This is a genomic window from Brevibacterium salitolerans, from assembly GCF_039531405.1.
GTDB classification, from domain to species: domain Bacteria; phylum Actinomycetota; class Actinomycetes; order Actinomycetales; family Brevibacteriaceae; genus Brevibacterium; species Brevibacterium salitolerans.
Genome location: NZ_BAAAPZ010000004.1, coordinates 72,422 through 129,903, shown reverse-complemented (window position 1 = coordinate 129,903; position 57,482 = coordinate 72,422). Strand labels below are relative to the sequence as shown.

General features: G+C 69.8%; 46 protein-coding genes and 1 pseudogene (1 of these 47 cut by a window edge). 19 read left to right on the top strand and 28 right to left on the bottom strand.

Translation table 11 applies throughout. From position 1 onward, the window contains the following. The 8 genes from ABD240_RS06255 to ABD240_RS06220 form a co-directional block, all read right to left on the bottom strand. Positions 1–310, bottom strand: the beginning of a protein-coding gene (locus ABD240_RS06255) for a class I adenylate-forming enzyme family protein (protein WP_344336294.1). 1,313 nt of this gene lie to the left of the window's left edge; 310 of the gene's 1,623 nt are visible here — the first part of the coding sequence; it begins with the start codon at positions 308–310; its stop codon lies off the left edge, out of view. A gap of 103 nt (positions 311–413) precedes the next feature. Then, complete coding sequence (locus ABD240_RS06250) at positions 414–1,340, bottom strand: fumarylacetoacetate hydrolase family protein (protein ID WP_344336293.1); 927 nt, start codon at positions 1,338–1,340, stop codon at positions 414–416. After that, positions 1,337–2,296, bottom strand: coding sequence for an MBL fold metallo-hydrolase (locus tag ABD240_RS06245; protein ID WP_344336291.1), 960 nt, complete (start codon positions 2,294–2,296; stop codon positions 1,337–1,339). Before ABD240_RS06245 ends, ABD240_RS06250 begins: the two co-directional genes overlap by 4 nt. Continuing rightward, a complete protein-coding gene (locus ABD240_RS06240) occupies positions 2,289–3,287 on the bottom strand; it encodes an ABC transporter ATP-binding protein (protein WP_344336290.1) in 999 nt (332 codons plus the stop codon). Before ABD240_RS06240 ends, ABD240_RS06245 begins: the two co-directional genes overlap by 8 nt. Then, the gene (locus ABD240_RS06235; protein WP_291798087.1) at positions 3,262–4,257 is read right to left on the bottom strand and encodes an ABC transporter ATP-binding protein; all 996 of its coding nucleotides are present in this window, start codon (positions 4,255–4,257) and stop codon (positions 3,262–3,264) included. Before ABD240_RS06235 ends, ABD240_RS06240 begins: the two co-directional genes overlap by 26 nt. Next, entirely contained in the window at positions 4,257–5,129 is an 873-nt protein-coding gene (locus ABD240_RS06230; protein ID WP_291798089.1) for an ABC transporter permease, read from the bottom strand. The genes ABD240_RS06235 and ABD240_RS06230 overlap by 1 nt, the downstream gene beginning before the upstream one ends. A 9-nt stretch (positions 5,130–5,138) precedes the next feature. Next, positions 5,139–6,077, bottom strand: coding sequence for an ABC transporter permease (locus ABD240_RS06225; RefSeq protein WP_344336287.1), 939 nt, complete (start codon positions 6,075–6,077; stop codon positions 5,139–5,141). Between the two features lie 3 nt (positions 6,078–6,080). Further along, complete coding sequence (locus tag ABD240_RS06220) at positions 6,081–7,625, bottom strand: ABC transporter substrate-binding protein (protein WP_344336285.1); 1,545 nt, start codon at positions 7,623–7,625, stop codon at positions 6,081–6,083. A gap of 86 nt (positions 7,626–7,711) precedes the next feature. Between ABD240_RS06220 and ABD240_RS06215 the strand changes: the two genes are divergently transcribed. Further along, positions 7,712–8,683, top strand: a complete 972-nt coding sequence (locus tag ABD240_RS06215; protein WP_344336283.1) for an AsnC family transcriptional regulator — start codon at positions 7,712–7,714, stop codon at positions 8,681–8,683. Between the two features lie 34 nt (positions 8,684–8,717). Then, complete coding sequence (locus tag ABD240_RS06210; protein ID WP_344336280.1) at positions 8,718–8,996, top strand: transposase; 279 nt, start codon at positions 8,718–8,720, stop codon at positions 8,994–8,996. A 270-nt stretch (positions 8,997–9,266) separates the two neighbouring features. Here the strand turns inward: ABD240_RS06210 and ABD240_RS06205 are convergent, their stop codons facing one another. The 8 genes from ABD240_RS06205 to ABD240_RS06170 form a co-directional block, all read right to left on the bottom strand. After that, entirely contained in the window at positions 9,267–10,529 is a 1,263-nt protein-coding gene (locus tag ABD240_RS06205; protein WP_344336278.1) for a Zn-dependent hydrolase, read from the bottom strand. Positions 10,530–10,673: 144 nt separating this feature from the next. Next, positions 10,674–12,290, bottom strand: coding sequence for an amidohydrolase (locus ABD240_RS06200; protein WP_344336276.1), 1,617 nt, complete (start codon positions 12,288–12,290; stop codon positions 10,674–10,676). 74 nt (positions 12,291–12,364) lie between these two features. Further along, entirely contained in the window at positions 12,365–13,834 is a 1,470-nt protein-coding gene (locus ABD240_RS06195; protein ID WP_344336273.1) for a sodium:solute symporter family protein, read from the bottom strand. Continuing rightward, positions 13,831–14,136, bottom strand: coding sequence for a hypothetical protein (locus ABD240_RS06190; RefSeq protein WP_291797051.1), 306 nt, complete (start codon positions 14,134–14,136; stop codon positions 13,831–13,833). The genes ABD240_RS06195 and ABD240_RS06190 overlap by 4 nt, the downstream gene beginning before the upstream one ends. 124 nt (positions 14,137–14,260) lie before the next feature. Further along, the gene (locus ABD240_RS06185) at positions 14,261–15,697 is read right to left on the bottom strand and encodes an amidase (protein ID WP_291797053.1); all 1,437 of its coding nucleotides are present in this window, start codon (positions 15,695–15,697) and stop codon (positions 14,261–14,263) included. Between the two features lie 82 nt (positions 15,698–15,779). Further along, positions 15,780–17,060, bottom strand: coding sequence for a hypothetical protein (locus tag ABD240_RS06180; protein ID WP_344336270.1), 1,281 nt, complete (start codon positions 17,058–17,060; stop codon positions 15,780–15,782). Between the two features lie 75 nt (positions 17,061–17,135). Beyond that, the gene (locus tag ABD240_RS06175; protein ID WP_291797059.1) at positions 17,136–18,431 is read right to left on the bottom strand and encodes a M20 family metallo-hydrolase; all 1,296 of its coding nucleotides are present in this window, start codon (positions 18,429–18,431) and stop codon (positions 17,136–17,138) included. Positions 18,432–18,602: 171 nt separating this feature from the next. Beyond that, a complete protein-coding gene (locus ABD240_RS06170; RefSeq protein WP_344336267.1) occupies positions 18,603–19,496 on the bottom strand; it encodes a LysR family transcriptional regulator in 894 nt (297 codons plus the stop codon). A 127-nt stretch (positions 19,497–19,623) separates the two neighbouring features. Here ABD240_RS06170 and ABD240_RS06165 point away from each other — a divergent pair, with 127 nt between their 5' ends. Further along, on the top strand, positions 19,624–20,907 hold the full coding sequence (locus ABD240_RS06165) for a cytochrome P450 (RefSeq protein ID WP_344336264.1): 1,284 nt from the start codon (positions 19,624–19,626) through the stop codon (positions 20,905–20,907). Between the two features lie 41 nt (positions 20,908–20,948). Here the strand turns inward: ABD240_RS06165 and ABD240_RS06160 are convergent, their stop codons facing one another. Next, positions 20,949–22,067 carry a PDR/VanB family oxidoreductase gene (locus ABD240_RS06160; protein ID WP_344336261.1) on the bottom strand — a complete coding sequence of 373 codons (1,119 nt, stop codon included), beginning with the start codon at positions 22,065–22,067 and terminating at the stop codon, positions 20,949–20,951. Positions 22,068–22,216: 149 nt separating this feature from the next. Here ABD240_RS06160 and ABD240_RS06155 point away from each other — a divergent pair, with 149 nt between their 5' ends. From ABD240_RS06155 to ABD240_RS06145, 4 genes and pseudogenes are all read left to right on the top strand, one after another. Then, a complete protein-coding gene (locus tag ABD240_RS06155) occupies positions 22,217–23,653 on the top strand; it encodes a sodium:solute symporter family protein (RefSeq protein WP_344336259.1) in 1,437 nt (478 codons plus the stop codon). A gap of 259 nt (positions 23,654–23,912) precedes the next feature. Next, positions 23,913–24,662, top strand: a pseudogene (locus ABD240_RS17105) (MmgE/PrpD family protein); the annotation flags it as partial. 217 nt (positions 24,663–24,879) lie between these two features. Continuing rightward, on the top strand, positions 24,880–25,338 hold the full coding sequence (locus tag ABD240_RS17100; RefSeq protein WP_425547001.1) for a hypothetical protein: 459 nt from the start codon (positions 24,880–24,882) through the stop codon (positions 25,336–25,338). 128 nt (positions 25,339–25,466) lie between these two features. Continuing rightward, positions 25,467–25,904 carry a VOC family protein gene (locus tag ABD240_RS06145; RefSeq protein WP_291797076.1) on the top strand — a complete coding sequence of 146 codons (438 nt, stop codon included), beginning with the start codon at positions 25,467–25,469 and terminating at the stop codon, positions 25,902–25,904. Positions 25,905–25,910: 6 nt separating this feature from the next. On the opposite strand, the gene ABD240_RS06140 is transcribed toward ABD240_RS06145, so the two are convergent. From ABD240_RS06140 to ABD240_RS06130, 3 genes are all read right to left on the bottom strand, one after another. Continuing rightward, a complete protein-coding gene (locus tag ABD240_RS06140) occupies positions 25,911–27,332 on the bottom strand; it encodes a TIGR00366 family protein (RefSeq protein ID WP_291797079.1) in 1,422 nt (473 codons plus the stop codon). Between the two features lie 83 nt (positions 27,333–27,415). Further along, entirely contained in the window at positions 27,416–28,948 is a 1,533-nt protein-coding gene (locus ABD240_RS06135; protein ID WP_344336252.1) for a class I adenylate-forming enzyme family protein, read from the bottom strand. A 114-nt stretch (positions 28,949–29,062) separates the two neighbouring features. Further along, positions 29,063–30,706, bottom strand: coding sequence for a helix-turn-helix domain-containing protein (locus tag ABD240_RS06130; RefSeq protein WP_291797083.1), 1,644 nt, complete (start codon positions 30,704–30,706; stop codon positions 29,063–29,065). 300 nt (positions 30,707–31,006) lie between these two features. Between ABD240_RS06130 and ABD240_RS06125 the strand changes: the two genes are divergently transcribed. Then, on the top strand, positions 31,007–31,489 hold the full coding sequence (locus tag ABD240_RS06125; protein WP_291797085.1) for a DUF2087 domain-containing protein: 483 nt from the start codon (positions 31,007–31,009) through the stop codon (positions 31,487–31,489). A gap of 135 nt (positions 31,490–31,624) precedes the next feature. Here ABD240_RS06125 and dctP read toward each other — a convergent pair whose 3' ends face one another. From dctP to ABD240_RS06110, 3 genes are all read right to left on the bottom strand, one after another. Further along, positions 31,625–32,878: a TRAP transporter substrate-binding protein DctP gene (gene dctP, locus ABD240_RS06120; RefSeq protein ID WP_344336248.1), complete on the bottom strand. Its 1,254-nt coding sequence runs from the start codon at positions 32,876–32,878 to the stop codon at positions 31,625–31,627. 169 nt (positions 32,879–33,047) lie between these two features. Further along, positions 33,048–34,364, bottom strand: a complete 1,317-nt coding sequence (locus ABD240_RS06115; RefSeq protein ID WP_344336246.1) for an alkyl sulfatase dimerization domain-containing protein — start codon at positions 34,362–34,364, stop codon at positions 33,048–33,050. Between the two features lie 155 nt (positions 34,365–34,519). Beyond that, a complete protein-coding gene (locus ABD240_RS06110) occupies positions 34,520–35,584 on the bottom strand; it encodes a PucR family transcriptional regulator (protein WP_344336243.1) in 1,065 nt (354 codons plus the stop codon). A gap of 321 nt (positions 35,585–35,905) precedes the next feature. Here ABD240_RS06110 and ABD240_RS06105 point away from each other — a divergent pair, with 321 nt between their 5' ends. From ABD240_RS06105 to ABD240_RS06075, 7 genes are all read left to right on the top strand, one after another. Then, complete coding sequence (locus ABD240_RS06105) at positions 35,906–37,099, top strand: CaiB/BaiF CoA transferase family protein (RefSeq protein WP_344336241.1); 1,194 nt, start codon at positions 35,906–35,908, stop codon at positions 37,097–37,099. A 44-nt stretch (positions 37,100–37,143) separates the two neighbouring features. After that, positions 37,144–37,743: a TetR/AcrR family transcriptional regulator gene (locus ABD240_RS06100; protein WP_344336239.1), complete on the top strand. Its 600-nt coding sequence runs from the start codon at positions 37,144–37,146 to the stop codon at positions 37,741–37,743. Between the two features lie 209 nt (positions 37,744–37,952). Further along, complete coding sequence (locus ABD240_RS06095; RefSeq protein ID WP_291797105.1) at positions 37,953–38,909, top strand: ABC transporter permease; 957 nt, start codon at positions 37,953–37,955, stop codon at positions 38,907–38,909. Continuing rightward, positions 38,890–39,915, top strand: a complete 1,026-nt coding sequence (locus ABD240_RS06090; protein ID WP_344336235.1) for an ABC transporter permease — start codon at positions 38,890–38,892, stop codon at positions 39,913–39,915. The genes ABD240_RS06095 and ABD240_RS06090 overlap by 20 nt, the downstream gene beginning before the upstream one ends. Then, positions 39,912–41,963 (top strand): ABC transporter ATP-binding protein, encoded by a 2,052-nt coding sequence (locus tag ABD240_RS06085; protein ID WP_344336233.1) that lies wholly within the window; start codon positions 39,912–39,914, stop codon positions 41,961–41,963. The genes ABD240_RS06090 and ABD240_RS06085 overlap by 4 nt, the downstream gene beginning before the upstream one ends. After that, the gene (locus ABD240_RS06080) at positions 41,960–43,924 is read left to right on the top strand and encodes an alkyl sulfatase dimerization domain-containing protein (protein ID WP_344336230.1); all 1,965 of its coding nucleotides are present in this window, start codon (positions 41,960–41,962) and stop codon (positions 43,922–43,924) included. Before ABD240_RS06085 ends, ABD240_RS06080 begins: the two co-directional genes overlap by 4 nt. Continuing rightward, positions 43,917–45,509, top strand: a complete 1,593-nt coding sequence (locus ABD240_RS06075; RefSeq protein ID WP_344336228.1) for an ABC transporter substrate-binding protein — start codon at positions 43,917–43,919, stop codon at positions 45,507–45,509. Before ABD240_RS06080 ends, ABD240_RS06075 begins: the two co-directional genes overlap by 8 nt. 90 nt (positions 45,510–45,599) lie before the next feature. On the opposite strand, the gene ABD240_RS06070 is transcribed toward ABD240_RS06075, so the two are convergent. The 3 genes from ABD240_RS06070 to ABD240_RS06060 form a co-directional block, all read right to left on the bottom strand. Next, on the bottom strand, positions 45,600–46,103 hold the full coding sequence (locus ABD240_RS06070; protein ID WP_344336226.1) for an O-acetyl-ADP-ribose deacetylase: 504 nt from the start codon (positions 46,101–46,103) through the stop codon (positions 45,600–45,602). Between the two features lie 113 nt (positions 46,104–46,216). Next, complete coding sequence (locus ABD240_RS06065; RefSeq protein WP_291798006.1) at positions 46,217–47,473, bottom strand: M20 family metallopeptidase; 1,257 nt, start codon at positions 47,471–47,473, stop codon at positions 46,217–46,219. Further along, entirely contained in the window at positions 47,470–49,077 is a 1,608-nt protein-coding gene (locus tag ABD240_RS06060; RefSeq protein WP_344336223.1) for an AbgT family transporter, read from the bottom strand. Before ABD240_RS06060 ends, ABD240_RS06065 begins: the two co-directional genes overlap by 4 nt. Before the next feature lie 228 nt (positions 49,078–49,305). On the opposite strand from ABD240_RS06060, the gene ABD240_RS06055 reads away from it, so the two are divergent. Next, complete coding sequence (locus ABD240_RS06055) at positions 49,306–50,337, top strand: Lrp/AsnC family transcriptional regulator (RefSeq protein ID WP_344336220.1); 1,032 nt, start codon at positions 49,306–49,308, stop codon at positions 50,335–50,337. Positions 50,338–50,443: 106 nt separating this feature from the next. Here the strand turns inward: ABD240_RS06055 and ABD240_RS06050 are convergent, their stop codons facing one another. Then, positions 50,444–51,868 carry an amidase gene (locus ABD240_RS06050; RefSeq protein ID WP_344336217.1) on the bottom strand — a complete coding sequence of 475 codons (1,425 nt, stop codon included), beginning with the start codon at positions 51,866–51,868 and terminating at the stop codon, positions 50,444–50,446. Between the two features lie 244 nt (positions 51,869–52,112). On the opposite strand from ABD240_RS06050, the gene ABD240_RS06045 reads away from it, so the two are divergent. Further along, positions 52,113–53,672, top strand: coding sequence for an AbgT family transporter (locus tag ABD240_RS06045; protein WP_344336214.1), 1,560 nt, complete (start codon positions 52,113–52,115; stop codon positions 53,670–53,672). A gap of 90 nt (positions 53,673–53,762) precedes the next feature. On the opposite strand, the gene ABD240_RS06040 is transcribed toward ABD240_RS06045, so the two are convergent. Then, positions 53,763–54,767 carry an Lrp/AsnC family transcriptional regulator gene (locus tag ABD240_RS06040; protein WP_291792874.1) on the bottom strand — a complete coding sequence of 335 codons (1,005 nt, stop codon included), beginning with the start codon at positions 54,765–54,767 and terminating at the stop codon, positions 53,763–53,765. A 178-nt stretch (positions 54,768–54,945) separates the two neighbouring features. Between ABD240_RS06040 and ABD240_RS06035 the strand changes: the two genes are divergently transcribed. Together ABD240_RS06035 and ABD240_RS06030 are read left to right on the top strand one after the other, a co-directional pair. Then, complete coding sequence (locus ABD240_RS06035) at positions 54,946–56,163, top strand: C45 family autoproteolytic acyltransferase/hydrolase (protein ID WP_291792871.1); 1,218 nt, start codon at positions 54,946–54,948, stop codon at positions 56,161–56,163. A 178-nt stretch (positions 56,164–56,341) separates the two neighbouring features. Beyond that, the gene (locus tag ABD240_RS06030; RefSeq protein WP_344336206.1) at positions 56,342–57,391 is read left to right on the top strand and encodes an aldo/keto reductase; all 1,050 of its coding nucleotides are present in this window, start codon (positions 56,342–56,344) and stop codon (positions 57,389–57,391) included. The last annotated feature ends 91 nt before the right edge of the window (positions 57,392–57,482 follow it).

The window sequence follows — 57,482 nt, the reverse complement described above, 5'->3', positions numbered from 1 at the left end:
TCTCCGCCTGATGCTGCAGTTCGCGGGCACCGGATGTCGGATCGACGGGCACGATCCACGTGCCTATACGAGAGGCCGCAAGCCAGAGCAGGACGAAGGCGGGGCAGTTGCCCACACAGAGATGCACAGGGCGTTCCCTGCTCGCGCCCAGTTCCTCCAGCCGCGCGGCGGCGGCCGTCACCAGCCGGTCGAATTCCGCATAGGTCCATTCCGCATCGGTGCGCTGACGGTCTCGGAAGAGCAGGAAGGTCCGGTCGCCGTGGGCGGCGACGGACCGCTGCCACAGCTGCTCGAAAGTGAGGAGGTCCATGATCGATCTCTCGTCTCGGGGAGTGAGCCGCCCACGGCTGCGGGAGCGACGGAGGCCGTCGACTCCCACACCCGTGGGCGCCATGGGGTATGGGCGGAAGAGGTCAGTGACCGCTGGAGAGCGGATGGCGGGGCAGGCCCTCGACCACGGTCTGTGACAGCGTGCCGAGCAGTTCGACGTCCAGGTCCACTGTGTCTCCCGGCTGCAGCCAGCCGGAGAACGCCCCGCTGCCTGTGCGTTCGTGTTCGAGCAGGCACCCGCCGCCCACGGTTCCGGAACCCAGCACCTCGCCCGCACTCAGTGTGGTCCCGCGACCGGCATAGGCGATCACATCACCGAAGTCCCAGTTGATCGTCTTCCAGTTGCCGTCGGTCACAGGCCGTCCGTTGACCGAGGCGCGCATGTGCAGGTCGAAGCCCTTGCCTGCCCTTCGGGGCTCGAGCTCGTCTGCAGTGATGAAGTGCGGGCCCAGAGTGGTGGCGCTGTCCTTGCCCTTCGCAGGCCCCAGACCCAGCGTCATCTCCTCCATCTGCAGATCGCGTGCGCTCCAGTCGATGTAGAGGGTGTAGCCGGCGATCGCCGCCCGTGCCTCCTCCGGAGTGGGATTGCGCAGCTCTCTGCCCAGGACTGCGCAGACTTCGAGCTCATAGTCGAAGGTCTGACATCCCGGAGGGATCTGCACCGGATCCTCGGGTCCGATCACGGCATTGTGGTTGCTGATGTAGAAGGCGGGGAACTTCTGGTGCTTGGGATCGAATGTGCCGGGCCTGCAGTTGCGGATGTGCTCGTGGAAGCACATGCAGTCCCGCATGGCCGGCGGCTGTATCGGAGCCAGGAGCCGGAGTGCGCTGAGCGGCAGAGAAGTGCCGCTCCTGGCCTCGGCTGCGAGCTGGCCGAGGTCTGCTTCCGCTGCGAGGGCTGCAGCGACTTCGCGGAACTGTGGAATGGGATGGACCTGGTCATCTTCGAGCAGTCCGAGGAACGGCTTCTCTGCAGGGTCGTCTCTGGTCTGTGCGCTGACGAATCTCATTTCTCTCCTCCGGTGGTGACGGGCAGACCTTCGAGACGGGCCATGGCCTCGAAGGGGGCCGGCTGGGATGGGGCCACGTGGTCGGGGTCGAGGTGGGTGTAGATGTTGATGACGTTCTGTCCCAGCCTCTCGCTGTCGCCCAGCTGCGCGAACTCGCCCAGTTCGATGTCGTCGATCGCCTCCGCCGCGGTCATGCCGCGGCGGTAGCGGTCCTCGGCCTCGTGCTTGATGAACTCGAGGTAGCGCTTGACTCCGGCAACCCCCTCGGCATCAGTGACGGGGCCGTGGCCGGGCACATAGTGTTCGGCGTCGAGTCCGATGAGGTAGTCGCAGGCACGGATCCAGTTCTCCACGGGGCCGGCCCAGATGATGGGCGTGCCGCCGATGAACAGCGCGTCCCCGGCATAGACGACGCCCTTGTCCTTCACATGGGCGATCGCATCTCCCGGAGTGTGCGCGGGTCCCACGAACACGAGGTCCACGTCCGTCGCGCCCACTGTGAGGGTGAGGGACTGATCGAAGGTGCGAGTGGGCGGAGTGGCCACGATGCCGGAGAAGTCGAAGGGTCCGAAGACCTTGCGGATGTAGTCGCCGACAGGCCCCTCGAGGTCCTTGTAGCCGACGATGCGGTCGACGTCCTCCTGCGTCATCTCCGCGGCGGCCACGGAGGAGGCGATGATCTCTGTGGTCGTGGGCAGCAGCTGGTTGCCGTAGTAGTGGTCTCCGTTGGCATGGGTGTTGAACAGGTAGGTGACGTCACGAGTTCCCAACAGCTCTGCGTAGGCGTCGAGCATCTCCGCGGTGAGCTTGAGGTCGAACAGCGTGTCGACGATGAGGGACTGCTCTCCGTCGACGATGAGCCCGGAGTTGCTCCAGCCCCATCCGCCGTCGGGGAGCATCCACGCATAGCAGCCGTCGGCCACGCGCGTGAGTCCGCGCTCGTAGGTCTCAGTCATGGTCTTCACCTTTCTTCGAGGGTACTGGGGTCAGGGTGAGGGGGTGGTGGCAGGCGAACATGCGCGCTTCACCGCCGTCGTCGGCATTGCTCAGTTCTGGGGAGGCGGTGGTGCAGATGTCCGTCCGTCGCGGGCAGCGCGAGGCGAAGGCGCAGCCGGGAGGCGGGTTCGAGGCACTCGGCACCTCTCCGGTGCGCGCGAGCGCCTTGAGGTGCATCCGGTTCTGCGGGTCCGGGCGGGGGATGGAATCCATGAGGAGCCGCGTGTAGGGATGCCTGGGAGCGCCGAACACCTGCTGCGTGGGCCCGGTCTCGACCACTTCACCCAGATAGACGATCACCACCCTGTCGCTGATCGCCTCCACCAAGGACAGGTCGTGGGTGATGAACAGGATGCCGAACCCGTGTTCCGCCTGCAGATCCTTGAGGAGGTTGATGATGCTCGCCCGTGTGGAAACGTCGAGGGCGGCTACGGCCTCGTCGCAGATGAGCAGCTCCGGACTGCAGGCGAGAGCGCGGGCGATCGCCACACGCTGCCGCTGGCCGCCGGAGAGCTCGTAGGGATACCGGTGGAGGAACGATTCCGGCAGCCCCACCTTCTGAAGCAGTTCGACGGGATCTGCGCGCAGGGTGCTGCCGCCGGAGGTGCGAGCATGCAGGGGCTCGAGGATGACCTCGCGGATGGTCCAGGACGGATCGATCGAGGAGTAGGGGTCCTGGAACACCATGGGCATGGATTGGCGGGCATGGTTGATCTGCGTGCGTGTGAGCTCTGTGAGCTCTCGGCCGTTGAAGACGACGGAGCCGGAATCGGGGTCGACAAGGCGGAGCACCAGTCTGGCGCTCGTGGACTTCCCGGAGCCGGATTCGCCGACCACCGCCACTGTGCTGCCCGGTTCTACCGTGAAGGACATTCCGCGGACGGCATGCACACGCTGGCGGGAGAGCGGGGAGACGCGAAAGGCCTTATGCAGGTTGGTGACTGTGAGCATTGTCGATCCTCTCCGGGAAGATGCACCGTGCCCCGTGTCCGGGACTCTCGATGGTCAGCGGAACAGGTGCGGCGTCGCACTCCTCCGTGGCGAAGCTGCAGCGCGCGGCGAAGCGGCACCCGTGGGGCAGAGCGCGGAACTCCGGGACCGTGCCGGGGATGTCGACCAGTCGGTCGCCGGGGCCGTTGGGGATGCAGTCCATCAGCGCACGGGTGTAGGGGTGGCGCGGGTTCGCGAACAGCTCCACGGCCTCGGCGTGCTCCACCACCTGCCCCGCGTACATCACCGCCACCTCATCGCAGATCTGTGCGATGACCCCCAGGTCATGGGAGATGAAGAGCGTCGTGACGCCTTGGCTCTCGCTGATCTCCTGCAGCAGTGCGAGCACTTGGGCCTGGGTCGTGACGTCGAGCGCGGTGGTGGGCTCATCCGCAAGGAGAACGTCCGGTGAGCAGGCGATGGCCATAGCGATGACGACACGCTGGCGCATGCCTCCGGAGAACTTGTGCGGGTGGTCGCGAGCCCGCAGCTGCGGGGAGGGGATGTGCACCTGGTCGAGCACTTCCACCGCCCGGGCCCAAGCATCGCGCCTGTTCATCCCGGTATGGCGACGTACCGTCTCCGCGATCTGCTCGCCCACGGTGTAGTTGGGATCCAGCGCGGTCATCGGTTCCTGGAAGACCATGGCGATCCGGTTGCCGCGGACATCGCGCATCTGTCTCTCAGACATCGCGCGGAGGCTCTGCCCCTCGAGGCGGATGTCCCCGGAGGCGATCCGCGCGGAGCCGATCAGGCCCAGGACGGCATTGGCGGTGATCGACTTTCCGGAGCCGGATTCGCCCACAAGTCCGAGTGTGCGACCGCGGTGCAGCGTGAGTGAGACAGTGTCGACGATGGTGAGGGGGCCGGCGGCACTCGGCACCTCGACGACGAGGTCCTCGATCTCCAGCAGGGGTGGTGTCTGCGGCATCAGAACTTCCTTTGTTCGCGGCCGAGGGAGTCGCGGACGGAATCTCCCACGGTGTTGAAAGCCAGTACGACGACGAGGATCGCGAGTCCGGGCCAGAGGACCAGGCCGATGTTCTCCGAGGCATAGGCCGTGGCGTTGCGCAGCATGGAGCCCCAGGAGGCTTCGGGCGCCTGCACTCCCAGGCCCAGGAAGCTGAGCCCCGCCTCGAACAGGATGGAGAAGCCTATGGTCATGCTGATCTGCACGATCAGCGGCGAGGCCATATTGGGCAGCACGTGCGTGCGGAGGATCCGCGAGTGTGAGATGCCCAGAGAGCGTGAGGCCTCGATGTAGGTCTCCTGCCGGATGACGAGCGCGATGCTTCTGGCCACCCGGAAGAAGCGCGGGGCGTTGGCGACACCGATCGCGAGGATGACAGTGCGGATTCCAGGTCCCAGAATCGCCACCAGAGCGAGCGCGAAGAGCAGCGAGGGGATTGCCATGATCGCGTCGGTGACACGACTCAGAGTCGCATCGATCGCGCCGCGGAAGTAGCCGGCCGCGAGCCCGGTGGGCAGGCCGATCAGGAGACTGAGCGCGGTGGCGAGCACCCCGGCGAGAAGAGTCGGGCGAATGGCATGGAGCATGCGGCTCAGGTAGTCGCGGCCCACCTCGTCCGTGCCCAGCAGATGCGCTGCCGAGCTCGGGGCGAAGGCACTGCCCAGGTCCTGTGCGTCCGGGTCGTAGGGAGAGAGGAGCGGGGCCAGAAGCCCAACCGCGATGAGGACCAGCAGGAACACCAGGAAAGTCGTCCCCAGGCGGTCGGAGAGGAAGCGTCGTGTGAATCGGGCAAAAGGGGATTCGTGCTCCTTGGGGGCACGAAGGGTTCTCATGAACATAGGTCACACCGTCTTCGGGTTGAGCCAGCGGTAGGACAGGTCGACGACCAGATTCACCGCGATCACGACGCAGGTGATGAGGAGCACCGTGCCCTGCACCATGACGATGTCGCGGCTGAAGACCGAGCTGACGAGGAGGGAGCCGATGCCGGGGATCCGGAACACCGCCTCGATGAGCACGGAGAGACCGAACAGCCGGTTCACCTGCAGTCCGGCGACGGTGACCACGGGGATCATCGCTGACCGCAGCACGTGGCGCAGCTTGATCGTCACCGGGTCGAGGCCCTTCGCCTTGAGAGTGCGGACGAACTCCATCTCCTGCACGTCGATGAGGCTGGCGCGGGACTGTCGCGCGATCTCTGCGATGCCACCGGCCGCCAGTGCGATGACGGGCAGGGTAAGGCTCCTTGCCCACCGCTGCGGGTCATCGCCGAATGCGGTGTAGTCACCGCTCGGCAGCCATGCCAAGGAGATCGAGAAGATCGCGATGAGCATGGCGCCCAGCCAGAAGTTGGGCACCGCGATTCCCACGGAGCTCAGGGTCTGGATGGCACGATCGAGGAAGCTGCGGGGCTTGATCGAACTGATCACTCCTACGGCGGTGCCGATGAGGAGCGAAAGAACGAGGGCGAACAGGATGAGCTCCACCGTGGGCGTGATGCGGGAGGCGATCGCGCCCGCGACGGTCTGGCTGGAGAACAGCGACTGCCCGAGATCTCCGCTCATCACCGCTGCGAGCCACTGGAAGTACCTCACCACGAGGGGCTGGTCGAGTCCCAGCTGAGCATTGATCTCGGCAATCTGCTCAGGAGTGGCGTTCTCGCCCAGGATCGTCAGTGCCGGGTCACCCGGGATGAGCGCCGTGAGCATGAAGACGATGATGGAGACCAGCCAGAGCACGAGGAGCGAGGACAGCAGTCGCGTGAGGATTTCGCGCGCCATAGGTCACTCCTCGATCGAGATCTCGGAGTAGTCCACGGTGCCTGCAGCCGTGAGGCGAATGCCTTCGACCGGGCTCTTCTCCGCACGCAGGGCTTTCGAGCTGCAGACGGGAATCTGCACGGCCTGGTCCGCAGCGCGTTCATTGGCCTGCGCGTATGCGGCTGCGCGGTCCTCGTGCGTGGCAGCGGTGCGGCCCTCGTCCAGCAGGGAGAGCAGCTCCTCGTCCTCGTAGGCGCCGGGATTGAACAGTCCGGTGGGCTGGTACAGGCTGGCGAACGTCTTGGCCGGATCAGTGGCGCCCGGCCAGAGAGAGGTGTAGGCATCCGTGGTCTTCTGGCCGTTGAAGTCGCTGACGACCTTGGTGGGCTCGCTGATCTGGAGGTCCACATCGATGCCGATCTCTGCGAGCTGCGCAGCTTCAGCCTCGGCAATGACTCGATAGAGCGCGGCAGAGATCGCGGAGAGGGACATCGTGAAGCCGTCTGCGTAGCCGGCGTCGGCGAGCAGCTTCTTCGCTTCCTCCACATCGCGCTCAGGAGCCTTCACCTCGGAGCTCGCCGCCCAGTAGTCTGATGTGAAGAGCTGCCCGGTAGGTTCGCAGTTGCCTTCCAGGATGGTCTCGGAGATGCCCTGACGGTCGATGGCCAGCGAGATCGCCTTGCGCACCTGGGGATCGTGGAGCGGGCTGCCCTCCTTCATATTGAGGTAGATCATCAGGGGCATGGTTTTGGATTCCATCGCGGTGACGCTGAGGCCGGCCTGTTCCGCTGCCGCTCCCTGATCCTGGCCCAGGGCCGCGATGTCGATCTCTCCGGTGGAGATCGCCCGGAGACGGGCTTCTGGGTCCACGATCATCTTGAGCGTGAGCTTGGGGGTGCCGGCGTGGTCCGGATTCCAGTACTCATCGAATTTCTCATAGGAGATCGAGGACCCGGGGAGATGCTCGGTGACCTTGTACGGGCCTGCACCCACTGGCTGGAGATCGAGGTCGGGGTTGCTCAGCGCATCGGGGCTGATCATCATGCCGGCACGATCGGCGAGTGCGGAGAGGAAGGCTGCGTCCCGATTCTTGAGCTGAACGACCACGGTGGATTCGTCAGACGCGTCGATCGACTCAACGGAGGCGAAGTCGGCTTTGAGAACCGAACCTTCGTCGCCCATGCTCCGTTCGAAGTTCTTCTTCACGGCATCGGCTGTGAGTGTGGCGCCGTCGTGGAACTTCACGCCCTGGCGCAGCTGCAGAGTGAGCGTCTTTCCGTCGTCTGAGAGCTCGAAAGATTCCGCGAGGCCTGGGCCCACTTCGCCGGAATCGTCGACGTTGAGGAGGCTGTCGTAGGCGGGCAGCAGATAGACGGAGACGTACTGGTTGCCTGCCTTGGCGGGGTCGTAGTTCTGTCCGCCGTCAGTGGAGTAGCCCACAGTCACGGGCACGCCGGTGGAGCCGGAGTCCGCGCCGCTGTCACCGCCGGAACCGCTGCAGCCTGCGAATAGGGCCAGCGAGGCGGCTGCTGCTGTGGCGGTGAGGACAGATCTGCTGAGTCGAGTCATTGTCACACTCCCTTGTGAGACGTAATTCGGACCTAACTTCTAGTTAAGTCCGAATCCTGCACCCATTAAGCCGCTAACCTAGGGGTATGTCAAGACCCAAATCCACACATCTCGATGAGCTCGACGCCCGGCTGATCGGGCTGCTCGAAGAGAACCCGCGCGGTTCGAACTCCTCTTTCGCCCGGGAGCTGGGGGTCTCTGAGAAGACGATTCGCGTCCGGATGGAGAGGCTCTTCTCCGAGTTCGACATGCGCATCGAGGTGTCGGTGCGAGACCGTCCGCGGACAGCCGCACGCATGCTCTACGTCCTCAGCTGCAAAGTGGCGGACAGGTTCCGGATCCTCAACCGCCTCACTGCCGAAGCGGCCGTCCAGTACGGCTACGCGGTGACGGGAGGAGCGGAGATCGCGCTTCTGGCGGGTTTCGACGACGATGCGGAAGCATTCAAGTTTCAGCACGATATCCTCGAGCCGCTTGACGATGTGGAGATGGTCTTGGCGCTGAGGCTGATGTCAGAGGTGTCCTCCGGCGCTTCCAGGCGCGCTATGCCTCTCATCGATCCGAAGGCGCTCAATGCCGCGCTGTTGCGAAACACGGCAGAGATGGACGTGCAGGAGCTGTTGGCATGGCTGTCTCACGAGCTGGTGAGCGTATTCGGTGCAGACCGTTCGATGGCGGGTGCGTTCGGGGAGCCTGGGAGCGTGAAACTCGCCCACCGTCTGTGGCACAACTTCCCGCCGTACTATGCTCCGCAGATCCTGAAGCTGAGCGAGCCCGATCGTTCTCCGGGCACCATCAACTCGGTCGCGCAGACGCAGCGGGTGGTGTACGTGCGTGACGCGCAGGAATCGAAGATGTTCGATTGGGCAAGGACGCTCATCAAGCGCGTGGGCTATCGCACTGTTGTCTCATTCCCGCTCAAGTACGGGGATTCGCTGGTGGGGGTGGCGACGCTGTACTTCGACGAGATCCGTGAACTCGACGATTCGTACACGGCCACGGTGCAGAGCTTCCTCGACCAGGTGGCCCTGCGGCTGCATCTGGCGCTGCGGACGTGAGTAGATGTTGTTCTGCTTGGGAGGATGGCGCTGATTGTGCGCCGAGAACCTGAAGGCTGCGAAGAAGAATGCAGAGCGGCTCGTGGAGCGCCTTCCGCTATGTCTGATCCCGGAAGCCGCGCGGTTGAGGCGGACTCTGCAGCGGTGGAAAGCAGCGTTCCTGGCGTACTTCACTTCCGGCCGGTCCTTGAAAGGCGGGGCGGAGGTCATCAACGGGATCATCGAGCTCCGCCGGCGACTGGTCAGGGGGTGCCGCAACCGGGAGAACTACCGGCCGAGGATGCCTTTAGCGGCAGAGGGTCTTGATTGCTGAAACCCCTAGTCCCCACCACAAGTACGAAGAGCCGGTTATTGCCTGGTGCCACGGCCCGCTTGGGACTGTGATCCAACGAGTGAAGCTCCCTGGGTTCCGTTCCGATTCTCCTTCGTGAGACTCGGAACGGAACCCAGGGCGCTTCAGGCTGGCAAGCTTTGTGCGGACAGCCGAAGCTTTCTGCTGAGGCCCGTCACTCCAGGGATAGTGTTCTTTCTCAGTAACAGGACCTTCGCACTGGCGGCGTGGCTACAACCTGTCACCTGCTCATCAGCAGTCCCGATCGCTCCGCCCCGAAATCTCCACGATCGTGTTCAGCAGCACTTCGGCGCCAGCAAGGATGTCGGCGCTCTCCGTGAACTCGTCCGGGCAGTGGCTGCGGCCGTCGTGGGACGGCACGAAGATCATCGCCGTCGGCACTTGGAGCGCCATGAACGCCGCGTCGTGCCCTGCGCCGCTGTACATACGCGTGTGGGAGAGCCCCATGTCTGAGACCACCTGCGTGGTGATCGCAGTGAGCGGCTCCGACATGGGTACCGGTTCCTCAGACGCCAGCCACTCCAGCTCTACTTCCACTCCGCGCTTTGCGCCTTCCGCATGCGCCGCCTCGAGCAGACGCTCGCGGGCGTGCGTGATCCACTCCGCGTCGGGACTGCGGAACTCGCCCCATACCTCGGCGGCCTCATTCACCACATTCACCGCATCCGGGGTGAAGGTGATGCTGCCGGAGGTTCCGCGGCTCGTCTCATGCTCAGACGCAATGGCCTCGACCGCGAGGACTGTACCGGCCGCAGCGCACCCGGCATCGCGGCGAATGTTCATGGGGGTGGTGCCCGCGTGGTCCTGCCGGCCCTTGAAGATGCTGCGGAACGGCGCCACTCCGGTGATGTCCGTGACCAGCCCGATCTGCGTGCCCTGCGCCTCCAGATTGGGCCCCTGCTCCACGTGCAGCTCGACATAGGCGATCACATCGCTGAGGTCCATGACGGCCTCATTCAGGCGGTTCGGGTCCACGCGCGCAACGGCCAGCGCCTCACCGAAAGCGACGCCTTCCTGATTCTGGGCCCTCAGATGCGCAGCGGTGAGCCCACCTGTGAGTGCGCGTGACCCCACACAGCTGAGTCCATAGGGATTGACCTCCTCGTTGAAGAAGTCGATGACGACGAGGTCGTGTGCGAGCGTGATTCCGCTTGCGCGGAGCGTCCGTACGACCTCCAGCGCCGAAGCCACGCCCACGTTTCCGTCGAACCGCCCGCCGCTGAGCACAGTGTCCGTGTGCGAGCCCGTCATGATCCGTCCGCGAGCGCTCCCGTCGCCCTTGAGTACGCCGATGACGTTTCCTGCCGCGTCGATGCGTGCATCGAGGCCGGCGTCCTTCATGCGGGCAAGGACCCAGTGGCGTCCCTCGACGTCGAGTTCCGTGAGTGCGCTGCGCGTCCATCCCGGAAGTGAGTCGTCCACCAGGCCGGACAGCGCCTCCAGGTCTGCCAGGAGCTGCTCGCCCTGATCCGCGAGTGCGATCCTCTGAGTCATGTGTGGTCCTCCTCGTTCTTCTGAGCAGGCTCCCGTGCCGGAGGGCTCAGGCCTGCAAGCCTCGGCACCGAGACTGGCACAGTGAGCACGCGAGCGCACTGCAGGGTCGAGCGCCGAGATACAGGGGTGCCGACCGGACTCGCCTCACCCCTCCCACACCACCTCGCCGCCCACCATCGTCATCGCCACGCCGACCTCAGGAATCTCCTCCACGTCCGCAGACATCAGCGAACGGTCCAGCACCACCAGATCCGCGAACTTGCCCACTTCGACGGAGCCCTTCACCTCGTCCTCGTGCGAGGCCCTGGCGCCGTTGAGCGTGTACATCCGCACCGCATCCATGAGTCCCACGCGCTGGCGCGCACCCACCTCGGCACCGCTCCGAGACCGGCGGGTGAGCGCCGCGTGGATTCCCCGCAGCGGGGAGACCTCCGTGACCGGCGCATCCGAGCCGATCGCCACCGGCACCCCCGCTCGCACATAGTCCGCCAGCGGATACATGTGCTCCACCCGCTCGCCGTAGTTCCTGATGTAGCTGTCCCCGTACTCGTAGTGGAACGCCGGATTCGCCGTCGGCACCACGCCCAGCTCCGCCATGCGCGCCACCAGATCGGGCGCGGCCAGCCCGCCATGCTCCACGCGGTGCCTCGCGTCCTCACGCGGATGCCCCCGCTGCGCCCTCTCGATCGTGTTCAGCAGCATCTCGATCGCCGCGTCCCCCTGCGCATGCGAGGTCAGCTGCCAGCCCTGCGCGTGCGCCTCCACGAACACCTCGTCCAGCCCCTCCTGGCTGAGGTAGCTCACCCCGCACGTGCTCGGATCGCTCGTATACGGCTCCCGCGTCCACACCGTCGGCCCGCTGCTCGACCCGTCCAGGAACAGCTTGAGCGGACCAATCCGGAACCGATGATCACCCAGCCCCGAGAAGATCCCCACCCGCATCGTGTCCCGGACGATCCCCAGCGAATCGCCGAGGCCGCCCACCACCGCATAGATCCGCTGTTTCACGAGCCCGGTGGCCACTGCCCGCTGCAGTCCGCGCAGATGGCTGAACCCCTGGCCCGTCGCATCGTGGATCGAGGTGACCCCGTGCCGGGCGAACAGCTCCGACCCTGCCTCGTTGCTCGCATCCAGTTCGGCATCGCTAAGTACCGCAGTGGAGAACATGCGCATGTGCGCGCTCTCGATGAGCACTCCATCCGGTTCACCAGAGTCGTCGTGGGAGATCCGCCCGCCCACCGGATCGGGCGTGGCCGCATCTATCCCCGCAAGTTCCAGCGCCCGCGAGTTCACCGCCGAGATATGCCCGCACGCCCGCACGACGATGAGCGGGTGCTCGGTGGTCACACCGTCGAGTTCCGCCCGCGTGGGGTAGCGGCCCTCCGCAATGACCGTCTCGTTGAACCCCCACGCCCGCACCCACGCCCCAGCAGGCAAGGAGTCAGCCTTGGTCCGCAGCTGCCCCAGCAGATCGCCTACCGAACGCACGGACGGATCCTTGCAGGACACAGAGGTGAGATTCGATCCCACCATCGTGAGGTGAGCGTGGGCATCGATGAACCCGGGCATGAGTGTCCGTCCGGCGAGGTCCACCCGTCTGGTCTCCGGGCCCGCCAGCGTCTCAATCTCCGCCGAGGTGCCGACCGCCTCTATCAGGCCGTTCCGGACAGACACCGCCTCAGCGACTGAGTCGTGTGCATCGACGGTGAGCACCTCGCCGCCGGTGAAGATCGTGTGGGCGGACTGCTGCTGCGCTGTCATGTGAATCCTTTCCGCGGCAATGAATGCCGCCTGTCGCCGAGGCCGCGGCAGGGCGCCTCGGTCTCACTCCCTGATCACGCCTCGGCGGCGGCTTCCTTCCGCTCGAAGTACCGCGCCAGCGCGCGGTCCGAGCTCGGCCTCGTGAGCAGGGACACGATGACGAACAGGGGGATGTTCACCATCAGCCCCCAGATGCCGGCGTGGATGCCCAGCGGGTGGACGATGAAGAACGAGAACAGCACCGTGACGAGGAGCCCGGCCACCAGCCCCACGATGGCTCCCCATTTGCTGGCCCGCGGCCAGAAGAAGATCCCCACCATGATGGGCATCGCCTGGCCGGAGAATCCGTAGCCGATCAGCAGGATGTAGACGAGGCTCGCCGGCTCCGCGATGGAGATCGGCGCGATGATGAGCGCCATGATCGGGAAGATGAGCCAACGCGTGAGCCGGCCGGTCCTCTCGTCGCTGAGCTTGAACAGCGGCTGGATAATGTCCTTGCTGTAGGTGAGCGCCGTCGCGTGGATCTGCGGCTCGCTCGACGACATCGAGGCCGCCAGCGTGCCGGCACCCAGCAGACCAGCGAGCAGCACCGGCATGTTGTCCACGGCGAACTGGACCGCCACGTGGTCGGGGTTCGCGATGTCCGGGTACTCGAAGATGCCGATGAACCCCACGACGATCATCGGGATGAGCATGATGAAGTACAGCGGGATGAACGATGAGGCCTTGCGCAGCCCCGCAGGCGAGGCCGCTCCCATCCACGAGACCCAGTGCGACTGCCAGATGGAGAAGACGGAGATGAGGATCGAGGTGGTCCAGAACGCGTAGTTCATGTCGCCCAGGTTCCCTGGCAGGGTGAGGAACTGCGGCAGGTCCTCCTGCAGACGCTCGAAGATGGGCCGTGCATTGAAGCCGCCGGTGGTGTGGTTGATCGCCCACAGGCCCACGACCCACGCCGTGACGAACATGAGCACGCCCTGCAGCGCATTCGTCATCCCGATGGCCCGCAGGCCGCTGCGGTAGAGGTAGATCGCGATGACGCCGAGGACCAGGAGGACGCCCATCCACGTGGGGATGAGCCCGAAGCTCATGACGTTGAGGATGTACGCGGAGCCGATCGTCTGCAGGACCGCGTATGCGAGACCGGCGATGGAGACGCCTGCAGCCGCGATCCCGCCCAGCAGAGGCGACTCGTAGCGATCCGTGATCGCTGCCGACTGCGTCACGTGCCCGTACCGGTACCCCAGATGCCAGACCTTCGGTCCGATGTACCACGCGACGAACGCCATGAACGAGATGTAGACGATGACGTACATCGCGGGGACGCCCCGGGAGTAGGCCCAGCCGGGCGAGCCCAGGAAGGTGTAGGCGCTCACCATGCCCGCGCCGATGAGCAGGTAGACGACGAAGGCGTTGAGGCTGCGGTCGCCCGCGCCCCAGCCCTGCACGGTGGACATATTGTGCCCGCGGCCGGCGCGTACGCCGATGAGCACGGCGATGACCAGGTACGAGGCGGTGAGGAGCAGGGGAATGTACTGGGTCATGACTCCTCCCTCCTGTGAGCGCCGCTCGCGGCTTCAGATGCGCGGGCGTCATCGCCGGGTTCTGGAGGCTCGGGCACCTCGTCCGTGCCGTGGACTCCGAGGCCGTTGACGACGACCATTGCGACCGAGGTCAGCACGGTGACGATCACCGACCACGTGACGAGTGCGGGCAGGCCGAAGATCAGCTGCTCGGTGTCGAAGAGGACGATGGCGGGCCACAGGCCGAGCAGCATCGTGACCACCACGACTGCGATGGCCAGCCAGTGCCTGGCGGTTCTGGGTCTCCTGGTGCGGAACTGCATGGTTTCCTCTCTGTGCGCTGCGCGCTGCGTGCTGACTTTGCGTGCTGCATGCCGCGTGTGCGGAAGTCGGTGGATTCGCGCCGGCTTCCCGGTTCTGCCCGCGGTCAGTCGGCTGGTGCATCACTCACCGGCCGAGCGCCTCGAAGGCGCTCCCGCAGCCCAGCACCCCCTTGTCGTCCATGAACGCGCCGACGAGCTGAAGACCGAAGATGTGGTCGTCGGGAAACAGCCCCGGCCGCACCGAGAGCGCCGGGTGCCCCGTGTGATTCGCCAGTGACGTCAGCCGGACGAGGACGGTCGTCGCGTCCTCCGGCTCCGGCGTGCTGATGACCGTCTCACCGGCCAACGGCGGCAGGGTCACGAGAGTGGGCAGCGCGATGACGTCGACGTCTTCCAGCACCGCGTCCACCCTGCGCCGCAGTGCATCGCGGCGACGTCGCGCATTCAGGTAGTCCTCCCGCGAGATCTGCGCGGCGTCCCGGAGCGAGTCCCGGAGGGCGGGGCGGTAGCGCGCCTCCTCCGTGCCGAAGCGCGCAGCGTGGTACGCGTACATCTCGGCTGCCAGGATCGGCCAGTGCACCGCACCGATCTCGCCGGGCAGCGGCAGTTCGACAGGCACGAGGACGGCACCGGCGGCCTCGGCCGCGGCAAGCGAGCGCTGGAAGTCCTCGCGCACCGTCTCCGTGCACACCGCGAGGAACTCCGCCGACGGCACGCCGAGGCGCACTCCCTGCAGAGTCGCATCACTGCCCGGCAGATCCGCATCGCCCGGTGCGGCGGAAGAGCGATCCCCGCCCTCCTGCAGGCTTCCCGCCGTCAGCGCGGAGACCACGATGCGCAGGTCCTCCGACGTCCGTGCCAGGGGTCCCACGTGGTCGAGGGACCACGCCAGCGTCGTCACGCCCGCCGTGGGGATGAGGTCCATCGAGGGCTTGAGTCCCGCGATGCCGCACGCCGCCGCGGGGATGCGCACGCTGCCCCCGGTGTCAGAGCCCAATGCCGCGAACACCATGCCCGAGGCCACGGCGGAACCGGATCCGCCGCTGGAGCCGCCCGCCGTCCGCTCCGGCGCGAGCGGAGTGCGCGCCGGGCCAATCGTGGTCAGCGCGAACTCGTCCATGGTCGCCGATCCGATCACGACCGCCCCCTGGGACAGGAGCGCGTCCACGGCCGTGGCATTGTGATCCGCCCGGTTCTGGGCGAGGACGGCGGAACCGCACTCCCACGGCTTCCCCTCCATCGCGAAGTTCTCCTTGACAGCCACGGGAATGCCGTCCAGGAGCCCGCGCGCGGTTCCCTCTCGGAAGCGCGCGTCCGAGGCGGCGGCCTGTGCGAGGGCGTCCTCGGCGAAGACGTGCGCCAGCGCCCGCAGCTCCCCGTTCATGCGCTCTGCCGCGGCCAGCGAGGCCCGGGCGAGATCGGTCGATGTCACTTCCCCGTCTCTGAGCGCCTGTGCCGCGGGCGCTATCCGTCCCGCCGCCAGGAGCTCCTCGGCCGTGCTGGGCTGGCTGTGCGTGCCGGACTGGTTCCCTGTGCGGGACTGGTCTTCTGCACTGGTCATGATCGCCTCTTTCCTCAGGTTCCGTGCGATAGGTGCGATGAGTCGATTCCGGATGGGGTCACTGATCGGGTCGCAGGTCTGGTCACAGGACGAGCCGGAGGAGCGGCACTCCCGCCAGCGTGATGATCGTCATCGACATCACGCTTCCGATGAAGGGGTGGAAGTCCGCCGGGAGCCTCCGGGCGATCGCCCTTCCGATGTACGGCCCGGTGAGCGCGCCGAGGACGCTTGCCGAGACGATGACCGCCCAGCCTCCTCCGAACTCGATGACAGCGGCGGGGACGAAGGAGACGATCGGCACGAATGTGGGGTACCAGCCCTGCGACTGCCACTGCCCGGCGCAGATCCACACGGCGAGCAGCGCCGTCAGCAGCTGCGCGGTGAGGATGTCGGGGACGAGTCCGAGAGGTCCCTGCCCGGCTCCGCCGAGGAACCAGGCGAGCAGCACACCGGCGATCATCCCCAGCGAGGCCCATTCGTTCCCGTAGAACTGCGGCTCCGTGAAGTCCGCGAGAGCTCTGCGGGGCAGCCAGAGAGGGCGGACGGACTGCGCCTCCTCCTCAGCGGGCACCTCGGCGCGCAGGTTCGACCTGACTCTGTCGTCACTCGCGGGAACAGCCGGGGAGGAGGCAGAGGTCGTGGCGGGGGAGACGTCTTCGCCCCCGGCCGCCTCGGACAGCTCAGCGGCCTCGGTCGCCTCGGGCAGGCGCATCCAGGGGAGTGCGCGGCATAGGGCGAAGGCGATGAGCGCGCCCGCCCACATCGAGGCGACATTCCCGATGACCACGGGCAGCCCCGCCGGCACGAGCACGAAATCGACGAGGACGAGGGCCACGGGGGTGGTGAGGAGGGCGGCGAGAACCGCCGCGGTGACGGCGGTGGCCCACCCCCTGCCGTAGATCAGCACGATGGCGGGGGCCACGGAGACGAAGGGGACGAATATCGGCTGCCATGCGCTGAACTCGAGCGTCCACGACCAGAGGAGATGGGACAGCAGCAGAGCGGTGAGGGCGGAGACGAGCACCCAGGGCCAGAGCCCCGTGCCGTAGGAGATGTCGAATCCGCGGGCGCGGCTCTTCCTGACCGCGAGACCGTGTGCCAGTGCGGCACCGACGAGCATCCCGCCACCGGCCAGGGCGGATCCGTAGAACTGTGCCTCGGTCATGTCGCTGAGGAAGCGGTCGAGCCAGAGGAGAAGCGTGGGGCCGGAGAGAGCCTCCTCATCCGGCGCGGCAGGGGCCCATCCCGCGATCCAGTGCAGGCCCGCATTGACCAGCACAGTCACGGCGATGCCCGCGACAAGGCCCGGCAGGAGCCGCAGATGAGGAGTGGCGCGAGGGGCTTCCGTGCGAGGGGCGTTCATGAGATGCGCGCCTTGAGCGTGGGGCGCGGACAGGGGCCTGCAGGACTTCTGCCGCTGAGACGCATCGCCGGCCCCTCAGGACTTCCCGGACCAAGGGGCCTCGGGCGCGAGCTCCCCGCTCACCAGCTCACCGGCGACGGCCGTGAGGACGCCGAGGCCCCTGACCATGTCCTCGTCCGTCGTGAACTCGCGCTCGCAGTGGGAGACGCCGTCCACGCTGGGGACGAAGAGCATGATGGAGGGCACCACGGTGTTCATCGACACGGAGTCGTGGCCGGCCATCGTCTCGATGCGCCGGCTGCTCAGTCCCTCGTTGGCAGCGGCCTTCTCCGCGAGCTCCACGCCCTCGGCGGGGAAGTACCGCTTCTCCCGGATGTCGAAATCGTTCACATCGATGGTGAGGTCGTGCTCGCGGGCGATCTCCTGGATCTCTCCCAGCAGGATCTCCCGCGCTCGCTGCACGATCTCCGGCGAGGAGGAACGGAGATCCGCGACCATGTGCACGCGGCGCGGGACGACGATGGGCGAATTGGGCTCGACCACGTGCTGACCCACGGAGGAGACCATCGCCTCCTCCTCGAAGTTCTGCGTGACGGCGTGCACGCGCAGCACCACCTTGGCCGCGGCGACGAGCGCATCGTGCCTGTCCGCCATCGCAGTGGCACCGGTGTGCGACTGCTCTCCCAGCACCTCGATGTCGAGCTTCTGGGTGTACCAGCTGGACTCGACCACGCCGATGTCCCGCGCCTCGCGCTCCAGGATGCGGCCCTGCTCGATGTGGATCTCCGCATAGGCTGCAGCCGTGGGCGGGGTGTCCGTGCCGAGCTGGTCGATCGCGGCCAGCGCCTCGGCGACCGCGATGCCCTCCAGATCCCGCACCTGCAGCATCTCCTCCCGGTCGAACAGACCGGCGTAGACGGAGCTGCCCATGACGGAGGGGGCGAAGCGGCCGCCCTCCTCGTTGAACCAGTTGACGACGGCGAGGTTGTGCACGGGCTTCCGCGCACCCTCCTCGACCGCCTGCCGGACGCGCTGCGCCGCGTGCAGTGCGGCGATGACCCCGTAGGCACCGTCGAACCTGCCGCCCAGCGGCTGTGAGTCGAGATGCGATCCCACGAGGACGTAGGGCGCGCCGGGAACGCACTCCCAGCAGGCGAACTGGTTCCCGATCCCGTCGACGCGGACCTCCCAGCCACGGGAGCGTGCCCACGCGGTGAACCACTGCCGGGTCAGTCCGTCCTCCGGGGTGGCCGCCTGCCGCTCGACCCCGCCGGCAGGCGTCGCGCCGATCTTCGCGACCTCATGGAAATCGGTGAGGAACTCCCGGTCGGTCGATGCGATGTGCGAGTGGGTGGATCCATCGGATGTCACGATGCCTGCGCCTTCCTGCAGCGGGGCCGCTGTGTGGGGCCGCCGTTCTCGTCCATTCACCGTCTGTCAGGCGCGTCACATACGTCAAACACATTGTTCTCAACAGCCTCATCGGTTTTCCTGATGAGCGGCGGGACCTGGGCCTTGTCTCTGCTCCCTGCCCGAACGCCCCTACCCGAACATCTCGGGGCAGAGATCGCGGAACACGCGCGCCCGCCGGTTGAGCGTCGCGCCGCGCGGCCAGGCCACCGCGATGTCGATGGACGGGAAGTCGTCGAGCAGGGTGACGGTGGCGACCTCGGCTCCGGCGTACGTCATGGCCGGAATGCGCTGGTTGAGCACGGAGTACCCGTGCCCCTGGGCCACGAAGGCACGGACGGTCTCATAGCCCTCGAAGACGTGCTGCGTGCGCGGGACCACGCCGGCGAGACGGAAGAGGTGCTCGTAGTACTGCCGCGAATGCGGCATGCCGAGCTCGATGTACGGCTCGTCCGCGAAGTCGTGGAGATGCGCGCTCGTCCCCGCCCGTGGATGATCGGCGGGGACGAGGACGTGCGGAGGGACCGCGCTGAACACCGAACGATCGAAGGTGCTGTTCAGCCCCAGGGTGTACAGGAGAGCCGCATCGCACTCGCCCGCCGTCAGAGCACTCTGCACGCCGCTGAGATCCGCCTCCAGATAGGTCAGGTCGACAGCGGGATGCCTACGCATGAACTCCTGGTGCAGCGCGGGCAGGAAGGTGGGCGCGATGGGCGCGAAGACGCCCACCCGGAGCCGCCCCGAGAGCGAGTGGGCGAGGCCGTGCGCGAATTCGGTGAGGGCCTCGGCGCCGTCCAGGAACTCGTCCACCTCTGCGGCGAGGCGCCGGCCGGCGGGAGAGAGCACGATGGACCGGTTGGGGAGGCGGAGGAACAGCTCCACCCTCAGCGCCCTCTCCAGCTGGGCCATGGCCGTGGAGACCGCGGACTGGGACACGCTGAGCTCCGCGGCTGCGGCCGTCATGTTCTCGCAGCGGGCGACTGCCTGGAAGTACCGCAGCTGCACGAGCGTGAAGTCCGAGGGCATGGACCCATGGTTGCACGCGCTGTGAGACGCGCCTCGCGGTGCCGGGGACGGCGGCATAGATTGGGTGCCACGTCAGGGAAGACGGCAGTGAAGACTGCGGAGACGACGGCAAGGAAGCGGGACAGCAATGGCAGACGGAACCTCCACGATCTCCGGCACGTGCCCGGTGCTGCAGGACGACCCCTACGCGCCCGAGGTGCTCGCCGACCCCTATCCCTTCCTCGCCCGCCTGCGGGAGGCCGGTCCGGTGGTGTGGCTGGAGAAGCACGGGGTGCACGCCTTCGGCCGCGATGCCGAGGTCCGCGCGATCCTCGACGACTGGCAGACCTTCATCAGCGGCGCCGGCGTGGGCCCGGTGGACTTCGCGAAGGACGCGCCCACCTGGTGGCGCCCCGGCATCCTCGAGGTGGACCCGCCCATCCACACCCGCATGCGCTCGGCGATGTCCGCCGTCATCTCCCCGGCCCGCCTCCGGCCCCTGCGCCAGGGCTTCGAGGACTATGCGCGCGAGCTCTTCGACGAGGTCCTGGGTGCGGAGGGCGCAGTGGGCGGTGCGCCGGCCTCGGGCGCGGATGCCGGCGCGCGCCAGACTGCTCCCCGCACCGTCGAGCTCGACGCCTTCGAACTCGCCAAGCGCTTCACCCTCCGCGTCTTCGGCGACGCCGTGGGGGTGCCGCGCGAGGGACGCGACCCGTACCTCGTCCTGCAGGGCGCCATGAACTTCTCCCGCTTCGGGCCCATGAATGAGGTCGCGCAGCACCACATGGACGCGGCGGACGGCGTCATGGAATGGGTGATGAACGCCTGCGAGCGCTCCCATCTGGCCCCCGGCGGCCTCGGCTCCCTGATCTGGGACTATGCGGACTCCGGCGACATCCTCCCCGAGGAGGCCACCCTGCTCGTCCGCGCCATGCTCTCCGCCGGCCTCGACACCACCATCCTCGCCATCGCGAACACCCTCGTCGCGCTGTCGCAGGAGCCTGAGCAGTACGCCCGCCTGCGCCGCGACCCCCGCCTCGTGAAGTACGCCATCGACGAGGCCTTTCGCATTGAGGCGCCCTTCCAGTCGTTCTTCCGCAAGACCTCGCGCGAGGTGGAGATCGGCGGCATCACGCTGCCCGAGGGCGTCAAGCTCATCGTCTTCCCCGGCGCCGCCAACCGGGATCCCGAGAAGTGGGGGCCGGATGCGGACAGGTACGACCTCGACCGTGACGCCTCCGGCCACCTCACCTTCGGCCTCGGCATCCACATGTGCGTGGGTCAGCCCATCAGCCGCATGGAGATGGACGCCTTCTTCGCGGAGTTCGTCCGCCGCGTGAGCACGTTCGAGCCCACCGCCCCGCCCACGCCGTACATCCACACGACGCTGCGCTCGTTCGAGAAGGTGCCGCTGCGGCTGACCGTGGGGTGACCGGCCTGGGCTGAGCTGACGGTGCCCGAGGCGCCGGTCCGCTACCGCTGCACGTCGAGCGTGATGCGCTCGCCGGCCGCCCGTGACACGCACACCATCATCGAGGACTGCTCCGCCTGCTCCTCGGGGGAGAGCACCGCATCGCGGTGGTCGGCCTCGCCGCAGAGGATCCGGGTCTCGCACGTGCCGCAGGTGCCGCGCCGGCAGCTCGAGAGCGAGCGGATGCCGGCCCGGGAGAACGCCTCCAGGATCGACTCGTTCCGCTCCACCGCCACCTCGCTGCCGTCGGCGAGCTCGACGGTGAACGGCGGACCCACCGTCGTGGGGGTGCCTGCACCCGCGCCCGAGGCCGCTTCAGCACTCTCCGGATCGAAGTCCTCGCGCTCCACCCGGTGAGGCAGAGCGCTCAGCCCGCTCGTCACCGCATCCATGAGCGCCGTGGGACCGCACGTGTAGACGACCGCGGTGGGATGCGCGGCCAGCCATTCCTCTGCCGCGGCGGCGAGGTCCGGCCTGCCGCCTCGCTGGGCCGTCGCCCACACCTCGACGTGCTCGGCGCCGAACTCCGCTTCGAGCTCGCGGGCGAACGCCATTGAGGCCTCGGAGCGTCCGATGTAGAGCAGCCGCCAGTCCAGACCCAGCCCGTGAGCGAACGTGAGCATGGACCGCAGCGGCGTGATGCCCACGCCGCCGGCGATGAAGAGGGCCGGCAGTGCGGCACGGAAGTGGAACGAGGCGCGCGGGGCGCGCACGAAGAGCTCATCGCCGGCCTGGACGTGCGAGTGGATCCACTCCGAACCGCCGTCCCCGTCCTCGTGCCGCAGCACCGCGATCTGCCACGGCGTCGCACCCGTGGGATCCGAGCACAGGGAGTAGTGGCGGATGAGGGGTTCGGCTGCGGGCGCCTCAGGCGGCGAACCGGCCTCAGATCCGGCAGCGGGGGAGGGCGCCATGCCTGCCCCCGGAGCCGGAGCCGGAGCGGGCACCGCCACCTCGAGGTGCGCTCCCGGCGCGAACGGCTGCCGGCTGTCGAGGGTGAGGGCGAGCACGGCCTCGGCGACGGGCTCCGCCCGGGTGACCTGCACGGGGCGGAACCCTGCGCGCTCGAGGAGGTCCCGGTCGAGGGCCTCGGAGGTGCGCGCGGGCGTCTGGGTGTCCATCGCTCCATGACAGCACGAGTGCGCGCCCGCCGCGAGGCCGATCCTGCATCGCGAGAACGATTGTTGGAGACCGGCGCTCTCGCCTGCAAGAGTGACCTGCGGCACCCTCGTCCCGGTTCCGCGCCGGCCCTGTCCCAGGAGACATCCTCATGCTGCACGTGTGGCTCATCGGCGGTCTCGCCGTGTACTTCGTCGCGCTCCTCGCGCTGTCCTTCGTGCGGCAGCGCACCAAGTCCGGTGAGGACTTCTTCCTCGCGGGGCGGAGGACGCCGGCGTGGATGCTCGGCTTCGCATTCATCGCCACCTGGTACGGCGGCAACTCCGCGCTCATCAGCGTGGACTCCGCCTATGCGGACGGCATGTCGTCCTGGTGGATCCTGGGCGGGCCCACCGTCATCGCGGTCATCGCCCTCATCGCGTTCGCGCCGCTCATCCGCCGCACGGGCGCCATGAGCCAGAACGGGATCCTCGCCAGCCGGTACAACGCCGCGACAGGCAATCTGCTCTCCGTCGTCCTCACGCTCTACCTCATCATGTGGGGCGCGTCCCAGATGGTGGCGATCGGCCACTTCTTCGAGTCGTTCTTCGACATCTCCTACTTCACCGCCGTCCTCATCGCCGTGGCGGTCTGCGTGGTGTACGCCCTGGTGGGAGGCTTCCGTGCAGTCGTCTACACGGAGGTCTTCCAGTTCCTGCTGCTCCTGGCCGGGCTCGTCGTCACGATGTGCGTGGCGCTCGCCCTGTCCGGCGGCTGGGACAACGTCGCCGCGATCGCCGCGGAGACCCGCGAACCCGGCTACTTCAACCTGTTCCAGGGCATCCAGCTCAACCTCTCGTTCATCATCTCCTTCGGCTTGGCGTTCATGATCGACGGTGCGGCCTGGCAGCGCATCCAGGCCGCGCCCACGCCCAGGGCGGCGCGCTGGACGGCGGTGACGGCGCTCATCGGCTTCGTCCCCCTGTACTTCTTCGTCGTCATCACGGGCATCGCCTCCCTGGGCGTCTTCGGTGAGGTCCCGGAGGGCGGCATCGTCTCCACGCTCGCCGCCGGCCACATGCCGCCGTGGCTCACCACACTCGTCTTCGTGGGCATCGCGGCGGCGATCATGTCCACCATCTGCACGACCTTCAACGTCGCGAGCCTCTACATCACGGAGCTCACCGTGAAGTACGCGCTGAAGGACGCCACCCAGAAGCAGACGGTGCGCACCGGCCGGGTGGCGACGGTCGCGGCCGCCGTCCTCGGCATGGTCGTGGCCGTGCAGCTGCCCAGCGCGCTCGATGTGCTCGAACTCGCCTCCGAGCTCATCACCGCAGGCCTCTTCTGGCCCATGGTGTTCGGGTTCTTCTGGAAGCGCGGCAACACGCCCGGCGCCATCGCCTCGATCCTCGCCGGCGGCGCGTTCATCCTCTACGGCTTCGCGATCGAGTTCGGCGCGCCGCTGCCGCACTTCTGGAACGACGGGCCGGCGCGCATCCTCACCGGCCTGGCGCTGAGCCTCGTGGCCTACCTCGTCGTCAGCCTCGCGACGAAGCCGGAGACGGAGAAGGCGGAGGCGTTCATCGCCACGGCACGGGGGCGGTGAGGCGCGGAGCCGGTGGTGAGGCGCGCGGCCTGCGGTGAGGTGCGGTTTCCAGGTGACCTGCCGGCCGGAGCTCCGCCACCGAGCCGTCTGCGACGCGGCATGCATCCGCCATTGACATCCTTCAAATATATTCCATATTGTGAGGTGAGTCATTCGCATCTGCGTGACGGTCCGGCGACGCCGCGGGAGCGCCGACGTTCGCCTGCATCCGCAGTGCCGGACCGGTCCCGAGGAAGAGGCTGCAGAAGGCGGCCCATCGATGAGGCAGAGGCAGCACATGGAAAAGCTTCCCCCAGTGGAAGAGGCCGTGGCCCGCTTGGTGGTCGACCTCACGTACGACGTCCTCTCGCCGGAGGCGCTCGAAGGCGCCCGGAGGCTTCTCCAGGATCAGCTGGGCCTGCAGGTGGGAAGCTCCACCCTGCCCTGGAGCCGGGCTGTCCTGGAGGTCGCGCGGAACCGGCACGTGCCGGGGAGCTCCCGGACGGCGCTCACCGGCGACAGGATGGATGCCGCGGACGCCGCGTTCGTCAACGGCGCCTACGGCCACGGGTTCGAGTACGACGATGCGCACGCGCCCAGCCTGAGCCACCCGGGCAGCTGCGTCATCCCCGCTGCGCTCGCCCTGGGCGAGGAGCTCGATGCCGACATGAGCCAGGTGCTCGAAGACATGGTCGCAGGCTACGAGGTCTACACCAGGATCGGCACGCTGGCTGCTCCGGACATCCTCTCGCGCGGCTTCCACCCGCATGCGATCCTCTCGAACTTCGGTGCGGCCGCCGTCGTGGCGAAGATGCGCGGCTTCGACCTCGAGACCACGATCCACGCGCTGGCGATCGCCTACAGCCATGCCTCGGGCGCGACCGAGTGCACGTCCTCCGGCGGCTCGATCAAGCGCGTCCATGCCGGCATCGGCACGCGCAACGGCATGCTCGCCGCAGGCATGGCCGCCGGCGGGCTCACCGGACCCACGGCCTTCCTCACCGGCGGGAAGGGATTCTTCCTCACCTATGTGGGCCGCGAGGTGCCTGATGCGGAGGCTGCGCGTTTCTCCCTCGACAAGCCGTTCGAGATCGCGAACCCGCTCTTCAAGCCGTACTGCTGCTGCGCGTACAACCATGCATTCATCGACGGCGCGCGCGGCTTCGCGGACCGGGCGGAGCAGATCGAGCGGGTCGATCTCCGCATCCAGCCCAGCGGCGACGTGGTGATCGGCAATCGGAACGCGAATGCCTACAACCCCACGCGGATCGAGCAGCTGCAGTACAGCCTGCCCTTCCAGTTCGCGCTGTCCGTGCTGGGCAGGGGGGAACGGATACGCCACCCACAACGCGTACATGAATGGCGAGCTGGACCTCGGCGAGGGCGGCGAGATCGCCGCGATGGCGAACCGGGTGCGCATCGAGGCCGATCCCCGGCTCACGGAGCGGTATCCCACCAAGATGGTCGGCGACATCACCCTGACGTTCCGCGACGGCAGCTCAGAGCATGTGTTCGTCGAGGATTCCGTGGGTTCGGCACCCAATCCCATGACCCAGGAGTTCTCCGACGACAAGTTCCGGGAGCTCACGGGGGACTGCCTGGGAGAGGAGCGCAGTGAGGCGCTGCTGCGGGCGGTCAAGGAGGTGGACCCGGGGCTCCGGGCCGTCGATCCGGTCTCGCTGCTCTGCCGTCCGGAAGCGGGCTGAGGGTTCACGCTCGTCAGGGGCTGTGCCGCTGCGGGTCCGTCCCACATACTGAGGGCGTGAGGTGCGGTGCCCGGCGTCAGCGCCGTGCCCGTCAGCGCCGCACCACCTCAGCCGCAGAGGAGACCCCCATGCCCGTCCCCGCTCACTTCTCCATCGTCACCCTGGGAGTCGCGGACGTGAGCGCGTCCGCAGCGTTCTACCGCCGCCTCGGCTGGACGCAGCGCGGCGACGAGTCCCTGGGCATCACCTGGTTCCGTACGGCGGGCACATGGATCGGCCTGTTCGGCCATGATGCGCTCGCCGCGGACGCGGGGCTGGAGAGCACGCCCGCACCCGCGTACCGCGGTGTGACGCTGGCGCTGAACTTCGCGAGCGAGGACGAGGTCGACGACGCGCTCGCGGAAGCGGTCGCCGCAGGCGCCCGGCTGGTGAAGCCCGCGACCCGCGCGGACTGGGGCGGCTACTCCGGCTACTTCGCGGATCCCGACGGTCACCTGTGGGAGGCGGCCTACGCGCCCGGCATGCCCGCGCGCGAGGACGGCACCATCGAGATCCCGGAGAGCTGAGCCGGCCTACAGGAGCGCGGCCATGCCGAAGAGGTACAGGCACACGACCGCCAGCATGAGGAGGACCGGCGGCACGGTGTATCCCACCACCTCGCTGAACTTGAGCTTGTAGTTGGCCAGGTACGGCAGTGCGAAGAACGGGATGATGAGGTTCGTGACGCCGTCGCCCATCTGGTACGCCTGCATGATCAGTCCCAGATCCGCGTCGAGGTCCAGGGTCGTGGGGATGATGTACGGGGCCTCGATGACGAACTTGGACCCGCCGGAGGGCACCGCGATGTTCAGGAGCCCGGAGTACAGGAACGCGATCACCGGCCAGGTCGTCGCCGTCGAGATCGCCGTGAATGCGTGCGAGATGACCACGCCCAGGCCGGTGGCGCTGATCAGTCCGAAGATGCCCGCGTAGAACGGGAACTGGAGGATGAATCCCCAGGTGCCCGCGATGCCCTCGCGCACCAGTCCGGCGTAGTACTCCGGCCCCCAGTTCGCGCACAGGACCATCCCCAGCGCGAGGAAGAGGAAGTTGTAGGAGTTGAGGTCGAGCCCTGCGGCACCCACGGAGGCGATGTGCAGGACGCTGTACACCAGCCCCACACCGCCGATCACGTACATGATCCAGCGGCTCGCATTCGCCTTCTGCGCGGGAGTGGTCCGCTCGACGGCGGTGTCGGACTCCGCGGATTCGAGCACGGCCGGGTCCACCTGCTTCATCTTGGCGGGGTCCTTGGGATGCATGAGCAGCATGAAGACGATGCCGATGAACAGGCACACCACGAGGAGGAGGCCGTAGTCCAGGCGGAGCACGGAGTCCGTGAGGGGCACGGAGACCGGAGTCGCCTCGGTGTGGGTGTCCGGCACGAGGTCGCGCAGATAGTCGGGTGTGGCCGCGTAGAGGACCGCGGCACCGGACATGCCCGCGGAGCCAGGCAGCAGAGCCATGAAGAGGGTGGCCACGAGGATGGGCGCATGCATCCTGATCCCCTTGCGCTTCGCCTGGGCGAGCAGCTCCTTGCCCATGACGATGCCGCCCATCATCCCCAGGCCCCAGTGGATGAAGCCCAGTGCCGCCGCGACCACGCTGCCCAGGACGATCATCTGGGCGCGGGTCCGGGGGAGGCTCGCGATCCGGGAGAGCAGCAGCTTGGCCGGCGGCGAGGTGGCGACGGCGTTGCCCGTGGCCAGCAGCACGGTCATCTGCATGGTGAAGGCGAGCAGGTCCCAGAAGGAGCCGGTCCATGCGGAGACGAGCGAGGTCGTCTCCTGGTCGGGGGACCACACGGGCGTGCCCGTGAGGAAGAATGCCAGCAGCCCGACGATGAGCGTGAGCGCGAGGCAGATGACGAAGGAATCCGGCATCCAGCGCAGGAACCACGCGAGATACCGGTCCATGAAGCGCTGCTTCTGCGCAGCGCCTGTCTCCTGTGACATGAGTGTTCCTCTGTATGGTGTCGTCGGAATGATGCGTGAGTCGTGGCGGCGGACGAGCAGCGGGCCGGGCCGCATGCGCCTCTCTAGCCGTCCGTGTGCAGGCGGAGCTGCTTCTTGTCCACCTTGCCCACTGCCGTGACGGGCAGCTCCTCGCGGAGCACCACCTCTTTGGGACGCTTGTAGCCGGAGAGAAGTGCGCGGGCCGCCCGGGCGATCCTCTCCTCCGTGGCGTCGGGCGTCGCGGGCACGACGAAGGCGACCACGGCCTCGCCCCAGTCCGGGTGGGGGACGCCCACGACGGCGGCTTCCTTGACGTCGTCCAGGCTCGCGAGGGCCTGCTCCACCTCGCCGGCATAGACGTTCAGGCCGCCGGTGATGATCATGTCCTTCTTGCGGTCGACCAGGAAGAGATAGCCCTCCTCGTCCAGGTACCCCAGGTCGCCCGTGCAGAGCCAGCCGTCGCGCAGCGCCGCGGCAGTCGCCTCGGGCTTCCCCAGGTACTCCTCCATCACGTAGGGGGCGCGGCCGAGGACCTCACCCACCTCGCCCGGCGCGCAGTCCGAGCCGTCGCTGCGCACGGTGCGGATCTGCGCCATGAGGACGCTCTGCCCGCAGCTTCTCAGACGCGCGGGGGACCGGTCCGCCGAGTGGTCCTCGCGGCGCAGGCGCGTGAGGAAGTTGGGCGCCTCGGTCTGGCCGAAGAGCTGCATGAACACCGGTCCGAACAGGTCGAGACCCTGGCGCAGCCGTGCCTCCGTGATGGGCGAGGCCCCGTAGAGGACGGTGCGGAGCGAGCTCGAGTCGAACGCCGGGCGGGCCGCGACCTCGTCGAGCATCCGGTAGATCATGGTGGGCACCATGAACAGGTAGCTCACCCGGTCCTTCTCGATCCTCTCCAGCACGAGGTCCATGTCGAAGCCCGCCTCGACGTGGATGACCGCACCCTGCAGCAGGCCCGTCTGCGCGAGGACGCCCGCGCTGTGCGGCAGCGGCGAGGTGAGGAGCAGCCTGTCCTGCGCGGTGATCTCCGTCTCGATCACGTGGGAGAGGAGATTCGCGGTGACTCCGCGCTGATGATGCACGACTCCCTTGGGCCGGCCGGTGGTCCCTCCCGTGTACATGATCAGAGCGCGGTCCCCGGCCTCGACCGGAGGCAGGTCGGCCAGTGTCGGAACGTCCTCGCCGGTGCCGGGCTCCTGGGTGACCCCGGCGGGCAGCTGCGCGTCCGTGAGAAGGACCGGGTCCGCGCCGAGGCCCCGCGCACGCTCGACGGCGCGCAGCCTGGTCTCCGAGGCGAGGACGACCTTCGCCCGGGAGTCGTGGAGGATGTGGGCGACCTCCTCGTCGGAGAGCATCATGTTCACCGGCACCTTGGCGCCGCCGACGGCGATGATCGCGAGATCGGCGATCAGGTACCGGGCGCTGTTCTCCCGCACGATCGCGACCGGATCCCCGGCGCGGACTCCCGCGTCCATGAGCACGGAGGCCAGGCGCAGCGCGGACTCGCGGAGTTCGTCGTAGCTCCACGTGACGCCGTCGGCGACGACGGCGGGGCGAGACCCGTGCCTCTCCAACGCGGGGAACACGAGCTCCCTCGTCACCTCGAGTGCCGTCATCCGTCCCTCCTCTTCTTCGAGATCCTCGTCGCCGAGGCCACTGGAGAAGTCAGAGTGTCGTACTGTTGCACGCCTTCCCAGGGCATGGCGTGCCAGACTTGCAGCATTTGGGTGTCACGGCATGACAGTCCCGGCGGGGCGGTGCGAGAGCGCCCGCACCACCGATTCCATGCGCAGAGCGGTCTCTATGCGGAAGCGGTCGTCCACGTCGTCGAAATCGACCCCCAGCAGTCGCTCGATCTGGGCGACCCGGTTGCGCACCGTGTTGTAGTGCACCCGCAGCTCGGCCGCGGTCCTGGGCAGATGCCGGTCGTTGCCCAGGTAGGCGCGCGCCGTGGCGAGGTGCTGGGTGCCGCGCTGCTCGTCGAGTTCGCGCAGCGGTCCGAGGGTGTCTGCGACGGTGGTCTCCAGCTGTGCGAGCGGCAGACTGGCGAGCCCCTGCAGGCCGAGGTTCCGCGCGCTCACCACCCCGTCCTCGGAGTGGTGGTCCCCGCTCAGCCCCACCTCGCAGGCGGCGCGCGCCTCGTCGTAGGACATGGAGATGTCGCCCAGACCTCCGCACGCACGGCCGATCCCGATCACCGCGCCGGCCCCCGGCGACCGGAGGCGCTCGCGTGCGAGCAGCTCCGCGAGCTGCTGTCGCGTCCTGCCCTCCGGTGCCGTGGGGAGCTCGACCAGTGCTGCGAGGCGGTCGCCGCGCCGCTGCAGCAGGCTGCGGGTGAACGTGGTGCGGAACTCCTCGGCGAAGCGGGCCGAGACCTGGCCGCCCGGCCCGCGGCTCCCCGCCACCAGGACCCGCGCGCCCCGTGCGAGCCCGCTCATGCCGATGAGCGCGAGCCGCCGGACGAGACCTTCGCCGTCCGCCAGCCTGCCGGTGACGAGCTGGTCGAACAGATCCCCGCGGAGGCGCTCCGTCGTCCGTTCGCGCTCGCCGAGGCGCAGCAGCTGGGAGCGGAGCACCTCGTACGCCAGGCGCAGGGCGGGTTCGTCCGCGGACCGGTGGGCGTCCGCGGAGAGGAGGGCGAGCCGGAGGCTGCCCCCGGGCTCCAGCTCGCCGGACAGCAGGGTGCGGCCTCCCTGCCGTCCGCCGGAGTGGAGCAGGCGGCCGCCCTCGTCCCGGAGCTCGATCCGCACGTCCAGGGCGGTCGAGGCTGTCTGGACGGCCTCCTCGATCCGATCGGCTCCCATGAGGCCGTGCGCCAGATCGGCGGCCGAGCGCAGCGCGGCGGAGGCGGCATCGGCTCGTTCGCGATGGCTGCGCGCCTCTGCCTCCGCGCGACCGTCGACGTCCAGCTGTTCCAGCCGCACCGCGAGGTAGCGGCCGATCGTCTCCAGCTGCCCGACGTCCTCGTCCGCCCATGCTCGCGGCCGGCGGCACGCCGCGTAGAGCACGCCCAGCGTGCGGTCCGCGGAGAGAAGGGGCACCACCAGCACGGTGACGATGCCTTCGTTGTCGATGACGCGCTTGGCGGGCACGCGCCGCGCGTCGTGCTGGTAGTCGCTGCTCTTGTGCGGGCGGCCGAGGAGGGCGGCGCGGCCGCCGATGCCGGAGCCGACCTCCAGCCGCCACACCGCGGACATCTCCGGCGTGCGCAGCCCGGAGGCGGTCCCCATGCGCAGGCAGCCGTCCTCGACCAGCCCCGTCCACGAGACGTCGCAGCCGAACGTCCTGCGCACCTGGTGCACCGCCGCCTGCATCGCCTGAGTCGGATCATTGGCGACGAGGAGGGCCTCCAGGTAGCGGTTCAGGTCGGTCACGGTTCTCCCTCCTGCCCGGGGGACGTCTCCCGGCGTGCTGCACGAGCGCTGCGGCCCGGGCACCTCCCCACCGCCTGCCCGGTGCTGTTGACAACGTACCTCGTCGTGTGTGAATCTCTGTGCCTGGCGCAGATCCGCCGCCCAGCCCGCACCTCGGCCCCAGCCCGGGTGCACAGGCGAAGGGGAGCACATCCTCGGATCACGTGGCCGGAGCTCGTGCTCCCCGCCGGATGCCGACGCCTCGCATGTGAGACAGCGTCGCGGCATGCTGGGGCTGCTCGCGGCGCGAGACGGATCCACATGACGCACAACAGCGATTTCAAGAAGCTCGTCCGCAGCCGGATGGAGCGCACGGGGGAGAACTACACCACGGCGCTCGCCGCACTGCAGATCGACAGGGACCGCGCATACGCGGACCATCTCAGGCGCATCCGCCCGTTCTTCGAGGACGGCGACCCCCGTGCGCGACTGCTCCGGATCCCCGCGAAGCGGCGCACCCAGCTCGCCGTCGCCCTCGAGATGCTGCGGCGGTTCGATCCGGCGCTCACGTACACGGAGACGCAGGTGGGCGCCGTTCTCCGCACGGCGCACGAGGACGTCGCCTACCTGCGTCGTGAGCTCGTGGACTACGGCCTCATGGAGCGCGACGGCGTGGGCACCTACTGGTTCGCCCGGACCCTGCCGGTCCGCACCGGCAACCTGGCCCAGGAGGTGAGCGACTGGGAGCGGGTGTGGATGCCGGAGTTCCTGGCCGTGGGGACCCGGGCGGCGCTCGCCGACTGATCGCTTTCCCCAGCCAACCCAGCGACCTCGGCGAGGGAAAGCGATCAGTCCAGGATGGAAGGATAGGAAGGACGGCTGGATGTGCGGGAAGCTGACCACGCGAGGGGAGGCCCGGCGACAGGTGGAAAGCGCCCCTCACGCTCCCGGGCGGTGCTCCAGTGCCGCCCCGGACTCGTAGACCGCCCGGGCGAACTCGGCGTAGTCCGCCTCCGCGTACCACTCGTCGAAGTCCGCCATGTCCCCGGAATCCGCCAGCCCCAGCTCCTCGACCTTCGCCGTCCAGGACTCGATGCCCTCCGCCAGCCGCTCCTCGAAGTCCTCGCCCAGCCGTCCGCCGGACACAGCCTCCGCGGTGAGCTCCTCGGAGAGTGTGTGCAGCCGGGACTGCGTGTCCTCGGACAGCGGCCGCACTTCGCCTCCGTGCTCCTTGGACTGGCGCACCAGCTCGGCCGCGGAGTCCGTGTAGCTCTGCACGAATCCGCCTCCGCCCAGTCCTGCACTGTCGAAGATGATCTGCTGGTAGGCCAGCGGCAGCTCCTCGAACCTGCTCCCGGCCATCACCGTCGTCGCCGTCCGGGGGAAGCTGGTGGTGGTCGTGAAGCCCAGCTCCGGAGCGACCTCCAGCACGCCGCTCTCCGCCGTGGCGGGGCTGGGGCCCACATTGCAGTCCACGGTGCCGCGCTCCAGCGCCTCGAACATCTCCGTGTACTCCATGGAGACGGGCACCGCTCCGAGTCCGGAGACCTGCGTGTCCTGCGCGGTCGTGCCCACCCGGACCTGGCGTCCCTGCCAGTCGGCGGCCGAGGCCAGCGGCTCCCGGCACGTGGTGTAGTTGCCGGCGGTGGTGGCGAAGGGCGTGAGCGGCACCAGTCCGGCCGCGTCGAAGGAGCCCAGGATCTCCTGGTTCTCCCAACCCAGGTCGCTGTACACGGCGTAGGCGATGAACTCGCCCGCGAACGGGGAGGAGGGCAGCATCGCAGTGGTGGTCGAGAGGTCGTCGAAGGCGGCGAATTCTGCCGGGCTGTACCCGGGCAGCGTGTTCGCCAGGTCCAGCCGGCCGTCGGCCAGCGCATCCTGCACGGTGTCGTAGCCGGCCACCGCCTGCCCCCACACGAGGTCCACCGTGATCATGCCGCCGGAGCGCTCCTCGATGCGGTCCGCGATCTCCGTCGCCGCCGGACTCATGATCGATTCCGCCGAGGCCGCCCCCGGCTGGAAGGTGAGCGTCACCGGTTCCAGCCCCTCGAGGACCGCGTCCACCTCCTCCTGGGAGGCTCCGTACTCGAAGCCCTCACCGCCTCCGGCACCGCCGCTGCCGCCGCCGATGCTTCCCGCGCATGCGCTCAGCACCAGTGCGGCGGTGCCTGTCAGCGCCGCTGCGCCGAGCATCCTGCGACGTCCTCGATTCCTGGGACTTGTCCTCATCCGCTCATTCCTCGTGCAGTTCCCGTGCGCTCCTGCCTGCCGCGCACGCAGTCTCGTCGCCCGTCCCCTCTGGGCGCGGGCGTGCCCTCGGGCGTGTGCCGCAGCCGGTCCCCGGGCTGCGGCACACGCCGGCTCAGACGGACCAGCGCATGCGCCCGGCGGTCCGGGTCCGCAGCTCCGCGACGGGGTCCGTGCCCGCGATCGCGGCCTGGGACTCCACCACGGCCCAGGCATAGATGCCCTTGGCCATCGTGGACGTCGCCGCCTTCTCCATCTGCGAGAACACGTCCGCCCGAGCCTCGTGGATCTCCGGGACCGGGGAGGCGTCCGCGGCGAACTGCACCAGCTCGCCCGCGAGCCTGTGGCTGCCCGCTTCCGCGAGCTCCTGCGCACGCCGCGCCAGCTTCTCCGCCCCGCCGGCCAGGGAGGCGAGCTCCGCGGCGAGCTCCGCCTGCGGCGAGGGCTTGAGATGCGCGGGGTTCCCGTCGTACCAGCCGCCGTAGAGGCGCCAGAGATTGCGCACCACGAACTCCGGCTCGTCGTAGGAGGGCCGCAGGTACGGCTTCTCCAGCAGGTGCTCCGGCGTCCTCACCGTCCGCAGGATCTCGTCCAGCGTGGCACCCTCATTCATCATGTCCACCGTGGTGCCGTAGATCGCCTCCAGCAGCTCCGCCGCGTTCCCCAGCGTCTCCCGGATGCGCTCCGCACCCACGACCGGCAGCCCGTGGCCGGGCAGCAGCATCTCCGCACCCAGCCCGGCCATCCAGCGCAGCGTCTGGGCCCACTCGAGGGCGAAGCGCTGGACCTTCTGCGGATTGCCCGCATTGGGGCTCGACCAGATGAAGAAGTCCCCGGAGAACAGCACCTTCCGCTCCGGGATCCAGGCGATCGTGCAGTCGTCCGTCTCCCCCTTGGCGTGATGGAGCTCGATGTGCTCCCCGCCCAGGTCCAGGGTGGCCTGGTCGCGGTAGGTGACGTCCGGGTACCGGTACTCGCCGGGCCAGCGGAAGCCCGGTGTCTGGAACTGCCGCCGGTTGATCGACTCGTTGTAGCCGTGCGTGCGCCGGTAGCGGTCGAAGCGCGGCACCAGGTTCTCCTGTGCCAGCACGGTGGGCTGGGTCCAGCCGTTCTGCCGCGCCTCCTCGTCGAACGGACGCATGCCGAAGGCGTGGTCGAGGTGCCCGTGCGAGTACACGGCGGTGTGCACGCGGTCCGGCGTCAGCGCGCGCACGGCGGCGAACAGCTCCTCGGCCGTCCTGCGGTCGCCCGTGTCGTAGAGGAAGAGCCCCTGCGAGGTCCGCAGCACGTACACGTTGCCGAACGCCGGCCACATGTACAGGTTCTCGCCGAGTTCGGCGAGCCCCTCCTTCCGGCACTCACCGGCGTGATAGGCGCGGAGGGACTCCTCGCCGCGCCAGGCGCGGTCGGCGTACTCGAGAATCTCGGACACGTCTTCTCCTTCGAAGCAGATGTGAGGCGTTGCCGGCCTCCGGCGACCGGGCCGGTCAGCGGCGACCGGCGGAGCACGGTCCTGACGCTATGTGCGGGGAGCAGGCCGGACAATGAGCGCGGGTGACAACCGGCCGGCGGTGGAACTGTGACGGATCACAGTGCGCGGGAGCCCGCCTCCTCCGCGCCCGAGGCCTCGGGCGCGTCCCCCGCGAGCGCTGCGACGGCGAGCGTGAGCAGATCGCGCGTGCGGTGCGCGTCCAGTCCGGTGAGCTGGGCGACTCGGGCGAGCCGGTTGTCCACCGTGTTGGGATGCACGTGGAGCGCCCGCGCGGTCGCACGCCTGTCGAGATTGTGGTCGATGAAGCTGCGCACAGTCTCGCGCAGCTCCGGCCGCGAGAGCGCGGGACGGCTCCGCTCCAGGAGGGAGGGCAGGGCGAGGCTGCCGTGCCCGAGGTGGTGGTCGAGCGCGAGGTCGTCCATCGTGAGGGGCACCCCGGTGCGGCCCAGCCGCAGCCCCGTCTCCAGGGCCGCCGCGCTCACGCGGGCGGCGCGGGGCACGTCGCCGAGGCCGTGCGCGGGCTCGGACGCCGTCGTCCCCTCCGCACCGGTCACCTCGCGGAGCGTGCGCAGCGTCCGTGCCGCGGCCTCGGCGTCGCCCAGCCCCTCCCGATGGGACCAGGAGACGATCCGTCCGGTCCGCGCCCGGAGGTCCATGAGCCAGACATCGGCGAAGTCGCGGCGCAGCTGCGCCCGCACCTGCCGGACCTTGCGGTGCCGGGCGATGGAGCGGTCGCGGTGGGCGGCGGCGTCCTCGCCCGGGGCCGGTCCCAGGTGCAGGTGCGTCACGAGGGGTGCTGAGGGGACCGCGTCCGGCTCCGCGAAGGTCCAGCCGCGGCCCGTCCACAGGGCCTCGATGACCTCCGCGTCCTGGCGGGAGTCCGCCGCGGCGGCGTCCCGGGCGGCGACCGCGAAGGCGTCCGCGACCTTGCGCGCCATGAGGTCGAAGGCCTCGCGCATCCGGGTGACGGCGTGCAGGACGAGCGCCGGCTCCCGGATCTCCGCCGCCGCGGCCTCGGCGAGCACGGTGTACGACAACTGCCAGCAGCGCATGTACTCCTCGAGCGGCAGGTCGTCGGCGACCCTGTCGACGGTGAGCGCGGCGGCCTCGGTGATCGCGGGTTCGAGCGGCGGCCGGGTCTCCGTGAGGGAGCGATGCACGCGCGCATGATCGTCCGCACCGTCTGCGTGCTCTCGCGCTCGAGGTGGTGGGGGACGTCCGTGCCCGTGTACCTCTCCGCGCCCTCCACGTAGAGGGCGATCGTCCGCCGGGCCAGCGCGGGCACCGCCCGCCGCAGCCGGTCCGCGGCCCCGGCGAGAGCGTCCGAGGACTGGTCGTCTCCGATGGTCTGCATCCGCCGCTCCTCTGTGACGCATCACAGATTCCCCTGCACGTCCCTGTGATCCGCCTCGATGGTATCCCCTGCCGCCCCTTCAGTAGCGTGCACCCGGAGAGTGCCGCCGTTCGAGGAGGAGCGCAGAGTGAGCACAGACATGGGCAGCCGGGAGCCGGAGCGTCGCAGCGGTCCGCTGCACGGCATCACGGTCGTGGACTTCGGCCATTTCATCGCCGCACCCGGCGCCGGGCAGACCCTGGCGGACCTGGGGGCGGACGTCATCAAGGTGGAGACTCCCGCGGGCGACCAGGCGCGCGGCGTCGGTTCGTACGGCGCCGCGATCATCCGCGGCTACAACCGCCGCAAGCGCTCCGTGGCGCTCAACCTCCGCGAGCCGGAGCAGCGGCAGGCGGCACTGGACCTCGTCGCGGCGGCGGACGTCGTCATCCACAACATGCGCCCCGGCGTCATGGAGCGCCTGGGGCTGGGGGCGGACGTCCTGCGGTCCGTGAACGCCGGCGTCATCCTCGCCTCGGTCACAGGATTCGGCACCAGCGGTCCGTCCAGGACCCGTCCGGGACTCGACATCGCCGCGCAGGCGGAGTCCGGGCTCATGTCCGTCACCGGCGAGGCCGGCCGCCAGGCGCAGCGTGTGGGCGCTCCCATCGTCGACCACGTCTCCGCCGCCGCGCTCGTCCAGGGCATCCTCGCCGCGCTCTTCCACCGCGAGCGCACCGGCGAAGGCGATGAGGTCACGGTCTCCCTGCTGGACACGGCCGTGGACCTGCAGCGGGTGAACTGGGGCGAGTACGGGCTCACCGGCGACATGCCCACCCGCCGCGGCAACGGCCAGCCGGGTGCGGCGCCGGGAGCGGATCACTTCACGACGGCGGACGGCTCGGTGGTGGTCTCGGCCTACACGGACGACAAGTTCGCGACACTGTGCCGCCACGCGGGGGTGCCGGAGCTGCTCGAGGACCCGCGCTTCGCGGACAATCCTTCCCGGGTGGCGCACCGCCCGGCGCTGCTGGCCGCTCTCGCGCCGTACTTCGCCGCTCGGACCTCGGAGGCGGTCGTGGAGGAGCTCAGCGCACTGGGCATCGTCTCCGGCGCGATCCGCGACTACGCGCAGGTGCTCGAGGCCGAGGACGTGCGCGCCGGCGGGATCTTCGCCCGCTGCCGTGACTCCGACGGTGCCGAGTACCGCATGCCCGGGCTGCCGTTCACCACCACGCACCGCCCTCGCGACGGTGACGGCGGGGAGGTGCCCGCCCTCGGCCAGCACACGGAGGAGGTGCTCGCCGAGGTGCGGGCCCGGGCCGGGGCGCTGCCCGGCTGAGCGGCCGGCACCGCAGGCCTGAGCGGCAGTGATACCGTCCAGCCATGTCACGGAGAAGCAGGGGCGCGGCGGACGGCGACGAGGCCGCGGACAGGAAGCTCGAACAGGCGGCGCTGGAGCTCCTCCGGAAGGACGGGGTGCTCGCGGGGCTGAACCTCCGGGAGGTGGCCGACCTCGCGGGCATCAACCGCGGCCTCGTCTACCACTACTTCGGCTCCCGCGGCGAGCTCCTGCGCTCTGCGCTGCGCCGCAACGGCGAGCGGCGGTCCGCGGCGTACTGGAGCCGTGGGGAGGAGCTGGGTCTCGTCAACCGCATCGACCGTCTCTTCAAGCAGACGATCAGGAACGCGGAGCAGCTCCGCCTCGTGGTGCTGCTCCTGCTCGACGGGCAGACGAAGGTCCGTCTCATGCCCCGCCGTGAGCAGACGCAGCGGGACCTCAAGTACGACCAGGCCGCCGGGAACATCCCGGACGACCTCGACACCGTGGCGGTGCACGCCCTCCTGCAGTCGCTCCTGATGGGCTATGTGATCGCACGGAAGCCGCTCGCCGCGGAGTTCGGAGTGGGCGTGCGGGACCTGGACGGGCGAATGCAGACGCTCGTGGAGCGTCTCCTCACCGGTCGGGACAGTACGCCGGAATGATGCGCTGACCTGCGGAATCACCACTCTTCCCCACTTCGCCCGCGTCTGCCCAAGGTTGACGGAACGATAAAAGTCGTTGACGTTGCATCAAACCGCGGCTAGCGTGAGCGGCGTCACCCGATGGCGTGGGAGGCCGGCGGGCGCCGCAACGAGGACGTTGCGTCCGCGCAGCCCCGGCCCGCGCCTCCCGCGCTGCGAAGGAGTACCGCATGGGTCGAATGCTGGGCAGACGCCTGCTCCAGCTGGTCCCGGTCCTGATCGGAGTCAGCTTCCTCACCTTCATGCTCCTCAACCTGCTGCCCGGCGACCCGGCGCTGGCGATCCTGGGAGAGGGCGCCACTCCGGAGGCCACCGCCGCGCTCCGGGAGCAGCTGGGCCTGGATCAGCCTCTCCTCGTCCGCTACTGGCACTGGCTGGTCGCGGCGCTCGGCGGTGACCTGGGGATGTCCGCGGGCTCCGGCGAACCGGTCTCCGCGCTGCTCCTCCAGCGGCTGCCGGCCTCCGTGGAGATCATGGTGCTGGCACAGCTCATCGCCCTGGTCGTCGCGGTCCCCGTCGCCGTGCTGGCGGCGGGCCGTCCCGGCTCCGCCCTGGACCGCGCGCTGGGCCTGACCGCCTTCGCCGGCGTGGCGAGCCCGCCGTTCCTCGTGGGCATGATCCTCGTCCTCGTCGTCGCCGTCCCCTTCGGACTGCCGGCCACGGGCTGGATCCCGTTCACGGAGAATCCGCTCATGAACGCGCGCTCGGCACTCCTGCCCGCGCTCACCCTCGCCTTCGCCCTCTACGCCATGTACTTCCGCGTGCTCCGCGCGGACCTCGTCACCCAGCTCACGCAGGAGGAGTACGTGACCACGGCCCGGGCGAAGGGCGTGTCGCGGAACGCGGTCACGTGGAAGCACGTGCTGCGCAACTCCGTCTTCCCGCTCATCACGGTGGTGGGCATCAACATGGGCGCGCTGCTGGGCGGTGCGGTGATCGTGGAGACCCTCTTCGCGGTCCCGGGGCTGGGCAAGCTCATGGTCGACGCGATCTACCAGCGGGACTTCATGGTGGTCCAGGGCGCGGTGGTCGTCATCGCCGTCGCATTCGTACTCATCAACTTCGCCGTGGACGTGCTGTACGCGGCGCTCGACCCGAGGATCCGCCATGCGCGCACAGCCCAGTGACAGCTCAGCCGCCCGGACGCGCAGCGCGGGTGCGGCCTCGGGGGAGCAGGACGCGAACAGCGCCGTCGCCGAGGCCGGGTTCGGTTCCGCTCCGGACCTCACCGCGACGGCTCCGGCCGGGGCCGTCCCCGGCACGGCCTCGGGCCCGGCCTCCTCCGCCGGGCCGCGGCGGTTCCGCGGATCCGTGTTCGAGATCGCGGTCCCGGCCGCACTCCTCGCGGTGCTGGTGCTCGCCTGCCTGCTGGCTCCCGTGCTGCCCTTCGTCCCTGATCCGGACCTCGGGGTCTTCAACGGCGGTGACGGCGAGCCCCGGATGGGGCTGTTCTCCGCAGGCCACCTGCTGGGGACCGACGCCCTGGGCAGGGACCTCCTGTCCCGCTCCCTCCACGGAGGTCAGATCTCCATCCTCATCGGCCTCGGCTCCGTGCTCGTGGGCCTGGCGGTGGGCGGCGTGATCGGCATCGTCGCCGGGTACCTGGGCGGCGCCGTCGACGCGGTGCTCATGCGCGTGCTGGACATCTTCCTCGCCTTCCCCTCCCTCGTCCTCGCCCTGGTGGTGGCGACGTACCTGGGCCCCAGCATCCCCAACCTCATCGTCGCGATCGCGTTCTACTCGATCCCCTCCTACGCCCGCATCGCACGGGCCGGGGCGCTGGCGGTGAGGGAGCGGGACTTCATCCTCAGCGCCCGCCTGGCCGGTGCGCGGGCGGGCCACATCCTCGTGCGCCACGTGGTGCCGCGGGTGATCGGCTCCCTGCTCACGTACGGCCTCACCATCTGCGGCATCGCGATCATCACCGAGGCCTCGCTGAGCTTCCTGGGCCTCGGGATCGAACCGCCCACACCCACCTGGGGGAACATGATGGCCGACGGCAAGACGGACCTGTCCTCGGCACCGCAGCTGGTGCTGGTGCCCGGCTTCCTCCTGTTCCTCACTGTCGTCTCGCTCAACCTGCTCGCGGACGGCATACGGCAGCGGATGGACAGCGAAGGGAGCGCGCGATGAGCGTTCTGCACGAGGCCGCCGGGGCCGCCGGGGCCGGAGACGGGCGTGCGGACGGGCATGGGCCCGGCCACCGCAGCAGTGCCCCGGCGGCCGGGAGCGCGCAGGCGGGCGGGCGCACTGACGAGCCGCTGCTCGTGGTCGAAGACCTGCAGGTGGTGTTCGATGGTCCGCGCGGCACCGTCACGGCGGTGGACGACGTCTCCTTCGCCGTGCGGCCGCGGGAGACGCTCGCGGTGGTGGGCGAGTCCGGCTCCGGCAAGTCCGTGACCGCACGGACCGTACTGGGCCTCTCGACCCCGCCGGGACGGATCACGGCGGGCACGATCACGCTGGGCGGCCGCAGCCTCGTGGGCCTCACGGAGGCGGAGTGGGGCGCCGTGCGCGGCTCGCGCATCTCGATGGTGTTCCAGGACCCCATGCGCTCGCTCAACCCCACGATGAAGATCGGGAAGCAGATCGAGGAGGCCCTGCGCCTCCACACGGACCTCGAGGGAGCGGCGCTGCGCGCCCGTGCCGTCGAGATGCTCGAGGCGGTCCGGCTCACGGAGCCCGCCCGGCGCGTGGACGAGTACCCGCACCAGCTCTCCGGCGGCATGCGCCAGCGCGTGATGATCGCCCTGGCGCTGAGCTGCGGACCGGACCTGCTCATCGCGGACGAGCCCACCACCGCGCTGGACGTCACGACGCAGAAGCAGATCCTCGACCTCGTCCAGGACCTGCAGAGCGAGTTCGGCATGGCCCTCATGCTCATCACCCACGACATCGCGCTCGCCTCCAACTACGCGGACACCCTCTGCGTCATGCAGGGCGGACGGGTGGTGGAGAGCGGTCCGGCGAGCCGGGTGCTCTCCGCACCGCAGGAGGAGTACACGCAGCACCTGCTCGACTCCGTGGTGGACACGGACACCGCGCGCACCCGCGAGTCCGCCGAGCACCGTGACGTGCTCCTCTCCGGCGCGGGCCTCGAACAGGAGTTCACGGTGGGCGGTCCCGGCGGCGGGAAGGTCCGGGCGCTGGACGGGGTCTCCTTCGACGTGCTCCGCGGGGAGACCCTGAGCATCGTGGGGGAGAGCGGCAGCGGCAAGTCCACCACCGCCCGCGCCATCCTGCAGGCGCCGGCTCCCACGGCGGGCTCCGTGCGCTTCGAGGACACGGACCTCGCCGGCCTCTCCGGCGCGGCGCTGCGGCGTGCCCGCACCGAGATGCAGATGGTCTTCCAGGATCCCTTCTCCTCCCTCAACCCCGGCTGGAAGGTGCGCGACGTCGTCGCGGAGCCGCTCAGGGTCAACGGCGTGGGCACGGCCCGGGAGAGGACGCGGAAGGTCGAGGAGCTCCTGGAGCTCGTGGGCCTCGACCCCGCCCGGTTCGCGGACCGCACCCCGCGGCAGCTCTCCGGCGGCCAGGCCCAGCGCGTGGGCATCGCCCGTGCGCTGGCGCTCGGCCCCAAGCTGCTCATCTGCGACGAGTCCGTCTCCAGCCTCGACGTCACCATCCAGGCGCAGGTGCTCGAGCTGTTCGAACGGCTGGGCCGGGAGCTGGGCCTCACCTACCTCTTCATCGCCCACGACCTCGCGGTGGTCCGCCACATCAGCGATCGCGTGGGGGTGATGTTCCGCGGGCGGCTCGTGGAGATCGGACCGAGCGAGAGCGTTTGCGCCGCTCCCGTGCACCCCTACACGCGCTCGCTGCTCGAGGCCGTGCCCCGGGTCGTCCGGGACCGGGGGAGCTGGGCCGCGGCGAGCGGGGATGCGCACGGGGCCGCTGTCGGCGCAGATGCGGTCGGCGACGAGGCGTCGGGCGAGGGCGGTGGCGCGCCGTCGGGCGGGAGCCGGGCCGGCCTCGCGCGCGGCGTCCCGGTCTCCGTGCTGCGCGAGGCGCTGCTGCGGGAGGCCGGGGAACCGCTGGGGGCCGACTGCCTCTGGGCACGGGAGGAGTGCGCGCAGGCGCATGCGCCCCTGCACGAGGTGAGCCCCGGGCACTTCGTCGCCTGCCATTCGCGGCGGGCGCGGGACATTCAGACCGGTACGGACGGGAGCGGTGCACGATGACACGCACGGATCGAATCCAAGAGGGAGGCACCGGGACGGACCGCTTCGACTGCGGGCACCCGGAGACCCGGCGGGCACCGAATGGTGCCGTCGCGGCGGCGGAACTGATCGGGGAGAAGCCGCGCTCCAACACGGAGCCCAGGCTCCTCACGGTGGCACCGGGCGTGCACACCTACGTGGGCGGATCCATCGTCAACCGCACCTTCATCGAAGGCGAGGACGGTGTGATCGTCTACGACACCGGCGTGGACCTCGCCGACGGCAGGCGTGCGCTCGCCGCGCTCCGGACCGTCACGGACAAGCCCGTCGCCGCCGTGATCTACAGCCACAACCACTACGCGCACGGCACGCAGGCGTTCCTGGACGAGGCGGCCTCGGATGCGGGCGGTGCAGGCAACACGGGCACCGAGGCGCCGGTGCTGGGCCACCCGCGCGTCAACGAGAACCTCGCCCTGGGCCGCGACGCGATGGACTTCCCGGAAGCGGCACCGGCGCTGGCACGCCGCTTCCGCTTCCAGTTCGCCTCGTACCTGCCGGAGGAGGGGCCGGACGCCCCGGTGGGCGCCACCTATCCCGCGCAGACACCGCGCGGGACGGTGCCCGTGAGCGCGCCCGTCCGGGACGGGGAGGAGCGGACGATCGCGGGTGTCCGCATGCAGTTCTTCACGGAGCACTGGACGGACTCGGACGACACGCTCACCGTCTGGATGCCGGACCTGGGTGTGGCGCTCAACAACTTCCTGTGGCCCACGATCCCCAACTTCTACGCGCTGCGGGGCACCGGCTTCCGGGACCCCCGCTCCTGGCGCGACGGCGTCCTCCAGCTGCGCGACCTCCAGCCGGAGCACCTCCTCAGCACCCACTCCCGGCCCCACTCCGGCCGCGAGCGGATCCGGCGGACGCTGGAGGGCTACGCGGATGCGATCGCCTTCACCTACGACCAGTCCGTCCGCGGGATCCTGGCCGGCATGGGACCGGACGAGCTGCGCCGCTTCGTGCGGCTGCCGGAGCACCTGGCCTCGCAGCGGCACAACCGGGACGGCTACGGGGAGACCCAGTACCAGCCTCCCTACATCTACGAACGGGTGCTGGGCTGGTACGACGGCCGGCCCGAGCACATCAACCCGCCGCCGCGCGCGCTCGCGGGTGCGCGGATCGTGGAGGGGTTCGGCGGCCCGGCGCGCGTGCGGGAGGCCGTGGCGGAGGCCCTGGAACGCGGTGAGGCCTCGTGGGCGGCGACCCTCGCGGGACACCTGGTCGACGCGGATCCGGAGAACCAGTCGCACCGGGACCTCAAGGCCGCGACGCTGCGCGAGCTGGGGCAGAGGGCGGGCGGGTCCATCGCCCGCCACTTCTACCTCACGCACGCCCGCGAGCTGGAGGGGAAGGTGAGCATCCCGCCGTCCGAGCCCTGGACCGTGGGAGATGTGCTGCGCGCCCCGCCGCAGATGCACATCGACCACCTGCGCGTGCGGCTCGACCCCTCCCGGAGCGGGGAGACCGAACGCTTCCTCGTCCTCGACCTCACGGACCGGGACACCCGGGCGGGCCTGCACCTGCGGAAGTCCGTCTGCGAGTTCGTCGCGGACGTGAACCGCCACCCCTACGCGCCGGACGCCGTGGTGTCCCTGGACGCGCGGACCTGGGCGGAGCTCGTGACCGGGGAGCTCGGGTGGGCGGACGCTCTCGCGGGCGGCCGGGCGGCGGTCCGGGGCGAGGAGGCCGAGGTGATCGAGTTCTTCGGCTTCTTCGATCCGCAGCCTGCCGCCGGGAGTGCCGGGCAGGGCGCGGGCGACAGGTCTTCCGCAGCCGAGGACGCCGGGCCGATCCGTGCAGGCAGCGGACCCGTGCGGGGGAGCGGGACAGGGCTGAAGAACGGGACGGCATCGGTGGCCGAGGCGGAGGCGCCCGAGGCAGAGGCACGGAATGCACAGGCGCGCAGGGAGGTGCGAGATGCGTGAACGGAGGAGGGGCCTCGGGCGTGGTCTGCGGGTTCTGCGGGGTCTGGCCGCCGCGGCGACGGCGCTGGTCCTGGCGGGCTGCGGCGCGGCCGTCGTCCCGGACGATCCGGACGCGCAGCCGCGGCCCGGCGGCACGCTCAGCGTGGGCGTGGAGGCCAGCTGGGTCTCCCTGGATCCGCTGCGGGCGACCACGTACGTCAGCTACAGCGTGCTGCTGACCATGTACGAGCAGCTCTTCGACCTCGATGCCGAGGGCGAGCTCATCCCCAACCTGGCGACGGGCTACGAGGTGAGCGACGACGGGCTCACCTACGCCGTCTCCCTGCAGGAGGGCATCGAGTTCCAGGATGGGGAGGAGTTCGACGCGGACGCCGTCGTGACGAACGTGGACCGGATGCGCGATCCGGCCAACGGCTGCTCCTGCCTGGGCGAGATGGGGGTGCTCGAGGACGTCCGCGCGGTGGACGCCTCCACGGTGGAGTTCGAGCTCAACCGTCCGCACGCGGGATTCCCCGTGGCCGTGCTCGCCTCCGCTCCGGGCATGATGGCCTCGCCCCGGGCGATCGAGGAGACGGGCGGGGACCTGGGTGCCAGACCGGTGGGGACGGGACCGTTCGAGCTGGTGAGCGAGGTGGCGGACAGCTCGGTGCGGGTGAAGGCCTGGGACGGCTACCGCGATCCGGAGCGGCCCTACCTCGACGGAGTGGAGTTCCGGGTGATCGCGGACTCCGACTCCCGCTACTCCAGCCTCGCGTCCACCTCCATCGACGTGGCGGACAACGTCGCCTACAACTGGGTGAGCGATGCGGAGCTGGACCCCTCCATCCGCCTGGACCCGCAGGGCGCGGCAGGATCGAGCTTCGTCATGTTCAACACCGCCGAGGGGCGTCCGCTCAGCGATCCGGACGCCCGCCGGGCCGCGTGCATGGCGATCGACCCGGAACTCATGGACGACGCGCTCTACGGGGGCGACAGGCTCACCGGGCAGGAGTCGCCGTTCCCCACCGGGAGCACCTGGGACATGGGCGAGGTCGAGGGGTACGCCCGGCATGATGAGGAAGGGGCGCGGCGGCTCGTCGAGGAGCTGGGCGGGCTCTCCTTCGACCTGCAGCTCACCTCGAGTCCCGACAACACCCGGGCCGCCCAGGCCCTCGAGTCGCAGTGGGGTGCCGTGGGCATCGACGCGCGCCTGCGGCCCACGGATCAGCCCACCCTGGTGGACGACGCCTTCAGCCACGACTTCGACGCGATGCTCTACCGCTGGCGCGGGGCGATGGACCCGGACGGCAACGTCAACCGCTGGTTCAACAGCGCGCTGGCCACACCGGACGCACCCAGCTCCAACTTCAACCTCGTGGCCGACGAGGAGCTCGACGGTCTCATGCTGGCGGCTGCGGCGGAGCCGGACCCCGCACAGCGGAAGGAGCGGTACCGGGAGGTCTCTCTCAAGCTCGCGGAGCTCACTCCGTACTGCTACCTGTGGGGAGCGGACTGGATGCGGATGAGCCTCGTGAACGTCCACGGGATCCCCGCGCGTCCGGACAACATCATGATGCTCCGCGACGCCTACAAGGTGGAGGAGTGAGGGGGCGGAGGCGCATGAGGCGGGCGCGCGGTGCACGGTCAGACGCCGAGGAGCGCTCCTCGGGCTGCGGCTCGTGCCCGCTCTCCCCGCCTACCCCTGTGCGATCCGTGCCTGCACCAGTGCGTGCAGGTGCTCGCTGAAGGCGACGATGCGCACTGCCTCCACCTGTGTCTCGCACGTGCGGAGGGTGTCGACGGCCGCCGCGACGGCGTCGTCGAGCGGCCAGCCGTAGACGCCGGCGCTGATGAGCGGGAAGGCCACGGCGGACGCGCCCAGTTCGTCCGCGACCTCCAGCGAGCGCCGGTAGCAGGAGACGAGGAGGCTCCGGTCCCGCTGACCGGCTGAGTGGTTCGGCCCCACCGTGTGGATGACCCAGCGCGCGGGGAGTTCCCCGGCGGTGGTCCAGCCGGCATCTCCGGTCGCCAGGCCGTGCGGGAACCGCTCGATGCAGTCGGCGAGGATCGCGGGCCCGCCCGCACGGTGGATCGCGCCGTCCACGCCTCCGCCGCCGCGCATCGCGGTGTTGGCGGCGTTGACCACCGCGTCGACGTGCTGAACGGTGATGTCTCCGAGAACGGCGGTGAGCTCGACCATGCCCTCAGTGTGGCACGGCCGGTTCCTCCGGGGGTGGGCGCAGACTGACGCTCCAGCGGCGCCGGAGCGTCAGTTCGCGCTCACTGATCATGGCGGCTCGCGCGCCGCCCGGCTCAGCCGGCGAAGGCGGTGGCGAGGACGCCGGCCAGCAGGAGGACGCGGTCATCCATGTCTGCCTCCAGCACGTGCTCGCTGCGGGCGTGCGGACCGTTGCCGCTGGCGCCGAGGCCGTCGAGCACCGGCACGCCGAGGGCGGACAGGAAGTTCGCATCGCTGCCGCCGCCCACGGAGCGCTGTCCCAGCGGCGCCCTGACCCGGTCGGCCACCTGCTGCACCGTGCGCAGCAGCGCACGGCTGCCGTCCGTGAGCGCCATGGGCGGCCGGTTCCAGCCGCCGCCCACCGTGAAGGAGACCCGGGGATCCGCGACTGTGAGGCCGGAGAAGAGCCGGTCGATCCGGGCGGCCTCCTCCGGCGTCGTCACGCGCACGTCCACGGAGGCCCGGGCGCGGCCCGGCACCACATTGCGTGCGGTGCCGCCGCTCACGGTGCCCACGTTCACGCTGGTGCCGGCCGCCAGGTCGGTGCCCCGGTTCAGCTGGAGGACCAGCTCGGCGAGGGCGGTCACGGCGCTCGCCCCGCCCTCGGGGTCATTGCCCGCGTGGGACTCCACCCCGGCCACCTCGAGGGAGAACACTCCCACGCCCTTGCGCTCGACCTTGAGGTCCCAGTCGACGCCGGGCTCGATCACCAGTCCCGCGTCTGCCCCGGCGGCCTCCCGTTCGATGAGGGGACGGGAGGAGGGGCTGCCGAGTTCCTCGTCCCCGTTGAGCACGAAGGTGAGCGAGGGCAGCTGCAGCCCGTGGGCGCGCGCCAGCCGGACGGCGCGGAAGCCGGTCACGAGGCCGGCCTTCATGTCGAGGACGCCCGGCCCGCGGACGATCCCGTCCTCGACGGAGAAGGGGATCTCCCCGAGCGTGCCCAGCGGCCACACGGTGTCGTAGTGGCCCACGACGACCACGCGCCCGGGGAGCTCGCCCGGTACGTCGAGGATCAGGGTGGGGCCGTGCTCCTCGTGCGCGTGCAGCTCTACGCGGCCGAGCGGACCCATGAGGGTCTCCGCGCAGCCGAGGAGCTCCCGGGCGGCCGCGTCCAGGGCCGCGGGGTCCGCGCTGGGGGTCTCGGTCTCCACGAGCGCCCGGAGGTCGTCGAGGGCCTCCGCATGCTCGGCGGCGGCCTGCGCGCGCATCTGCGGCAGGGCCGCGAGGAACGCGCGGAATGCGGCGGAGGCCGGAGCGTCGGGAGCAGAGCGGGGGCCGGCCACTGCGGCTGGGGACGTCGGGGCGCCGGGAGGCGTGGCTGCGGTGCTCATCGGGCGCTCACCCCCGGTCCCAGCGGCAGGCCAAGCAGGTACCAGATGATGAAGATCGTGAGCCAGACGACCAGGTTCACGAGCGCCAGCGGCAGCACGAGCGACATGAGCGTGCCGATGCCCGCGCTGGGGCGGTGGCGGCGGATGAAGCCCAGCGCCATGACGAAGTACGGGCTCATGGGCGTGAGGCTGTTGGTGGGGGCGTCCGCGATGCGGAACATCGCCTGCGTGGTCTCCGGGGCGATGTCCAGGAGCATGAGCATGGGCACGAGGACCGGGGCGACGAAGGCGTACATCGCGGAGCCGGAGGTGAGCACCAGGTTCATGCAGCTGATGAGCAGGACCGCGGCGATGAAGATGACGACCGGGGTGGCGCCCAGCTTGTCCAGGGTGGAGGCGCCCTCGATCGCGACGATCTGGCCGATGTTCGTCCACTTGAAGTACGCGAGGAACTGCGAGGCCGCGAAGAACAGGACGATGACCGGGACCAGTTCGCGCACGCCCGGGGCCATGAGCTCAGGGATGTCGCTGAACTTCTTGATGCTGCCCTGCACCACGCCGTAGGCGATGCCCACCGCGGCGAAGAACAGCATCATCACCACCGCGATGTTGTCCATGAGCGGGGAGTCGAGGATCTCGCCGGCGTCGCCGCGCAGCGGTGAGCCGGTGGGCACCATCACGAGGACGACAGCGGCGGCGAACACGAGGGTCGCGATGCCCGCTGCGAGCATGCCCCGGCGCTCGTTCGTCTGCAGGTCCATCGCGGGCAGGGGCTCCGCATTCACGGAGGGCTCCGCAGCCTCCAGCGCCGCCACGCGCTTGGCCACCACCGTCTCCACCACGATCGTGATGGAGACGGCGAGGATCAGCGCGGAGATCGCGGAGAAGTAGTAGTTGGAGAGGGGGCCCACACTGTAGTTCGGGTCGATGGTGTGCGCGGCGGCGGTGGAGAGCCCGGCGAACACGGCGTCGGTGCCGCTGGGGAGCAGGCCGATGCTGCTCGCACCCCCGATCGAGACGTAGGCGACGACGGCGCCGATGATCGGGCTGCGGCCCACCGCGCGGTAGGCGATCATCGCCAGCGGGATCATCACGGCGAAGGCCGCGTCGCCGGCGATCTGGGCGACCATCGCGGTGAGCGCGATGGTGAAGGTGACGTAGCGCGGGGAGACCCGGGAGAGCATGCCGCGCATGAGGGCGGGCAGGAGTCCGGTGGCGTCCGCGATGGACACGCCCAGCGCCACGACCACGATGAGCCCCAGCGGCGGGAAGTTCACGAAGTTCATGATGGCGTCGCCCAGCATCATCCGCACGCCGTCGTAGGACAGGAGGTTCTGGACCACCACCTCCTCGCCGTCCGCGGGGTTCGTCGACGAGACGCCCATGCGGGAGAGCACCGCGCTCAGGCCCGCGACGATGATCGCCAGGCCCACGAAGATCCAGAACGGGTGTGGGAGCTTGTTGCCCGCGCGGTCCACGGCCTCGAGCACCTTGAGCACTCCGGCGGAGAACCGGGACTCCGTCTTCACCTGTGCGTCCTGCCCGCTCCGCTCGCCCTGAGGCGGATGCGCGGGGCTTCCCTCCGATGCCACGTCTGCAGACATTGCGGCTCCCGTTCTGCTGTTCTCCTGACGGAGCGAACGGACGTCCCGTGCTCCGGGTGATCGTGCTCCGGCGGGTACGCCGGGAGCGGCACAGCAACCGCGCGCTGCGGAACCGCAGTCGGAGCGTTGCGCGTATCTGGTGATAACGATCACGAATGGAGTAGATGATGCACGAAGTGGACGCATTCGCGCAAGATCATGCAGAAATCGCCTGGATATGATGGGTGTGTGGAGCACATCGACGACGTGGACGCGGCACTCATCGCGGCCCTGCAGCACGCCCCTCGCGCGCCGGTGGGCGGTCTCGCGGAGGTGCTGGGGGCCTCGGCGAGCACTGTCAGCCGCCGTCTGGCCGGACTGCGCGGGCGCGGCGTCATGCGCGTGTCCGCCTCCGTGAGCTGGTCGCTGCGCAGGACCGGCCACCCCGTCTTCGCCTGGATCTCCTGTGAGCCGGGCTCCGTGCGCACAGTGGCCGCTGCGCTCTCCGCGCTGCCGGGCATGCAGTCCGTCTTCGTGCTCGCCGGGTCCGCGGACATCCAGTGCCTCGCGCACCCCACGCAGGACATGGACGCGGCGGCGCTCGTCCTCGACGTCATGCCGCAGATCGCCGGGGTGGCGCGCGTGGAGTCGACCCTCATCCTCGCGACCTCGACGCGCAGCAGCGAGTGGCGCGCCCCCGGTCTCCTCACCGAGGCGCAGACTGCGCAGCTGCCTGCTCTGCGCCGGGCCTCAGAGCCCGCAGCACCCGCGGGCGGTGAGGGCAGGGGGCCTCATGACCTCCGTCCCATCGAGTTGAGGGTCGCGAACCTGCTGGTGCAGGACGGGCGGATGAGCGTCAACGACATCGCCGCCGCGCTGGAGGTCACCCGCACCACGGCGCGCAGGGCGCTCGAGGGCGTGCTGACGAGCGGGCTGGTGCGCCCGCGGGTGGACGTGGAGCCGCGGTTCCTGGGCTTCCCGCTGGGGTTCTCGGCCTCGATCCGCAGCCGGCCCTCCGCGCTCGCGGAACTCCTCGAGGAGCTCGCGGGGAACGTCCACGCCCGCATGGTCGCCATGACGGCGGGCTCGTCCTCGCTGGTGGTCCAGGGCAACGTCCGCGACGAAGCGGGTCTGCGCTCCTTCATCTCCGACGACCTCGGTGCGCACCCCGGCATCACGGACCTCAGCGTCTCCGTGGTTCTGCAGACGGTCAAGCGCAACTGGCGGCCCATCTCGTCGGAGGGGCTCACCGAGGCGACGGATCTGCGCCTGCCGGAGTAGGCCTCGGGCGCGGCGCGGCGCGCGGCCCTGGGTGGGACCGCGGGTGCGGTGCGGCTTGCGGCCCTGGGTGCGGTCCGGATCCGGTCCGGCACGGCCCAGCTGCTTCTCAGCCCAGGTCCGGCCTTCGCTGCCAGTGGCCGGTGGCGTCCTCGAAGCACTCGGCCGCGTCGAGCAGGAGGCCGTCCCGGAACTCCGGTGCCACCATCTGCAGCCCCACCGGCAGGCCGGTGGACGAGAAGCCGCCGGGCACGGACAGGCACGGCAGGCCGGTGGCGCTGATGAGCGTGGCGGCGCGCATCCAGTCGAGGTAGTGCGGGGTCGCCGTACCGGCCACGGAGGTGGGGAACTCGAGCTCCGCCGCGAAGGGCAGCACCTGCACGGCCGGCGTGACGAGGAGATCGCACTCGGAGAAGAAGGCCGTCGTGGCCCTGCGCAGACGCGCGCGGGCCGCACCGGCGGAGAAGAGGTCGTCGACGGTGAGACGCAGGCCGTGCTCCACGTTCTCGCGCATCGTCGCCTTGATCTCGTCACCGCGGGTCCGCACCAGCTCGCCGTAGGAGGCCGCGAAGTCGTAGGCGCGGGTGGTGAGGAAGACCTCGTCCGCATCGCGCAGGTCCGGCGTCGCCTCGACCACCTCCGCGCCCAGTGCGGCGAGGACTTCGAGCTGAGGCTCGAGCACGCGCAGCACCTCCGCCTCCACCGGCACGCCGAGGCCGAAGTCCGCCGTCCAGCCCACCCGCAGTCCCGTGAGGTCGCGGCGGCGCCGCTGGGCGTAGGCCCCGTCCTCGGGTGCGGGGTGGGGGCTCTGCGGGTGCGGGCCGGTGACCGCGCGCATGAGCATCCGCACGTCCTCCACGCGCCGTCCCAGGAATCCCTGGCGGGACACCCAGGCCCAGGGGTTCGCCGCGGGCCACAGCGGGATCCGGCCCTGGTCCGGGCGGTAGCCCACCAGATTGCAGAAGGAGCCGGGGGTGCGCAGCGAGCCGCCCGTGTCTGAGCCGTCGCCGGCCGGCTGGATGCCCGCGGCGATCGCGGCCGCAGCCCCGCCGCTGCTGCCGCCGGCGCTGCGGCTGGTGTCGTAGGGGTTGAGCGTGGTGCCGAACAGGGGATTGAAGGTGTGGGAGCCTGCCGCGAACTCCGGCACGTTGCTCTTGCCGGAGGAGACCACGCCGGCGGCCTGGAGCCGGTCGATGATGAGCGCGCTGCGCTCCGGGACGCTGTCCGCGAAGAGCGGTGATCCCAGCGTCGTGCGGATGCCCTTCGTGGCGATCGAGTCCTTGTGCGTCATGGGCACGCCGCACAGCTCCGGAGCCGGAGGCGCACTGCCGGCCGCGGCGGCGCGCAGGCGGACGTCCGCCTGTCGCGCCCGCTCCCGTGCCCCCTCCTCGTCGAGGGTGACGACGGCGTTGACCTCCCCGTTCACCTCGCCGATGCGCGCCAGATGGGCGTCGAGCGCCTGCTCCGCCGTCAGCTCTCCGGTCTGCAGGAGCCCGGTGAGCTGTCCGAGGGTGAGCGAGGGGAAATCCGTCATGGCTGCGTGCCTCCTCCGGTGCGTGCGGGAACGGCGCGGGTGCGCATCCCGGCGCCAGTATCGCCGGACGGTGGGTGACGGCGGTCACGGCCGGCGAGGGGTGCGGGATTCGGCCACGGATGAGGCCGAGTCCCGCCCCGGCCCCCGTTCTCGGGCCGAGTGCGTGGCGCGGAGGTCGCCGTTCCGCAGAATGTGACTCGTATCACCGCACGACGTGCGTGAAAGCGGCATGAAGGAGGACCCCATGGCGACACCCCCAGTCCTGCGCGCCAGCGAGGACAGCTCCCTGTCCGGAGGGATGCGGCGGCTCTTCCGCGTCCTCGAGGTCATCGAGGCGGTGGGCAACAAGCTGCCCCACTCGTTCTGGCTGTTCTGGATCCTGTCCGCGATCCTCGCGGTGGTGAGTGCGCTCCTGGCCGCCGGCGGGGTGGAGGTGACGCCTCCGGGTGAGACCGAGGCCGTCTCCGTGCAGTCGATGCTCTCCGGGGAGGGTGCGGCGATGGTGTTCGGCACGGCTCTGGAGAACTTCGCCTCCTTCGCGCCGCTGCCCATCATCGTCAGCGTGATCATCGGCGTCGCGGTGGCCGAACGCTCCGGCGTCCTCGCGACCCTGCTGCGCATCACGATCGAGCGCCTGCCCGCCACGTGGGTGACCTTCTCCGTCGCCTTCGCCGGCATGATCTCGCACGTGATGTTCGACGCGGCGTTCATCGTGCTGCTGCCGCTCGCCGCACTGGCCTTCCGGTCCGTGGGCCGCAGTCCCGTCCTGGGCATCCTCGTGGCGTTCGGCTCCATCTCCGCCGGGTACAACGCCTCACCGCTCGTCACGCCCTCGGACGCGATCCTCTCCTCGCTGTCCACGGAGGCCGCGCGGATCGTCGACCCCGAGTACGTGGTCTCCCCGCTGGGCAACTACTTCTGGGCGATCGCCTCCTCGATCGTCCTCTCCATCACCATCACCCTGGTCGTGGAGCTGGCCCTCGCCAAGCGCGCGGACCTGCAGGCGGACGTGGATGCGCTCGAGGACGACGGGGCCCGCCTGAGCGTGAGCTCCCGCGAACGGCGCGCGCTCCTCACCTCCTTCGCCGTCCTCGCCGTCTACGTCCTCGTCATCGTGGCGGCCCTCGTGCCGGAGGGCTCGCCGCTGCGCGGAGAGGACGGCGGCCTCGTCCAGTCCGTCGTCATGAAGAACATCGCGGTGTTCATCGGGCTGGGCTTCGTGCTGCTGGGCGTGGTCTACGGGCGGATGGTGGGGGAGTTCACCTCGCTGCGGGACGTGCCCGAGGCGATGGCCGGCGGCCTGCGCACGCTCGCGCCCGTGCTCGTCCTCTTCTTCGCCATCAGCCAGTTCCTCGCCTACTTCAAGTGGACCGGGATCGGCACCGTCATCGCCGTGAACGGCGCGGGCTGGCTGCAGACCGCGGGGATGCCGCCCCTGCTGCTGTTCATCCTCGCGATCCTCCTCATCTCCGTCATGAACATCATCATCACCAGCGGCTCTGCGATGTGGTCGCTGCTGGCGCCCATCCTCATCCCCATGTTCATGTACCTCAGCATCCCGCCGGAGACCACACAGCTCGTCTACCGCATCGCGGACTCCTGCACCAACGCCATCACCCCCATGAGCGCCTACTTCGTCCTGGCCCTCGGCATGGTGCAGCAGTACCGGAAGTCCGCGGGGATCGGCACCGTCGTCTCCTTCACCCTCCCGCTGGCGATGTCGATGCTGGCGGTCTGGACCGTCCTCTTCGTCGTCTGGTACCTGCTGGGCCTGCCGATCGGCCCCGGGGTGAGCATCCGCTGAGGTCGGGGGCGGCCTCGGGGGCGGGAGCTTCCGCCGGAAGGCTCCGGCTCTCATGATCCGCGCCGCGGCAGGGCGCCTCGCCCGCGGTCCTCAGTAGAGGTGGGTGGTCGCGGCCTCCTGGGTGCGTGACCATCCGCTGCGTTTGAAGGCCTGGAGCACGTGGGAGACCTCGAAGGACTCCGCCTCCGCGGTCCAGGGCGCGGAGCTCAGCTCCGTGTGGAGCGCGGCCATGTTCCTGAAGGCGAAGTGTGCGAGCAGATGACGGTCGCCGCCGAGCGCGCTGAGGTAGCGGGTCTCCGTGCGCGCGAGGAGGCCTGCGACCAGCCGGTCGGCGGCGTCCCGGGCGGCGGTGACCGTCACGAGCGCCTCGACGGGGAAGCCCAGCAGCTCCGGCTCCGCCACGACGCGGATGCGCAGGTAGCTGTGCTGCTCCAGCCACGCCAGCCTGCGGCGCACGGTGTTCTCGGAGACCCTGCCGTGCGCGGCGAGATCCGCCGTGGTCATGCGCGCGTCCTCGGCGAGCAGCCGGAGGAGCATCCGGTCGCTGGGGGAGAGCTCCTCGTGGTCGGCGGCCTGCGGTGGGGCGGGAGGTCTGCCGGGTTCGCCCATCGCCTGCGCCTCCGCCGGAGTGAGCACGGCCGGCCGCCATTCGCTCACCGAGCGGTGGTTGCGGGTGACGGTGTCGATCCGCACGTCCGCGATCCCGTTGACGGCCGGCAGCTCGTCGAACACGAGGCCCGGATAGACCTCGGCGTCGATCCGGATCTCCGCGAACACGGAGTGTGCGCCCGTCGTGGCGTAGGAGAAGACGGTGTAGGGGCGGGCGGCGAGCCCGCTGGCCACGGTGCGCACCGCGCCCACGGAGGAGCGGATGCGGGCGATGGCGGTGCCTGTGGCGCCGCGCACTCCCACCACGCGGACGGCGCCGCTGTCCAGGAGTTCGGTGCCGCGGCGGGAGACCGAACGCGCCGATTCCCCCAGTGCGTCCGCGATCGCCGCCCAGGTGGCGCGGGGGCGGATCTGCAGGGCTGCGATGATCCGCCGGTCGAGGGCCGGGCTGCCCTCGTCGAGGCGGTGGGTGTGTCGCTCGGACATGGGGGAATCCTATGCCAGGGGTGTCCTGGCTCACTCGTGCCGGTGTCCACTCGTGCGAGGATGCGAGGGGAGGGCCGTCTCGCCGGTGCGGCGACCGGAGGCCGGCACCCGCACAGGCGGCCAGAGGGCCCGGAGCGATGAGTCAGGCCGGGAACGGCCGGAGAGGCAGAGGCGACCGATGGAACTCGTCACCTTCCGCACACAGAGCACGGCACCCGAGGTGCGCGGCCGGGAGATCGGCCTGCGTTTCAGCGCCGAGATCGCCCGGAGCGCACAGCTGTACCTGGACCTCTACCGCACCAAGGGGATCCCGGACGCCGTCGTCGCGAGGGTGATCCGGGGGAGCCGGGAAGCGCTCGCGGACTGGGACCCGGAACAGTTCGCGGAGCTGTCCGCGATGGCCGAGGCGGCGGCGAGCGTCCGGGGGCGCGCAGGCGGTGAGAATGCCGGCAGCGGTGAGCGCGGCCTCGGGCGTGGTGCCTTCACCGGCCTGGACGCCGTCCTCGCCGTCACCGCGCGGACGGAGGTCCTCGCGACGGCGGGGCGGGCCGGCCTCGGCGAGTGCTCCACGGCGGTGCTGCTGCCGCCGGGCAACGCGATGCCCTGGACCCTGCAGACCTGGGACTGGTATGCGGATCTGGTGCCGCAGGGGCTGGTGCTCGACTACACGAGCGCGGCCGGTGTGGGGGTGCGGACGTTCACGGAGTTCGGTGCTCCGGCGAAGATCGGGATCAATGCCGCCGGACTGGGCGTCCACTTCAACATCCTGCACCACGCCTCGGACCACGGCGGGGGAGGCGTGCCCGTCCACGCGGTCGCCCGGCGGGTGCTCGACCACGCGCAGACCGTCGCCGAGGCCGTGGAGATCGCACGCTCCGCACCGGTGAGCGCCTCCTCCGTGCTCACCGTCGTCACGCGGGAACCGGATGCGGTGAGCATCGAGCTGTGCCCGGACGGCGTGGGCGTGGTGCGGCCGTGGACGGGCGGCGCGGATCCGGGGACGCGGGTGCTGCTGCACACCAACCACTTCCTGGACCCGGAGCTGGCACGCGGCGATCGGGCGACGGCGAAGCTGACTGCCGAACGCTACGCCCATCTGCAGGCGCGCAGCCATGAGCTGACGGTGCCGGAGCGGGCGCAGTACGGTGCCGGCGGTGCCGTGGCAGGGCGATCGGGGCAGGAGCCGACCGAGCGGGAGCGGAGGGACGCGGCACGCGCGGAGTTCGCCGCGGCGCTGTGCGGTCCGGACGGTGCGGGCGCTCCCATCTGCATGCGGCCGGTGCCCGGCGGCGCCCCGGAGGAGCAGGGCGAGACGCTGCTGACCGTCTCCCTCGACGTGGAGCGCGGCGAGATGGACTGCTTCGCCGGCGACCCGGAGGAGTATGCGAGGAGCTGAGGCGGCTGGAGCCGCATCATTTCCACTGGGAGAAACGCAGAGATCATACAGTGTTATAGAACGTCAGAGAGTGTGATAGAGAGCCGCAGAGTGGGCGTCTCATCTCCGCCCTTGCCTTCGAGTGCGCTCCAGGGCATACGCTCCCAGTACTCCATCCGGCACAGACAGGAGCACACACATGAGCGCGACGACGGCACTCGGGGATCTGCTGGTCTCACCGATCGGCTACGGCTGCATGGCACTCTCGCACGTCTACGGCGGCGGCCTCAGCGATGAGGAGGCACGCGGGGCACTGAATGAGGCGATCGACGCCGGCATCACCTTCCTCGACACCGCAGACGTCTACGGCGAATCGCGGCCCGGCTCCACCGGTCCGGCCGGGACGAACGAGGAGATGCTCGCCCCGCTCCTGGCCGAACGTCGAGGGGACCTGCAGCTGGCCACCAAGTTCGGCATCAGCGGCGAGACCGTGACGGCGGCCGGTGAGAGCGGCACACCCCGCATCGCCCCGAGCGGTGTGAACGGCCGTCCCGAGTACGTCCGCACCGCGAACGAGGCCTCGCTGCGGCGTCTGGGCGTGGAGACGATCGACCTCTACTACCTCCATCGTCCGGATCCCGCGGTTCCGATCGAGGAGACGGTGGGCGCCATGGCGGAGCTGGTGGAGGCAGGAAAGGTCCGGTACCTGGGCGTGTCCGAGGTGACGGCGGACGAGCTGCGCCGGGCCCACGCCGTCCATCCCCTCACCGCCGTCCAGTCCGAATGGAGCCTGTGGTCGCGTGACGTCGAGGCGCACGTGCTGCCCGCCTGCGCGGAGCTGGGGATCGGCTTCGTGCCCTACAGCCCGCTGGGCCGCGGCTTCCTCACCGGGACGCTCACCAAGGACGCCGTGGCCGGGGACTTCCGCAGCAGCACCGCGCGGATGGGGGAGTCCTGGGACGCCAACCAGGCCGCGCTCGCACTCGTGAGCGAGGTCGCCGAGACTCTGGGCGCCACGAACTCGCAGGTGAGCCTCGCGTGGCTGTTCGCCAAGGGGCGTGAGCTGGGCGTGAGCACCGTGCCGATCCCCGGTTCACGGCGGGCCTCCCGCATGATCGAGAACCTGCGGAGCACGCAGCTGGAACTCTCCGCCGAGCAGCTGGAGCGTCTCGACGCCGTCGCGGGAATGGTGAGCGGGACGCGCAACATCCACGCGAACCCGGCCTGGATCTCCTCCGGGAGGGAGTGAGCGGGCGCTCTGCCGGCCTCCCCTCTGCCTTCCCCTCTCCTCCCCTTTGCCTCACCTCCCTCCCCCTCTCCCTCTCCTCCCCTCGCAAGTT

Bases quoted from the DNA above. Each gene is read 5' to 3' on its own strand.
- ABD240_RS06250 (WP_344336293.1), bottom strand. From the start codon at position 1,340: ATGAGATTCGTCAGCGCACAGACCAGAGACGACCCTGCAGAGAAGCCG.
- ABD240_RS06245 (WP_344336291.1), bottom strand. From the start codon at position 2,296: ATGACTGAGACCTACGAGCGCGGACTCACGCGCGTGGCCGACGGCTGC.
- ABD240_RS06240 (WP_344336290.1), bottom strand. From the start codon at position 3,287: ATGCTCACAGTCACCAACCTGCATAAGGCCTTTCGCGTCTCCCCGCTC.
- ABD240_RS06235 (WP_291798087.1), bottom strand. From the start codon at position 4,257: ATGCCGCAGACACCACCCCTGCTGGAGATCGAGGACCTCGTCGTCGAG.
- ABD240_RS06230 (WP_291798089.1), bottom strand. From the start codon at position 5,129: ATGAGAACCCTTCGTGCCCCCAAGGAGCACGAATCCCCTTTTGCCCGA.
- ABD240_RS06225 (WP_344336287.1), bottom strand. From the start codon at position 6,077: ATGGCGCGCGAAATCCTCACGCGACTGCTGTCCTCGCTCCTCGTGCTC.
- ABD240_RS06220 (WP_344336285.1), bottom strand. From the start codon at position 7,625: ATGACTCGACTCAGCAGATCTGTCCTCACCGCCACAGCAGCAGCCGCC.
- ABD240_RS06215 (WP_344336283.1), top strand. From the start codon at position 7,712: ATGTCAAGACCCAAATCCACACATCTCGATGAGCTCGACGCCCGGCTG.
- ABD240_RS06205 (WP_344336278.1), bottom strand. From the start codon at position 10,529: ATGACTCAGAGGATCGCACTCGCGGATCAGGGCGAGCAGCTCCTGGCA.
- ABD240_RS06200 (WP_344336276.1), bottom strand. From the start codon at position 12,290: ATGACAGCGCAGCAGCAGTCCGCCCACACGATCTTCACCGGCGGCGAG.
- ABD240_RS06195 (WP_344336273.1), bottom strand. From the start codon at position 13,834: ATGACCCAGTACATTCCCCTGCTCCTCACCGCCTCGTACCTGGTCATC.
- ABD240_RS06190 (WP_291797051.1), bottom strand. From the start codon at position 14,136: ATGCAGTTCCGCACCAGGAGACCCAGAACCGCCAGGCACTGGCTGGCC.
- ABD240_RS06185 (WP_291797053.1), bottom strand. From the start codon at position 15,697: ATGACCAGTGCAGAAGACCAGTCCCGCACAGGGAACCAGTCCGGCACG.
- ABD240_RS06180 (WP_344336270.1), bottom strand. From the start codon at position 17,060: ATGAACGCCCCTCGCACGGAAGCCCCTCGCGCCACTCCTCATCTGCGG.
- ABD240_RS06170 (WP_344336267.1), bottom strand. From the start codon at position 19,496: ATGCCCTCGGACTTCACGCTCGTGCAGCTGCGGTACTTCCAGGCAGTC.
- ABD240_RS06165 (WP_344336264.1), top strand. From the start codon at position 19,624: ATGGCAGACGGAACCTCCACGATCTCCGGCACGTGCCCGGTGCTGCAG.
- ABD240_RS06160 (WP_344336261.1), bottom strand. From the start codon at position 22,067: ATGGACACCCAGACGCCCGCGCGCACCTCCGAGGCCCTCGACCGGGAC.
- ABD240_RS06155 (WP_344336259.1), top strand. From the start codon at position 22,217: ATGCTGCACGTGTGGCTCATCGGCGGTCTCGCCGTGTACTTCGTCGCG.
- ABD240_RS17100 (WP_425547001.1), top strand. From the start codon at position 24,880: ATGCCTACAACCCCACGCGGATCGAGCAGCTGCAGTACAGCCTGCCCT.
- ABD240_RS06145 (WP_291797076.1), top strand. From the start codon at position 25,467: ATGCCCGTCCCCGCTCACTTCTCCATCGTCACCCTGGGAGTCGCGGAC.
- ABD240_RS06140 (WP_291797079.1), bottom strand. From the start codon at position 27,332: ATGTCACAGGAGACAGGCGCTGCGCAGAAGCAGCGCTTCATGGACCGG.
- ABD240_RS06135 (WP_344336252.1), bottom strand. From the start codon at position 28,948: ATGACGGCACTCGAGGTGACGAGGGAGCTCGTGTTCCCCGCGTTGGAG.
- ABD240_RS06125 (WP_291797085.1), top strand. From the start codon at position 31,007: ATGACGCACAACAGCGATTTCAAGAAGCTCGTCCGCAGCCGGATGGAG.
- dctP (WP_344336248.1), bottom strand. From the start codon at position 32,878: ATGCTCGGCGCAGCGGCGCTGACAGGCACCGCCGCACTGGTGCTGAGC.
- ABD240_RS06100 (WP_344336239.1), top strand. From the start codon at position 37,144: ATGTCACGGAGAAGCAGGGGCGCGGCGGACGGCGACGAGGCCGCGGAC.
- ABD240_RS06095 (WP_291797105.1), top strand. From the start codon at position 37,953: ATGGGTCGAATGCTGGGCAGACGCCTGCTCCAGCTGGTCCCGGTCCTG.
- ABD240_RS06090 (WP_344336235.1), top strand. From the start codon at position 38,890: ATGCGCGCACAGCCCAGTGACAGCTCAGCCGCCCGGACGCGCAGCGCG.
- ABD240_RS06085 (WP_344336233.1), top strand. From the start codon at position 39,912: ATGAGCGTTCTGCACGAGGCCGCCGGGGCCGCCGGGGCCGGAGACGGG.
- ABD240_RS06080 (WP_344336230.1), top strand. From the start codon at position 41,960: ATGACACGCACGGATCGAATCCAAGAGGGAGGCACCGGGACGGACCGC.
- ABD240_RS06075 (WP_344336228.1), top strand. From the start codon at position 43,917: ATGCGTGAACGGAGGAGGGGCCTCGGGCGTGGTCTGCGGGTTCTGCGG.
- ABD240_RS06070 (WP_344336226.1), bottom strand. From the start codon at position 46,103: ATGGTCGAGCTCACCGCCGTTCTCGGAGACATCACCGTTCAGCACGTC.
- ABD240_RS06065 (WP_291798006.1), bottom strand. From the start codon at position 47,473: ATGAGCACCGCAGCCACGCCTCCCGGCGCCCCGACGTCCCCAGCCGCA.
- ABD240_RS06060 (WP_344336223.1), bottom strand. From the start codon at position 49,077: ATGTCTGCAGACGTGGCATCGGAGGGAAGCCCCGCGCATCCGCCTCAG.
- ABD240_RS06050 (WP_344336217.1), bottom strand. From the start codon at position 51,868: ATGACGGATTTCCCCTCGCTCACCCTCGGACAGCTCACCGGGCTCCTG.
- ABD240_RS06045 (WP_344336214.1), top strand. From the start codon at position 52,113: ATGGCGACACCCCCAGTCCTGCGCGCCAGCGAGGACAGCTCCCTGTCC.
- ABD240_RS06040 (WP_291792874.1), bottom strand. From the start codon at position 54,767: ATGTCCGAGCGACACACCCACCGCCTCGACGAGGGCAGCCCGGCCCTC.
- ABD240_RS06035 (WP_291792871.1), top strand. From the start codon at position 54,946: ATGGAACTCGTCACCTTCCGCACACAGAGCACGGCACCCGAGGTGCGC.
- ABD240_RS06030 (WP_344336206.1), top strand. From the start codon at position 56,342: ATGAGCGCGACGACGGCACTCGGGGATCTGCTGGTCTCACCGATCGGC.